General features: G+C 63.9%; 55 protein-coding genes (2 of these 55 cut by a window edge). 35 read left to right on the forward strand and 20 right to left on the reverse strand.

Going from position 1 to position 56819, the window contains the following annotated elements:
* Window positions 1-303 carry the 5' portion of a rod shape-determining protein gene (locus tag Q0L25_RS07720; protein WP_296613079.1) on the reverse strand. Its footprint begins 741 nt before the window's first position, so only the first 303 of its 1044 coding nucleotides appear in the window; its start codon is at window positions 301-303; its stop codon lies off the left edge, out of view.
* 142 nt (window positions 304-445) lie between these two features.
* On the opposite strand from Q0L25_RS07720, the gene mutL reads away from it, so the two are divergent.
* The 4 genes from mutL to Q0L25_RS07740 all read left to right on the forward strand — a co-directional run bounded on the left by mutL (window position 446) and on the right by Q0L25_RS07740 (window position 3802).
* Window positions 446-2263, forward strand: a complete 1818-nt coding sequence (gene mutL, locus Q0L25_RS07725; RefSeq protein ID WP_296613081.1) for a DNA mismatch repair endonuclease MutL — start codon at window positions 446-448, stop codon at window positions 2261-2263.
* A gap of 5 nt (window positions 2264-2268) precedes the next feature.
* Window positions 2269-2709 carry a DUF6386 family protein gene (locus Q0L25_RS07730; RefSeq protein WP_296613398.1) on the forward strand — a complete coding sequence of 147 codons (441 nt, stop codon included), beginning with the start codon at window positions 2269-2271 and terminating at the stop codon, window positions 2707-2709.
* A gap of 94 nt (window positions 2710-2803) precedes the next feature.
* Window positions 2804-3067 (forward strand): hypothetical protein, encoded by a 264-nt coding sequence (locus Q0L25_RS07735; protein WP_296613083.1) that lies wholly within the window; start codon window positions 2804-2806, stop codon window positions 3065-3067.
* 96 nt (window positions 3068-3163) lie between these two features.
* Entirely contained in the window at window positions 3164-3802 is a 639-nt protein-coding gene (locus Q0L25_RS07740; protein WP_296613085.1) for a hypothetical protein, read from the forward strand.
* 357 nt (window positions 3803-4159) lie between these two features.
* Here the strand turns inward: Q0L25_RS07740 and rplI are convergent, their stop codons facing one another.
* The 4 genes from rplI to Q0L25_RS07760 form a co-directional block, all read right to left on the reverse strand.
* Window positions 4160-4774, reverse strand: coding sequence for a 50S ribosomal protein L9 (gene rplI, locus Q0L25_RS07745; RefSeq protein WP_296613086.1), 615 nt, complete (start codon window positions 4772-4774; stop codon window positions 4160-4162).
* Between the two features lie 12 nt (window positions 4775-4786).
* A complete protein-coding gene (rpsR, locus tag Q0L25_RS07750; protein WP_066583513.1) occupies window positions 4787-5011 on the reverse strand; it encodes a 30S ribosomal protein S18 in 225 nt (74 codons plus the stop codon).
* Window positions 5012-5023: 12 nt separating this feature from the next.
* Window positions 5024-5422, reverse strand: coding sequence for a 30S ribosomal protein S6 (gene rpsF, locus Q0L25_RS07755; protein WP_066583510.1), 399 nt, complete (start codon window positions 5420-5422; stop codon window positions 5024-5026).
* A 149-nt stretch (window positions 5423-5571) separates the two neighbouring features.
* A complete protein-coding gene (locus Q0L25_RS07760; RefSeq protein WP_287978553.1) occupies window positions 5572-6042 on the reverse strand; it encodes a DUF4142 domain-containing protein in 471 nt (156 codons plus the stop codon).
* Window positions 6043-6249: 207 nt separating this feature from the next.
* On the opposite strand from Q0L25_RS07760, the gene fabD reads away from it, so the two are divergent.
* The 6 genes from fabD (at window position 6250) to mltG (ending at window position 11208) form a co-directional block, all read left to right on the forward strand.
* Window positions 6250-7185, forward strand: a complete 936-nt coding sequence (fabD, locus tag Q0L25_RS07765; RefSeq protein ID WP_287978587.1) for an ACP S-malonyltransferase — start codon at window positions 6250-6252, stop codon at window positions 7183-7185.
* Window positions 7186-7248: 63 nt separating this feature from the next.
* Window positions 7249-7989: a 3-oxoacyl-[acyl-carrier-protein] reductase gene (gene fabG, locus Q0L25_RS07770; RefSeq protein ID WP_287978550.1), complete on the forward strand. Its 741-nt coding sequence runs from the start codon at window positions 7249-7251 to the stop codon at window positions 7987-7989.
* Window positions 7986-8501, forward strand: a complete 516-nt coding sequence (locus tag Q0L25_RS07775; protein ID WP_287978548.1) for a hypothetical protein — start codon at window positions 7986-7988, stop codon at window positions 8499-8501. Before fabG ends, Q0L25_RS07775 begins: the two co-directional genes overlap by 4 nt.
* Window positions 8502-8596: 95 nt before the next feature.
* Complete coding sequence (locus tag Q0L25_RS07780) at window positions 8597-8833, forward strand: acyl carrier protein (protein ID WP_066583498.1); 237 nt, start codon at window positions 8597-8599, stop codon at window positions 8831-8833.
* Between the two features lie 118 nt (window positions 8834-8951).
* Window positions 8952-10211 (forward strand): beta-ketoacyl-ACP synthase II, encoded by a 1260-nt coding sequence (fabF, locus tag Q0L25_RS07785; RefSeq protein WP_296613099.1) that lies wholly within the window; start codon window positions 8952-8954, stop codon window positions 10209-10211.
* Between the two features lie 7 nt (window positions 10212-10218).
* Window positions 10219-11208: an endolytic transglycosylase MltG gene (mltG, locus tag Q0L25_RS07790; protein WP_287978540.1), complete on the forward strand. Its 990-nt coding sequence runs from the start codon at window positions 10219-10221 to the stop codon at window positions 11206-11208.
* A 145-nt stretch (window positions 11209-11353) separates the two neighbouring features.
* Here mltG and eda read toward each other — a convergent pair whose 3' ends face one another.
* The 8 genes from eda to Q0L25_RS07830 form a co-directional block, all read right to left on the reverse strand.
* Complete coding sequence (gene eda, locus Q0L25_RS07795) at window positions 11354-11968, reverse strand: bifunctional 4-hydroxy-2-oxoglutarate aldolase/2-dehydro-3-deoxy-phosphogluconate aldolase (protein ID WP_287978538.1); 615 nt, start codon at window positions 11966-11968, stop codon at window positions 11354-11356.
* Window positions 11965-12933 (reverse strand): glucokinase, encoded by a 969-nt coding sequence (glk, locus tag Q0L25_RS07800; protein ID WP_287978536.1) that lies wholly within the window; start codon window positions 12931-12933, stop codon window positions 11965-11967. The genes eda and glk overlap by 4 nt, the downstream gene beginning before the upstream one ends.
* 185 nt (window positions 12934-13118) lie before the next feature.
* Window positions 13119-14930, reverse strand: coding sequence for a phosphogluconate dehydratase (gene edd / locus Q0L25_RS07805; RefSeq protein WP_287978534.1), 1812 nt, complete (start codon window positions 14928-14930; stop codon window positions 13119-13121).
* A gap of 155 nt (window positions 14931-15085) precedes the next feature.
* Entirely contained in the window at window positions 15086-15799 is a 714-nt protein-coding gene (gene pgl, locus Q0L25_RS07810; protein WP_287978532.1) for a 6-phosphogluconolactonase, read from the reverse strand.
* A gap of 56 nt (window positions 15800-15855) precedes the next feature.
* Window positions 15856-17325: a glucose-6-phosphate dehydrogenase gene (gene zwf / locus Q0L25_RS07815; RefSeq protein WP_296613109.1), complete on the reverse strand. Its 1470-nt coding sequence runs from the start codon at window positions 17323-17325 to the stop codon at window positions 15856-15858.
* 85 nt (window positions 17326-17410) lie between these two features.
* Complete coding sequence (gene argC / locus Q0L25_RS07820) at window positions 17411-18340, reverse strand: N-acetyl-gamma-glutamyl-phosphate reductase (RefSeq protein ID WP_296613111.1); 930 nt, start codon at window positions 18338-18340, stop codon at window positions 17411-17413.
* A complete protein-coding gene (locus Q0L25_RS07825) occupies window positions 18337-18504 on the reverse strand; it encodes a hypothetical protein (protein ID WP_296613112.1) in 168 nt (55 codons plus the stop codon). The genes argC and Q0L25_RS07825 overlap by 4 nt, the downstream gene beginning before the upstream one ends.
* Before the next feature lie 142 nt (window positions 18505-18646).
* Window positions 18647-18967 carry a MarR family transcriptional regulator gene (locus tag Q0L25_RS07830; RefSeq protein ID WP_066583478.1) on the reverse strand — a complete coding sequence of 107 codons (321 nt, stop codon included), beginning with the start codon at window positions 18965-18967 and terminating at the stop codon, window positions 18647-18649.
* A gap of 259 nt (window positions 18968-19226) precedes the next feature.
* Here Q0L25_RS07830 and secG point away from each other — a divergent pair, with 259 nt between their 5' ends.
* From secG to Q0L25_RS07845, 3 genes are all read left to right on the forward strand, one after another.
* A complete protein-coding gene (secG, locus tag Q0L25_RS07835) occupies window positions 19227-19661 on the forward strand; it encodes a preprotein translocase subunit SecG (RefSeq protein ID WP_296613400.1) in 435 nt (144 codons plus the stop codon).
* Between the two features lie 98 nt (window positions 19662-19759).
* Window positions 19760-21394: a CTP synthase gene (locus tag Q0L25_RS07840; RefSeq protein WP_296613114.1), complete on the forward strand. Its 1635-nt coding sequence runs from the start codon at window positions 19760-19762 to the stop codon at window positions 21392-21394.
* Window positions 21395-21493: 99 nt separating this feature from the next.
* Complete coding sequence (locus Q0L25_RS07845; protein WP_296613115.1) at window positions 21494-23053, forward strand: NAD(P)/FAD-dependent oxidoreductase; 1560 nt, start codon at window positions 21494-21496, stop codon at window positions 23051-23053.
* A 3-nt stretch (window positions 23054-23056) separates the two neighbouring features.
* On the opposite strand, the gene Q0L25_RS07850 is transcribed toward Q0L25_RS07845, so the two are convergent.
* A complete protein-coding gene (locus tag Q0L25_RS07850; protein WP_296613117.1) occupies window positions 23057-23962 on the reverse strand; it encodes a diacylglycerol kinase family protein in 906 nt (301 codons plus the stop codon).
* 107 nt (window positions 23963-24069) lie between these two features.
* The gene (locus Q0L25_RS07855) at window positions 24070-24543 is read right to left on the reverse strand and encodes an Hsp20 family protein (protein ID WP_296613120.1); all 474 of its coding nucleotides are present in this window, start codon (window positions 24541-24543) and stop codon (window positions 24070-24072) included.
* 237 nt (window positions 24544-24780) lie between these two features.
* Between Q0L25_RS07855 and Q0L25_RS07860 the strand changes: the two genes are divergently transcribed.
* The 15 genes from Q0L25_RS07860 to Q0L25_RS07930 all read left to right on the forward strand — a co-directional run bounded on the left by Q0L25_RS07860 (window position 24781) and on the right by Q0L25_RS07930 (window position 43464).
* Window positions 24781-27282 carry a TonB-dependent receptor gene (locus Q0L25_RS07860; protein WP_296613121.1) on the forward strand — a complete coding sequence of 834 codons (2502 nt, stop codon included), beginning with the start codon at window positions 24781-24783 and terminating at the stop codon, window positions 27280-27282.
* A 613-nt stretch (window positions 27283-27895) separates the two neighbouring features.
* A complete protein-coding gene (locus Q0L25_RS07865) occupies window positions 27896-29152 on the forward strand; it encodes a lipoprotein-releasing ABC transporter permease subunit (RefSeq protein ID WP_296613402.1) in 1257 nt (418 codons plus the stop codon).
* Window positions 29145-29843, forward strand: coding sequence for an ABC transporter ATP-binding protein (locus tag Q0L25_RS07870; RefSeq protein ID WP_296613122.1), 699 nt, complete (start codon window positions 29145-29147; stop codon window positions 29841-29843). Before Q0L25_RS07865 ends, Q0L25_RS07870 begins: the two co-directional genes overlap by 8 nt.
* A 179-nt stretch (window positions 29844-30022) precedes the next feature.
* Window positions 30023-30502 carry a glutathione peroxidase gene (locus Q0L25_RS07875; RefSeq protein WP_296613124.1) on the forward strand — a complete coding sequence of 160 codons (480 nt, stop codon included), beginning with the start codon at window positions 30023-30025 and terminating at the stop codon, window positions 30500-30502.
* An 83-nt stretch (window positions 30503-30585) separates the two neighbouring features.
* Complete coding sequence (dnaE, locus tag Q0L25_RS07880; RefSeq protein WP_296613126.1) at window positions 30586-34101, forward strand: DNA polymerase III subunit alpha; 3516 nt, start codon at window positions 30586-30588, stop codon at window positions 34099-34101.
* 77 nt (window positions 34102-34178) lie between these two features.
* On the forward strand, window positions 34179-35771 hold the full coding sequence (locus tag Q0L25_RS07885; RefSeq protein WP_296613403.1) for a long-chain fatty acid--CoA ligase: 1593 nt from the start codon (window positions 34179-34181) through the stop codon (window positions 35769-35771).
* Window positions 35772-35816: 45 nt separating this feature from the next.
* Complete coding sequence (gene rutB / locus Q0L25_RS07890; protein ID WP_296613127.1) at window positions 35817-36548, forward strand: pyrimidine utilization protein B; 732 nt, start codon at window positions 35817-35819, stop codon at window positions 36546-36548.
* Between the two features lie 4 nt (window positions 36549-36552).
* Window positions 36553-36936 carry a pyrimidine utilization protein C gene (gene rutC, locus Q0L25_RS07895; RefSeq protein WP_296613128.1) on the forward strand — a complete coding sequence of 128 codons (384 nt, stop codon included), beginning with the start codon at window positions 36553-36555 and terminating at the stop codon, window positions 36934-36936.
* A 144-nt stretch (window positions 36937-37080) separates the two neighbouring features.
* Window positions 37081-37878 (forward strand): pyrimidine utilization protein D, encoded by a 798-nt coding sequence (rutD, locus tag Q0L25_RS07900; RefSeq protein ID WP_296613129.1) that lies wholly within the window; start codon window positions 37081-37083, stop codon window positions 37876-37878.
* Window positions 37879-37890: 12 nt separating this feature from the next.
* Window positions 37891-38952: a pyrimidine utilization protein A gene (gene rutA / locus Q0L25_RS07905; protein ID WP_296613130.1), complete on the forward strand. Its 1062-nt coding sequence runs from the start codon at window positions 37891-37893 to the stop codon at window positions 38950-38952.
* Window positions 38953-39031: 79 nt separating this feature from the next.
* Window positions 39032-40261, forward strand: a complete 1230-nt coding sequence (locus Q0L25_RS07910) for an MFS transporter (RefSeq protein ID WP_296613132.1) — start codon at window positions 39032-39034, stop codon at window positions 40259-40261.
* 109 nt (window positions 40262-40370) lie between these two features.
* Complete coding sequence (locus Q0L25_RS07915) at window positions 40371-40565, forward strand: hypothetical protein (protein ID WP_296613134.1); 195 nt, start codon at window positions 40371-40373, stop codon at window positions 40563-40565.
* A gap of 203 nt (window positions 40566-40768) precedes the next feature.
* Window positions 40769-42316: a DUF389 domain-containing protein gene (locus Q0L25_RS07920; protein WP_296613135.1), complete on the forward strand. Its 1548-nt coding sequence runs from the start codon at window positions 40769-40771 to the stop codon at window positions 42314-42316.
* A 128-nt stretch (window positions 42317-42444) separates the two neighbouring features.
* Window positions 42445-42789, forward strand: a complete 345-nt coding sequence (locus Q0L25_RS07925; RefSeq protein ID WP_296613137.1) for a DUF4168 domain-containing protein — start codon at window positions 42445-42447, stop codon at window positions 42787-42789.
* A gap of 57 nt (window positions 42790-42846) precedes the next feature.
* Window positions 42847-43464 carry an SCO family protein gene (locus tag Q0L25_RS07930; RefSeq protein ID WP_296613404.1) on the forward strand — a complete coding sequence of 206 codons (618 nt, stop codon included), beginning with the start codon at window positions 42847-42849 and terminating at the stop codon, window positions 43462-43464.
* On the opposite strand, the gene Q0L25_RS07935 is transcribed toward Q0L25_RS07930, so the two are convergent.
* Window positions 43461-44399 (reverse strand): cytochrome c oxidase assembly protein, encoded by a 939-nt coding sequence (locus tag Q0L25_RS07935; protein WP_296613139.1) that lies wholly within the window; start codon window positions 44397-44399, stop codon window positions 43461-43463. The genes Q0L25_RS07930 and Q0L25_RS07935 overlap by 4 nt on opposite strands.
* A 65-nt stretch (window positions 44400-44464) precedes the next feature.
* Between Q0L25_RS07935 and Q0L25_RS07940 the strand changes: the two genes are divergently transcribed.
* On the forward strand, window positions 44465-45490 hold the full coding sequence (locus Q0L25_RS07940) for a cytochrome c oxidase assembly protein (RefSeq protein ID WP_296613141.1): 1026 nt from the start codon (window positions 44465-44467) through the stop codon (window positions 45488-45490).
* Window positions 45491-45517: 27 nt separating this feature from the next.
* On the opposite strand, the gene Q0L25_RS07945 is transcribed toward Q0L25_RS07940, so the two are convergent.
* Window positions 45518-46588, reverse strand: coding sequence for a PA0069 family radical SAM protein (locus Q0L25_RS07945; protein WP_296613142.1), 1071 nt, complete (start codon window positions 46586-46588; stop codon window positions 45518-45520).
* A gap of 53 nt (window positions 46589-46641) precedes the next feature.
* Here Q0L25_RS07945 and Q0L25_RS07950 point away from each other — a divergent pair, with 53 nt between their 5' ends.
* Both Q0L25_RS07950 and Q0L25_RS07955 read left to right on the forward strand, forming a co-directional pair.
* Complete coding sequence (locus Q0L25_RS07950) at window positions 46642-46983, forward strand: VOC family protein (RefSeq protein WP_296613144.1); 342 nt, start codon at window positions 46642-46644, stop codon at window positions 46981-46983.
* Between the two features lie 47 nt (window positions 46984-47030).
* A complete protein-coding gene (locus tag Q0L25_RS07955; protein ID WP_296613146.1) occupies window positions 47031-47540 on the forward strand; it encodes a YbjN domain-containing protein in 510 nt (169 codons plus the stop codon).
* Here the strand turns inward: Q0L25_RS07955 and moaB are convergent, their stop codons facing one another.
* The 3 genes from moaB to Q0L25_RS07970 all read right to left on the reverse strand — a co-directional run bounded on the left by moaB (window position 47541) and on the right by Q0L25_RS07970 (window position 50764).
* Entirely contained in the window at window positions 47541-48068 is a 528-nt protein-coding gene (moaB, locus tag Q0L25_RS07960) for a molybdenum cofactor biosynthesis protein B (RefSeq protein WP_296613147.1), read from the reverse strand.
* Window positions 48069-48296: 228 nt separating this feature from the next.
* On the reverse strand, window positions 48297-50033 hold the full coding sequence (locus tag Q0L25_RS07965; RefSeq protein WP_296613149.1) for a lytic transglycosylase domain-containing protein: 1737 nt from the start codon (window positions 50031-50033) through the stop codon (window positions 48297-48299).
* A complete protein-coding gene (locus Q0L25_RS07970; RefSeq protein WP_367184097.1) occupies window positions 50030-50764 on the reverse strand; it encodes a uracil-DNA glycosylase in 735 nt (244 codons plus the stop codon). The genes Q0L25_RS07965 and Q0L25_RS07970 overlap by 4 nt, the downstream gene beginning before the upstream one ends.
* A 121-nt stretch (window positions 50765-50885) precedes the next feature.
* Here Q0L25_RS07970 and Q0L25_RS07975 point away from each other — a divergent pair, with 121 nt between their 5' ends.
* The 4 genes from Q0L25_RS07975 to ilvD form a co-directional block, all read left to right on the forward strand.
* On the forward strand, window positions 50886-52544 hold the full coding sequence (locus Q0L25_RS07975) for an electron transfer flavoprotein-ubiquinone oxidoreductase (RefSeq protein WP_296613150.1): 1659 nt from the start codon (window positions 50886-50888) through the stop codon (window positions 52542-52544).
* Between the two features lie 199 nt (window positions 52545-52743).
* Complete coding sequence (locus Q0L25_RS07980; RefSeq protein ID WP_296613151.1) at window positions 52744-54132, forward strand: tetratricopeptide repeat protein; 1389 nt, start codon at window positions 52744-52746, stop codon at window positions 54130-54132.
* Window positions 54129-55049: a 4-(cytidine 5'-diphospho)-2-C-methyl-D-erythritol kinase gene (locus tag Q0L25_RS07985; RefSeq protein ID WP_296613153.1), complete on the forward strand. Its 921-nt coding sequence runs from the start codon at window positions 54129-54131 to the stop codon at window positions 55047-55049. Before Q0L25_RS07980 ends, Q0L25_RS07985 begins: the two co-directional genes overlap by 4 nt.
* Before the next feature lie 249 nt (window positions 55050-55298).
* Window positions 55299-56819, forward strand: partial view of a dihydroxy-acid dehydratase gene (gene ilvD / locus Q0L25_RS07990; protein WP_296613155.1) — the 5' portion only. The gene runs 201 nt beyond the window's last position; only the first 1521 of its 1722 coding nucleotides appear in the window; the start codon lies at window positions 55299-55301; its stop codon lies off the right edge, out of view.

The raw sequence follows: 56819 nt of genomic DNA on the forward strand, positions 1-56819 counted from the left end.
TTGCCCGCCATGCACCTTGTGGATGAAGTGCTTGATCATCTGCTCGGCGACGTCGATGTCGGCAATGACGCCGTCGCGCAACGGGCGGATGGCCTGGATACTGTCGGGCGTCTTGCCCATCATCAATTTGGCGTCGTCGCCGACGGCCTTGACCTTCTTGACCCCGTTGATCGTCTCGACCGCCACGACCGACGGTTCGTTGAGCACGACGCCACGACCACGCAGATAGACGACGGTATTGGCCGTCCCCAGATCGATCGCCATGTCGTGCGACATGAATTTGAAGAAACGCGAGAGGACCATTTCGTTTTGACCGTCCGAATTCGAGGCCGATGTGACAGCATGCGCCGGGTTGTTTCATCCCGTCCGCCAAAGCCAAATCCGGGCTCCGGTTTATTGGCATTTGCGGTCGCGGGATGGCGTCGCTTGGTCTAGAGTCAAACCCATGTCAATACGCCGCCTCCCCGAGCATCTCGTCAACCGTATCGCTGCCGGTGAAGTGGTCGAAAGACCCGCCAGTGCGTTGAAGGAATTAATCGAGAACGCGATCGATGCCGGGGCCGGCCGGATCGCCGTAAAACTGGCCGCCGGCGGGATCGATCTGATCGAGGTGGCCGACGACGGATGCGGCATGACTTCGTCCGACATGGTGCTTGCGCTTGAGCGACATGCGACCTCGAAATTGCCGGATGAAGCGATCGAGAATGTCGCGACCCTGGGCTTTCGCGGCGAGGCGCTGCCGTCGATCGCCAGCGTCGCGCGGCTGACACTCGAAAGCCGGGTGCGGGGCGCCGATGGCTGGCGGCGCGTGGTCGACAATGGCGCGGTGGTCGAGGAGGGCCCTGCGGGGCTTCCGCCGGGCACGCGCGTCCGCGTCGAGGCGCTGTTCGACCGCGTGCCTGCGCGCCGCAAGTTCCTGCGCAGCCCGCGCGCGGAATATGGCGCCAGCCTCGACGTTGTCCGGCGCCTCGCCATGGCGCGACCCGACATCGCCTTTTCGGTCGAACATGACGGCAGGCGCGCGCTGTCGACCAACGCGCCGGAGGATCGTCCCGGCCGCGTCGCCGCGCTGACCGATCGCGCACTGATCGAGAACAGCGTCGCCATCGACCTCGAGCGCGAAGGCGTGCGGCTGGGGGGCGTGGCCGGTCTGCCGACGTTCAATCGCGGCGTCGCCGATCACCAATATCTGTTCGTCAACGGCCGGCCGGTGAAGGACCGCCTGCTCGCCGGCGCGGTGCGTGGCGCCTATGCCGAAATGCTGCCGCGCGACCGGCATCCGGTGGTTGCCTTGTTCCTCGATCTCCCCGCCGACATGGTCGACGTCAACGTCCACCCGGCCAAGACCGAGGTCCGCTTTCGCGAGCCGCAGATGATCCGCGGTCTGATCGTCAGCGGCCTTCGGCGCGCGCTCGACGAGGCGGGGCATCGCAGCGCGCAACGACCCGATGAGGCGGCGCTGGCGGCGTGGCGGAGCGAATATAGCCCCTCCCCTTCAGGGGAGGGGTTGGGGTGGGGGAGCGCCCCCAATTCGGCGCTGGATTTGTGGCACGCCCCCACCCCCTACCCCTCCCCTGAAGGGGAGGGGCTCAGCAGGGTCATGGAGCGCCGTCCGACCTTCGCGGTGCCGCCGCCGGCCGCGCGTGCCGAGCCGGCCTGGGCACCGCCGCCGGATACCATCTCACACCCGCTCGGCGTCGCGCGCGGCCAGGTCGCCAAGACTTATATCGTCGCCGAGGCCGAAGACGGATTGGTGCTGGTCGATCAGCATGCCGCCCACGAACGCCTCGTGCTCGAACGGATGCGTGCCGCGCTCGCCGGCGGCAAAGTCGCGGCACAGGCTTTGCTGTTGCCCGAAGTGATCGAGCTCGACGAACCCGCTTGCGACCGTCTCGAAGCGAGGATCGAGGAACTGGCCGAACTCGGCCTCGACCTCGAACGCTTCGGTCCCCGCGCGATGCTGGTCCGCTCGACGCCGGCGTTGCTGGGGCAGGGGGACGTCACCGGCCTCGTCACCGACCTCGCCGACGAACTCGCCGCGTTCGACCAGGCGCTGAGCCTCAAGGAACGGCTCGATCACGTCGCCTCGACCATGGCCTGCCACGGCTCGGTCCGTGCGGGCCGCGTGCTTTCCGTCGCCGAGATGAACGCGCTGCTCCGCGAAATGGAAGTCACGCCGCATTCGGGCCAGTGCAACCACGGTCGCCCGACCTGGGTGAAACTTGCCCACTTTGATATTGAAAAGCTTTTTGGACGGAAGTGACCGCAATGCTCGATGACGCCAATTTGATCGTGACAGACACTGCAACGATCTGCATTTTCGATCTGGCCGCTATGGCGCATCGCAAGGACGACGTGGGCGATTGGTGGTCACTTTGGCAGAACCGTGAGGTTGAGATCAAAGATGGCAACGCGCTGTTTCTGAACGTCGGTGATGACGGGGCGTATCGAATAGAGGTCACGCAACGCGAGGGTATCAGTCTGCCGGGCTATTGTTTGGCCACGCCTTCGGGAATCATATTCATCGGACCCGGAGAGGAAATGTCGGGCGGTGGGTTCGAGCCGGACGGCAAATGGGGCGGCTTTTTCTTTGCCGTGAACGCGCCGCACCAGAAAGTTAGCATTTCAAGGGACGGCAACGCGATTTCGGTCAATCTTCAGGCGTCCCAGCCATTCGAGAACGAGCCCATTGAGTCGATTCATCTCTGAAGGCGCAGCGAACGTGCTTCCATTTAGGTAAAGCTCGCCCATGGCGATATCGAGAAGCTGTTCGGGCGGAAGTGAGCGCGGAACGGGAAACGAGATGACTTGGAAATTCCATCAAGCAGCGAATGTCGCCAGCATAACCTGCACATCTGTGGTTTCAGGGCATCCGGTCCTCGTTGCAACACATCATGAAGACGACCATTCCTGGTCATTTCTGGACGGCCAGCCGTTCGATCCGGCAACGTCATTGGTCGTCGCGATGTCAAAGGTTGTGGATCGGCACCCCGATATCGTTGAAATTGCCGATCTGCCTCCCCGGCTGGTCGGCGACCCGTTCGTCCGGTGGCGAACCTTGGTCTAGGCAGCAGAACGATTGAGTTTCGGGGGTAGCCGCCGCCCCGTTTTAATGCTTGCTCTACGGTGATGCTCGCGGACGGCAGTATCGAGAAAAGCTCGCGTGCTGGAAAGCGTGTCTGGAGATAGGGCGATGCTTAGGCTGTTTAGCCAGTGGCGAGAAAAGCGGGATGCCGAGAGTCGGCTCGAACTACTCCGCGCGCGCCTGGATGAGCCCGTCGAAGCTCGTAATACGGCAGCGCTCCTTCCGGCCGTCGTGCCCGCCAATTTCGAGGCGGATTGGCTGGGTCCAGTCGAACCGATCGGCAATTTGCCTTTCGTTACGATCTGGGGTGTGGTCGGCGAGAGCAACACGATCGTCTATGTCAGCCATGAGCAGGCCGCCTATTGGGAAGGCAGGGGGTTGGACTGGCGCGCGCTGGCGATGCGTAATCTGCGTAATGCGAGTATCCCAGGTGCTAACGGCGAGAAGCTCGATGACGAAGGGCGCCCGTTCGTAAAGGTCATGCTCCAGCCGGATGCGCTTGGACCATCACGTCTGTTGTTGCCGCGACTTTTCGAGGACGAACTTGGTCCCGACTATCTCGTAGCTATTCCCGAACGCTCCTGCGCCATCGCGTTCCGTCGGGAGCTTACTCCCGCGCAGCAGTCCGATATCGACCACATGATCGACGGCTGTTTTCGTCATGGTACCGAACCGGTAAGCCCCGAACGGTTTTCGGCCCGATGCTTCTGGGTGTGAGACGTTTCCTTGCCGGAGGTCCGACGGCTGGCCACTACGAAAGCTGGCTTCTTTGCCGGGGCGAGCAAAATGTTCCGCTTCCGAAGAAAAACTTTTCCGTTCATCTCCTGGAAACTTCGGGCTGCCGTGCGCATTTCTAGCAGCGAACAAGGTTGTTGATGAACTGGAATTGACCGTGAAGGTGTTGCCGTTCGTGTTCGCTCTGGTGCCCTTAGTGGCAGTCGTGAGTGCCTGCGTTTCGACGTACTGATCCCCCACAGTGCGTCGCTAGTCGACCCTATCCCCCCAAGGGTCGCAAAGAAAAGGGCCGCCCGGGTATTCCCGGACGGCCCTTTTTCTTGACTTCAGCAGAAAGGCTTACGCTTCCGAAGCCTCTTCGCCGGCCGGAGCGGCCTCAGGCTGAGCCTCGGCGGTTGCGCCCGGCTCGGCATTGGGATCGTAATCCTCGGTGAAGCCGGTGACGTCGCGGCCTTCCTCGAACATCTGCGCCATGACGTCGACGCCCTTCGACTGCATCTCGGCCTCTTCGGGCGAGCGGGCGACGTTGACCTTGACGGTCACCGCGACCTCGGGGTGCAGCTGGACCTTGACCTCATACACCCCGATCGCCTTGATCGGCTTGGCAAGGACGATCGCCGACTTGGCGACCTTGTGGCCGTCGGCTTCGAGCGCTTCGACCAGATCGCGGACCGCGACCGATCCGTAGAGCTGGCCGGTGTTCGACGACTGGCGGATCAGCGTGACCGAAACGCCCTCGAAATTCTTGGCTTCCTTCTCGGCATCGGTGCGGCGCGACGCATTGTCGGCCTCGATGCGGGCGCGGTTGGCCTCGAACACCTTGCGGTTGGCTTCGTTGGCGCGCAGCGCCTTCTTGTTCGGCAGAAGGTAGTTACGGGCAAAGCCGTCCTTGACCTTCACGACATCGCCGATGGCGCCGAGCTTCTCGACGCGTTCCAGCAGAATAACGTCCATCGCGGGCGCTCCTTACTTTACCAGGTAGGGCAGCAGGCCCAGGTGACGGGCGCGCTTGATGGCCTGGGCCAGCTCGCGCTGCTTCTTCGCGCTCACCGAAGTGATGCGCGAGGGGACGATCTTGCCACGCTCGGAAACGAAGCCCTGCAGCAGCCGGACGTCCTTATAATCGATCCGGGGGGCGTCCTTCGCGGAGAACGGGCAGCTCTTGCGGCGGCGGAAAAAGGGTCGTGCCATGGTCGTTGCTCCTTATTCGCCGTCGAAACCGCCGCGGGGACCGCGGTCGTTGCGCTCACCGCGCTCGCTGCGACGCTCGCGATCGCGCTCATTCTTGCGCATCATCACCGAGGGGCCGGTCTCGTGCTCGTCGACCTTGACGGTCATGTAGCGGATCACGTCTTCGTTGATCTGGGTCTGGCGCTCCAGCTCGGCGACGACCGAACCCGGCGCGTCGATCTCGAGCATCACGTAATGCGCCTTGCGGTTCTTCGCGATGCGATAGGCCAAGCTGCGCAGGCCCCAGGTTTCGGTCTTGACGACCTTGCCCTGATTGTCCTCAATGATCTTGGTGGCGGCTTCCGCCAGGGCGTCCACTTGCGCCTGTGCCAGATCCTGGCGCGCAAGGAACACGTGCTCGTAAAGAGCCATGCTTCTTCCTTCGTTGGCCGATCGCTGACGCCGCACCATGCGGACGCCCCTCCGGCTATCGTCTCAAAAACAACCGGGCGGGAATCGCATCCCGCCCGGAAGCTCGCGCCTATAGCGCAAGCGGTGGAATTCTCAACCCCTGTCGGGTGTCACAGACTTTGTGCCAGTCGCAGGTGCTTGCGAAGCGCCGGCAGCGTCCTCTCCGCGAGCGCGGCCGTGCCGTCTCGGCCGGTCCGGGCCTGTTCCTGGAAGTCGGCTATGTCCTTGCGATGATCGTCGACCATGTAGCGGGCAAATTCGCGGTCGAACGCTGCCCCGCGCAGGCGCGACAGGCGACGATATTCGGCCTGCGCCTCGGGCATCATGGCGGTCGGCACGGCGACGCGATTGTGGTGCGCGAGTGCCACGGCGTCCGTCTTTGCCTTGGCATGGTCGCGCTGAAGCGTGCGGCCATAGGCCCGCGTCGCCGGCCGCGCCGCGCGTGTCGCGGCCAGGGCGCCGAGGCGCATCTCCGAATTGTCGCCCTTGATGGCGTCTTGCAGGAACTTGCCCGTAGGGGCGGCCGATGCCGAGGCAGGTAGCAAGACGACGGCGAATGCCGTCAATGCAAGAAGTCGCATGATAGTCTCCGGTACAATGACGTCCGTCAGTGAGACGGGCGGCCCACCCTCAAGGTTCCGGGCGAAATGCCTAACTTACGTTGCTGGCGGAGCGGACCCGCCCATGCAGTGCCGAACAGTGCTGCTCGCAGTGCACCAAAGCCGTCAACCGAACTTGCGTAACGAGCGCGGCATTTCTAGTGCCGCACCCTCAATCGGGAGAGGATGATGCGCGCTTTCATATTTCCGGGGCAGGGGAGCCAGGCAGTCGGCATGGGCAAGGCGCTGGCCGACGCGAGTGCGGCTGCGCGCGAGGTTTTCCAGGAGGTCGACGAGGCGCTGGGACAGCATTTGTCGGTGCTGATGTTCGAAGGTCCCGCCGACGAGTTGACGCTGACCGCCAACGCGCAGCCGGCGATCATGGCCAACGCGATCGCGACGCTCCGCGTCCTGGAGAAGGAAGGCGGGCTCAAGCTTGCCGACAAGGCCGATTACGTCGCCGGGCACAGCCTGGGCGAATATACCGCTTTATGCGCCGCGGGCGCGCTCGATCTCGCCACCACTGCAATATTGCTGCGCCACCGCGGCGAGGCGATGCAGGCGGCGGTACCGGTAGGGGTGGGCGCGATGGCGGCGTTGCTCGGCGCCGACCTCACGATCGCGCAGAAGATCGCCGAAGCCGCGGCGCAGGGCGAGGTCTGCACCGTCGCCAACGACAACGATCCGTCCCAGGTGGTGATCTCGGGAGCCAAGGCAGCGATCGATCGCGCGATCGAGATCGCCAAGGAATTCGGCGCCAAGCGCGCGATCGCCTTGCCGGTGTCGGCCCCATTTCACTGCCCGCTGATGCAGCCCGCCGCCGAGGCGATGGACAAGGCGCTGGCCGAAGCACGGATCGACACGCCGCTGGTGCCGGTGTTCGCCAACGTGACGGCGCAGCCCGTCAGCGACGTCGACACGATCCGCAAGCTGCTGGTCGAACAGGTGACCGGCATGGTGCGCTGGCGCGAATCGGTGGTCAATATGACGAATACGGGCGTCGAGCGCTTCGTCGAATTCGGTGGCAAGGTGCTGAGCCCGATGGTCAAGCGCATCGTCCCGGATGTGGATGCGTCGAGCGTGATTACGATGGACGATATCGAAGCGTTGGCTAAGTCGTTTTAGGTCGCGCAACCCTTTGCGCCTCAGCGCCTTTGCGTGAATTATTGAGAATCCGGAGATAAGAAAATGTTCGACCTCACAGGCATGACCGCTCTCGTTACCGGCGCCTCCGGCGGGATTGGGTCGGCGATCGCGCAGGCGCTGGCCGGGCAGGGGGCCAGGCTGGCGGTATCGGGATCGAATGCCGATAAGCTGGAGGCGTTCCGGGCCTCGCTCGGTGGTGATCATGTGGCGCTGCAATGCGATCTTTCGGACGGCGCCGCGGTCGACGCGTTGGTGCCGCGCGCGGTCGAGGCGCTGGGCGGCAAGCTCGATATCCTGGTCAACAATGCCGGCGTCACGCGCGACAACCTGGCGATGCGGATGAAGGACGAGGAATGGGAACAGGTCATCAAGGTCAATCTTGAGGCCGCCTTCCGCCTGATCCGGGCCGCCGCCAAGCCGATGATGAAGGCACGCTACGGCCGCATCATCTCGATCACCTCGGTGGTTGGTGCGACCGGCAATCCGGGCCAGGCCAATTACGCCGCGTCCAAGGCGGGGCTGGTCGGCATGTCCAAGGCGCTGGCGCAGGAACTAGCCAGCCGCAACATCACGGTCAATTGCGTCGCCCCAGGCTTCATCCGCTCGGCGATGACCGACGTTCTGCCCGAGGCGCAGAAGACCGCCTTACTCGGCCGCATCCCGGCCGGCGATCTCGGCACGGGCGAAGATATTGGCGCCGCCGTGGTCTATCTGGCCTCGAAGGAAGCCGGCTACGTCACCGGCCAGACGCTCCACGTCAACGGCGGGATGGCGATGCTGTGAGGACCATCCTGATCGCGGCCGCCCTCTTCGCGCCAGGCACCGCTTGGGCGGCTTCGGGCGATATCGGCTGTATCGAGGGCAAATTGGGCGCGACCGCGATGCAGCGGATCGGTGACGGCGTCGTCGCCGCGGCCGACAAGGGCGGCAATCCGGCGAGCGCGCTCGACGCCGACCGCGAAGCGCTGATTGCCGCAAGGGCGGCCTGTCGCACCGCGGGCAATTGGTCGCCGACCGCGATCCAGATCGCGGTATCCTACACCCAGGCGCGCGCCACCAGGCTCGGCGCCGAGGCGGCATTGCGGAAGGATGGCCTGGACGCGACCAAGTTTGCTGCCGCTTATGCCGCTTTGCCCGTCCCGGATCGCAAGAGCCTGATCGAAAAGGCGTCTTCGGGTGCGCTGGCCGCGGTGACGAGCACTTCGGCCCAACCGCGGGTGCGGCGCCATGTCCTGCTTTACTTCTCCGCGCTGGCGGCAATCGAGTTCTATCCGGCCGAGTTCGCCGCCGCCTGAGCCTGCGCCCTCTTGCGCGGGCACCCCTCGCGTTCTACGTGCGTTCAGGAAACTCCCCGGGGTGGACTCCGGAAACAATAGAGGGAAGCTGACGAATGAGCGATACTGCCGACCGGGTGAAGAAGATCGTGGTCGAGCACCTGGGCGTCGAAGCCGGTTCGGTGACGCCCGAGGCTAGCTTCATCGACGATCTCGGTGCCGACAGCCTCGACATCGTCGAGCTGGTCATGGCGTTCGAGGAAGAGTTCGGGGTCGAAATCCCGGACGATGCCGCCGAGAAGATCACGACTGTCAACGACGCGATCACCTATATCGACGCGCATCAGGGCTGAGCCCTCTTTTCCGTGGCTGACGGCCGCGGGCGTATAGAGTAACGAGCGGCTCCCCGTCCCAGGGTTACCCAGGGCCGGGGGGCCGTTTCGCTGTAAGAGACTTGGATTGGAGAAAACCATGCGGCGCGTAGTCGTGACCGGCCTGGGCCTGGTGACCCCCCTTGGGGCGGATGTCGAGACGACCTGGAAGAACATCATCGCGGCCAAATCGGGCGCGGGGACGATCACCAAGTTCGATGCGACCGACTTCCACAGCAATTATGCCTGCGAAGTGAAGCCGGCCGACCACGAATATGGCTTCGATCCCGACAAGCGCGTCGACCACAAGGTCCAGCGCCAGGTCGATCCGTTCATCGTCTATGGCATCGATGCCGCCGGCCAGGCGCTCGAAGATGCCGGGCTGACCGAGATGAGCGAAGAAGAGCGTTTTCGCGCGGGGTGCTCGATCGGGTCGGGAATCGGCGGCCTGCCGGGCATCGAGAGCGAATCGCTGGTGCTCGCCGCAAAGGGACCCAAGCGCGTCTCGCCGCACTTCGTCCATGGCCGCCTAATCAACCTGATCACCGGTCAGGTGCAGATCAAATACGGCCTGATGGGCCCCAACCATGCCGTCGTCACGGCCTGTTCGACCGGCGCGCATTCGATCGGCGACGCCGCGCGGATGATCGCGATGGACGATGCCGACGTCATGCTTGCCGGCGGCTCGGAAGGCGCGATCTGCCCGATCGGCATCGCCGGGTTCGGCCAAGCACGCGCGCTGTCGACCGGCTTCCGCGACGAGCCGTGGCGCGCGAGTCGTCCCTATGACCGGGATCGCGACGGCTTCGTCATGGGCGAGGGCGCCGGCGTCGTCTGCCTCGAGGAATATGAGCACGCCAAGAAGCGCGGCGCCAAGATCTATGCCGAGGTCGTCGGCTATGGCCTGTCGGGCGATGCCTATCACGTCACCGCGCCGCACCCCGAAGGATCGGGCGCGTTCCGCTCGATGGAAATGGCGATGCGCAAGTCGGGCCTCGACCTGAGTGACATCGACTATATCAACGCCCACGGCACCTCGACTCCGCTGGGCGATGAGCTTGAGCTCAACGCCGTGCGCCGGTTGTTCGGCAACAACATCGCCAATCTGTCGATGTCGTCGACCAAGTCGGCGATCGGTCATCTGCTCGGTGGCGCCGGTGCGGTCGAATCGATCTTCTGCATTCTCGCGCTGCGCGACCAGATCGTTCCGCCGACGCTCAACCTCGACAATCCGAGCGACAATTGCGCGGGCGTCGACCTCGTCCCGCACGTCGCCAAGGAGCGCCAGGTCAAGGCGGTGCTCAACAATTCGTTCGGCTTCGGCGGCACCAATGCCAGCCTGGTGATGAAGGCGATCTGATCCCGCCATGGCCAGGAAGAAGCGTGGCGGCGGCCGGTTCGGATGCCTTGGCCTAGTCGCCGCGTTGCTACTCGTCCTGGGCGGTGTCTGGCTGGTCCATAGCTGGGGCGGCCGCGGGCCGCTGGAAAAGAATGTCACCGTCTCGATCGCTCCTGGCACCAGCCTCAACAAGGCTGCCGAGCAGTTGGAGCAGGCCGGTGCGATCTCCTCCGCCAGCCGCTTCACCTTGCTCGCCAAGGTCTTCGGCGGCGGCGCCGGGATCAAGGCGGGCGAGTATCGCATTCCAGCACATCTCAGCCAGTCGGACATCCTGAAGCTGCTGCAAGGCGGCAAGACGCTCCAGCGCTTCATCACCATTCCCGAAGGCTGGCCGTCGATCATGGCGCAAGAGCGGCTGATGGCGATGTCCGAGCTGACCGGAAAGATCGAGGTGCCCGCGGAAGGGTCACTGTTGCCGGACAGCTACAGTTTCGAACGTGGCGACAGTCGTGCGGCGATCGTCGCGCGAATGCAGCGCGCAATGTCGCTGTATCTCGACCAGGCCTGGGCGAAGCGCTCGCCGACGACCGTTGCCAAGACGCCGCGCGAGGCGCTGATCCTCGCGTCGATCGTCGAGAAGGAAACCGGCAAGCCGTCGGAGCGGCGGATGGTGGCGGCGGTGTACTCGAACCGGTTGAAGCGCGGCATGCCGCTGCAAGCCGATCCGACGGTTATCTACCCGGTGACCAAGGGCAAGCCGCTCGGCCGGCGTATCCTGCGTTCGGAGCTCGAGGCGAATAACGGCTATAATACCTATGCGATGACCGGCTTGCCTAAGGGCCCAATCGCCAATCCAGGGCGAGCGTCGATCGATGCGGTGCTCAACCCGGCGGAGTCGCAGGCGCTCTATTTCGTCGCGGATGGAACGGGCGGGCACGTGTTCGCGGATACGCTCGAACAGCATAACGCCAATGTGCAGAAGTGGTACGCGATCCGGAGGGCAAGGGGGGAGATGTAGCACTAAACCCCTCTCCCTTTGGGAGAGGGAAGGGGCCCGCTCGCATAGCGAGTGGGAAGGGTGAGGGTGGGGTAGAATGGCCCAGGCACCCTCACCCTTCCGCCGACTTCGTCGGCTCCCTCCCTCTCCCAACGGGAGAGGGAATTTAACGCAACGCCGCCGCCGCTCGCGCCTTAGCCTCGACCTCTTCCGGCGTGCCCGAACACACCCAGCTACCGCCCACACAGAGCACCGGTTCGAACGCCAGCCATTCGCTCGCATTCGCCTCGGTGATCCCGCCGGTCGGGCAGAATTTGCACTGATAGAACGGTGCCGCCAGGCTCTTGAGCGCCTTCAGCCCGCCATTGGCCTCTGCCGGGAAGAATTTGAAGTGCGTGAGCCCGAGATCGAGTCCGCGCATCAGGTCGGCCGAATTGGCGATACCCGGCAGATAGGGGACGCCGCTGGCGATGATCGGTTCGGCGAGTCGCTCTGTCAGGCCGGGCGACACGATGAACTCGGCGCCCGCGTCCATTGCCTGCGCGAACTGGTCGGGATTAATGACGGTACCCGCACCGACGATCGCACCGGGGACCTTCTTCATCTCGCGGATCGCATCGAGTGCCACGGGCGTGCGCATCGTCACTTCGAGCGCAGGCAGGCCGCCTTTGACCAAGGCTTCGGCGAGCGGCCGCGCCGTCGCCAGGTCCTCAATCACGATTACCGGGATGACCGGCGCCGCCAGCATGATGCGTTCGATCGGATTGGCGGTGTCGCTCACTTGGCATGCTCCTGGGCAAAGGCTGCCGCGGCGCCGTAAAGGCCGGGCTGGGGATGGGTGATCAGCTTGACCGGCGTGCCGGCCATCATCTGTTGGAACCGGCCCTTGGCGGTGAAGCGTTCGGAAAAGCCCGACCGCGCGAAATGCTCCTTGAGCTTCAGGCCCAGGCCACCGGCGATGACGACATCCTTCGCGCCCTGCATCAGCGCGAGGTCGCCGGCGAACGCGCCGAGCGCGAGCACGAAGCGGTCGAGCGCGGCGATCGCCAGGCTGTCCGATCCTTCGAACGCCATCGTCCAGATCGTCTTGTCGTCGAGATGACGGATCGCCTTTCCTTCGATCTCGGCCAGCGTCTCGTAGATCGCGACGATCGCCGGTCCGGCGCAGATCCGCTCGGCCGACACGCGAGTGAACGTCTTGCGCAACCGCTTGAGGATAGCGTCCTCGAACGCATCGAGCGGCGCGAAATCGACATGGCCGCCTTCGGTCGACAGGACGTGATAGGTGCCGCCGGCGTGCAGCACCCCCGCCACGCCCAAGCCCGTGCCCGGCCCGCAGATCGAGGTCACGCCGGCGCGCGCCAATGGCCGCTTGGGACCGCAGATATGCTGGAAATGTTCCTCGGGTAGCTGCGCCACCGCATGCGCGATCGCGCCGAAATCATTGACGATGACATAGGTGTCGGCGCCAAGCCGCTCGGGGATCAGCGCGGGGCGGATGATCCAGGGATTGTTGGTGAGCTTGATGACGTCGCCCCCAACGGGCGAGGCAACGGCAATCGCCGCCGCCTTGGGCAGATCGCGGCCGAGCTGACGGCCGAAATCCTGCCATGCTGTCTGCAGCGAGGCGTGTTCGGCGGTCTTCTGGGTGACTTCCGGTCCCAGCGAGACGACCTTGCCGTCCGCCACCTCGGCGATGGCAAAGCGGGCGTGGGTGCCCCCGATATCGACTGCGACGACTTCCATATGTCTCCTCAACCTCTCCCAAACCGTCATCCCAGCGAAAGCTGGGATCTTATGCCGTATTGGACACACGCTTGAGACCCCAGCTTTCGCTGGGGTGACGGCTAGCATTTTTTGATCGCACAAAGACGCAAAGAGCCGAAGAAGAGAGAGCAGCTTTGCGCCTTCGCGTCTTTGTGCGAGTCAAATCATAACCCAGCGCCCGCGAAAATCGCCGAAGCGCCCAATTCCGCTTCGTCGGCCGCGCCACGGAAAAGGCCGAACAACTCACGGCCCATACCTTCGGCAGCCGGCGGGCATTCGGCAAGATCGCGCGCATCCCATTCGACCGCATCGACCAGCGCGTCGAGCGTGCCGTTCACCGCGTCGAGCCGGATGACGTCGCCGTCGCGCACGCGGCCGAGCGGACCGCCGCCCAAGGCCTCGGGCGAGCAATGGATCGCGGCGGGGACCTTGCCCGATGCGCCGGACATACGCCCGTCAGTGACCAGAGCGACGCGGTGGCCCTTGTTTTGCAGCACACCCAAAGGCGGGGTCAGTTTGTGCAATTCGGGCATGCCGTTGGCGCGGGGACCTTGAAAGCGCATCACCACGACGACGTCGCGATCGAGTTCGCCCGCCTTGAACGCCGCCTGGACGTCGGCCTGGTCGTGGAACACGCGGGCAGGCGCCTCGACGACCCAGCGATCCTGGTCGACCGCCGATACCTTGATGCAGGCGCGGCCGAGATTGCCGGTCAGAATGCGGAATCCGCCTTCGGCTGAGAAGGGATTGCCCGCCGGTCGCAGGATCGTTTCGTCGCCGCTAGCACCGGGATCCTCCCAGCGCAGGCCATCGCCATCGACCACCGGGCGCTTGCCGTAATCGGCGAAATCGCCCGCAACGGTGAGGATATCGCCGTGCAGCAAGCCGGCGCCGAGCAATTCGCGGATCACGAACGGCATGCCGCCGGCATCCTCGAACCCGTTCACATCGGCCGATCCGTTGGGATAAACACGCGCGACAAGCGGCACGACGCGGCTCAATTGATCGAAATCTTCCCAATCGATCACGATCCCCGCCGCGCGCGCGATTGCCGGCAGATGGATCAGATGATTGGTCGATCCGCCCGTCGCCAGCAGGCCGACCGCGGCGTTGACGATCGCGCGTTCGTCGACACAATGCCCGAGCGGACGGTAGTCGTCACCGTCCCAACCTATCTCGGCGAGACGATGCACCGCCGCGCGGCTCAATTCCTGGCGTAACTTGGTGCCGGGATTGGCGAAGGCGGCGCCGGGCATGTGCAGGCCCATCACCTCCATCATCATCTGGTTGGTATTGGCGGTGCCGTAAAAGGTGCAGGTGCCCTTCGAATGATAGGCGCCGATCTCCGCTTCGAGCAGTTCCTCGCGGCCGACTTTTCCTTCGGCGAATTGCTCGCGCACCGCCGCCTTGGCCTTGTTGGGGATGCCGGTCCGCATCGGTCCGCCGGGGACCAGAATCGTCGGCAAATGGCCGAAACGCAGCGAACCCATCAGCAAACCGGGCACGATCTTGTCGCAAATGCCGAGCAAAGCGGCGCCCTCGAACAGGCCGTGGGTCAGCGCGATTGCGGTCGACAGCGCGATCGTGTCGCGGCTGAACAGCGACAGCTCCATGCCCGGATAGCCCTGGGTCACGCCGTCGCACATTGCAGGTACGCCGCCGGCGACCTGCGCGGTCGCGCCGACCTCGCGCGCCCAGACCTTCATCTGCTCAGGATAGCGATAATAGACGGCATGCGCCGACAGCATGTCGTTGTAGGACGTGACGATGCCGATATTCATTGCGGCATTCGTCTTCATCGCGTCGCGATCTTCCTCGGTTCCTGCATAGCCGTGCGCGAGGTTGGCGCAGCCTAGCGTCGCACGCGATCGCGACCCGCGGTCGCGCTCACGCTCGATCAGATCGAGATAGGCGCGGCGAGTCGGACGCGAGCGTTCTATGATGCGGGCCGTGACGGCGGAAATTGCCGGATTCATGGTCTTGGGGTCCGTTTGCCAGGAGCCGGACGTGCCAGCTCTTTCAACTTCGTCCTAGACCTACCCAACGTCCGGGCAAGCCCGCGCGCCTCACGGGGCGACGGAAATTCGTATGCGCTGAAATCGGTGCTGATCTCTCGGCGGCCTGACCGTGCCTATGGCGCCCAATGGATGTCGACAGGGAGTTCGGTATCGGCGAGCACGCGCCCGATCGGATAAGACGAGCTCGGTCCCTGGCTGATCGCGTCTTCCAGCACCTTCTTCTTGTCGGCACCGGTGATCGCGATGATCACCGCCGCCGACGAGACGATCGCGGCGCGGCTGAGGGTCACGCGCGCGACGGGTGCTTCCGGGGGCAGCGGATCGGGCATGACGCCGAGCATCCGGCGTTCCTTGGGGCCGTTCAGCGCCTCGTCGAAATCCGGGCCCGGGAAGATCGAGGCCGTGTGACCATCGGCGCCGATGCCGAGCAAGCAGAGGTCGAGCGGCCAGTGCAGGTCCTGCGTCAGCGCGTCGGCCGAACGACCGGCCGCCTTATAATCCGCGGTTGCTTGCGGCACGATCGGCATGACGCGCGCGCCGAGCGGCAGGAAGGTCTTCGCTATCATCGTCACATTGGACAGAGGATCGCCGAGGGGCACAATGCGCTCGTCACCCGGGATGATCGTAACGCGCTTCCACTCAAGCTTCGCCTTGGCCAACCGCTCATAGACCGGGATCGGCGTCTTGCCGCCGGCCAGCGCGATGACCGCGCCGCCGCGCGCTTCGATGGCGCTTTCGATGATGAAGCCGATATCGCCGGCGACGGCATCCGCCATCTCGTCGGTATCGTCATATTCCCACCATTCGATTTCTTCGTTCGCTGCCATGTGTAGCTCTCTTTTTGCGCTAGCCCTCTCCTGCTTGCGGGAGGGTAATTAGAAACTCAATCGTCCTGCCACGTCACGCCATCGCGCTCGGTCAGCGCGATCGAGGTCGACGGGCCCCAACTGCCCGAGGCGTAGCTCTTGGGCTTCATGTCGTTGGCGGCCCAGCCGGCGCGGATCGCGTCGGTCCAGGCCCATTGCGCTTCGACCTCGTCGCGGCGGACAAACAACGTCTGGTCGCCCTCGATCAGGTCGAGCAGCAGCCGCTCATAAGCGATGCGGCGGCGCGCGCCGGCGAATTCGGCGTCGAGGCTGAGGTTGAGCGGAACCTCGCGCAGATGGATCCCTTCGCGATCGAGTCCCGGCTCCTTCGCCATCACCAGCATCTGGATATATTCTTCGGGCTGCAGACGGATGATCAGTTTGTTGGGCTGCAACAGGCCGCCCCGGCCGGCGAACATCGAATGCGGCACGGGCTTGAACTGGATCGCGATCTCGCTGCGGCGGACCGCCATGCGCTTACCGGTGCGGAGATAGAAGGGCACACCCTGCCAGCGCCAATTGTCGATCCGCGTCTTGATCGCGACGAAGGTCTCGGTGGTCGACGGCTTGCCGAGCTCGTCGAGATAGCCCTTGACGATCTCGCCGCCGACCGCGCCGGGGCCGTATTGGCCGGTGACGGTGTTCTGCGGCACTTCCTCGGGCGTCATGACGTGCAGGCTGCGGAAAACCTTCGCCTTTTCGTCGCGGATCGAATCCTTGTCGTAACGGGCAGGGGGCTCCATCGCGATCAAGGCGACGAGCTGGAGGATATGGTTGGTGACCATGTCGCGGAGCGCGCCGGCGCCGTCATAATAGCCGGCGCGCTCCTCAAGCCCGACCGTCTCGGCGACGGTGATCTGGATGTTGTCGATCCCTTGCGCGTTCCATACCGGCTCGAAGAACGAATTGCCGAAGCGCAGCGCCAGAATGTTCTGGACGGTTTCCTTGCCGAGATAATGGTCGATCCGGAAAATCCGGTCCTCGGGGAAGACCGCGGCAACCGCGTCGTTGATTTCACGGCTCGAGGCGAGGTCGTAACCGAGCGGCTTTTCCAGTCCGATGCGGACATTGCCATGCGCGAGACCGGCGCCGTGGAGCCCCTTGATCGTCGGCTCGAACAGGCTAGGCGCGGTCGACAGGAAGATCGCCAGGCCCTTCGACGTATCGCCGAGCTCGTCGGACAGGTCCTTGAAATGATCGGCCTGGGTCGCGTCGAGCGCCTGATAGTTCAGCCGCTTGAGGAACGAGGCGATCTTGTCTTTGTCCTTGCGATCGTTGGGCAAATATTTGTCGAGCGCTTCCTTGGCGAATTTTCGGAAGGCGTCGTCCTCAAAGACCGTCCGCGCGGTGCCGGTGATCGTCATGTCGGCGGGCAACAATCCGTCTTCATCGAGGCCGTAGAGCGAGGGCAGCAGCATGCGCTGCGACAAATCCCCGGTCGCGCCGAACAGCAGCAATTTGTCTAGCGGCTGGCGCGTTCCGGGCATCTGGTTTTCCTCGTTTAGACCGTTGGTCCTGCGCATCTCGCAGGGGGGTGTATGTGGAGACCGGCGAGAATTTAGGGGCGCGCGCTCATAAAGTCAGGCCCGCGACCGGGTCGAATCCGGCCATGATGTTGAGATTCTGCACGGCGGCCCCCGCCGCGCCCTTGCCGAGATTGTCGAGCGTCGCGATCAACCGCGCCTGTCCAGTCTCGGCATTGCCGCAGACGCGTACGGTTAGGCGATCGCTGCCGGCATCGTCCTCGATCGTCACGAATTGCGTGTCGGTGGCGCCGATCCGGATCAGCGGGCTGTCCTTATACGCCTCGACCAATGTCGCTTCGAGCTGTGCCAGCGAAGGTTTGCGCGGCAGCGCGTGAAGCGGCACGGGCACTTCGACGATCATGCCGCGATAGGTATCGGCGACCGCCGGCGCGAAGATCGGCGGATGCGCGATGCGGGCGTGCTTCTGCATCTCGGCGACATGCTTGTGCGCCAGACCCAGAGCGTAGAGGCGAGCGCGGGTCTTCGCCTTGCCCTCTTCGAATTCGGCGATCATCGATTTGCCGCCGCCCGAATAGCCGGAGATCGCGTTGACGCTGAGCGGCCAATCGTGCGGGATCAGGCCGGCGCGGATCAATGGCCGAACCAGCGCCAGGAATCCGGTCGGGTAACAGCCGGGATTGCTGACGAAGCGCGCCTCGGCGATCGCCGCTTGCTGGGCCGGCTCAAGCTCGGCGAAACCATAGGTCCAGCCCTCCGCGACACGATGCGCGGTGGAGGCATCGATCACCCGTGTCTTTTCCGAGGTGATCATCTCCACGGCTTCTCGCGCGGCATCATCCGGCAGGCACAGGATGACGAAATCGGCGTCGTTAAGCGCCTGCTTGCGCGCTGACGAATTCTTCCGCACCGCATCGTCGAGCGTGACGAGAGTGACATCGCTCCGCCCGGATAGCCGTTCGCGAATTTCGAGCCCGGTCGTGCCGGCACCGCCGTCGATGAAGACGTCGACGTTCATGCCGCGAGATCCAGCGCTGTGCGGTCGACATAGCCGGCGAGACGCCGTTCGGGCGATACGCCCCAGGCGACGTCACGCGACACTTCGAGAACTTCGAAGCTCTCCCCCGCCGCGAGTTCGGCGAGTAGCTCGGACTTCGGCGATGATTCGGCGTGCAGGGTCACGGCGCGGGTTACTACACAGGGCAGGGGCGCTGCGTAATGCGGCGCGAATACGTATTCCGCCAACCGGATGTCGGCGAGGTCACGTCGAATCGCGTTATGGCGCGGATCGATGGGGACCGACGGCCCGGTCAGCGCAAATGTTCTACGCGGTGGCTCTGCGGGCGCGGGGCGGGTCGCTTTCTCCCACAAATTGTCCGAATTCTTCAAGAAAGCCTGCCCCTTCGGTAGTACGCGCGATGAAGATGTTGCGCTTGTCGGTATCGTCGCGCTGGCGGCGCAGATAGCCGAGCGCCCCCAACCTATTCAAGGCGCGTGTCACGACGGGCTTGGAAACGTTCAGCGCACGGGCGAGTCCGCGCACGGTGTGCGGTCCCGGGCTCAGATAGACGACGAGCAGCAACGCCATCTGCCGGTTGGTCAAATCGGGCTCGCCGGATCGGACATAATCGACCAGCGTATTCATCCACCGCGCTAGCGGGGAGCTGTCGAAAGTGCTGGCAATGTTCATGTCGGTGCTCACTGATTGTCCACAGGGCTCGAAAGGTGATCGCTATCGCAAGCGTAACAACGTGCGCGGAGGCGATTGAGTTTCAGCCGAGTTTCAATGCGGACACGAAATGTCATGGAAACGCCACGTGTCGTCCGGCCGATGAGCGGTTGATCGCGGGGATGGGGTCGCCTATGTGCCCGCTTTCTCCAGTTTCGCGGGTCACAGTCGTTCGATGCTCTTCACCTTCGTCCTTGTCGTTCAGTTGCTCGTCGGCGCAGCGCTCGTCACCATCATCCTGATGCAGCGTTCCGAAGGCGGTGGCCTGACCGGCGGCGGTAGCCCGGCGGGATTGATGTCGGCGCGCGGTGCGGCCGATTTCCTGACGCGGTCGACGGCGATCCTGGCGACGGTCTTCGTCTCGCTGACCATCCTTCTGGCGGTTATGGCGGCGACCCGCCACGCGACCACGATCGACACTTCGCTCAACCGTGCGGCGCCGATCAATGCGCCGGCGGGCAGCGCTCCGCAGCCGGCGGGCGGCGCCTTTGGTGGCGCTGCGGCCAATGCGGCGGCAGGCGCGGGCGGTAACCTGACGTTCCCAGGTGCGGTCACGCCCGCAGAGAACAAGGCTGCTCCGGCGAGCAACGGCGCGGTTCCCGTCCGCTAAATTCATTTCGTTCTAACCGCCCGCGCGGACTTTTTGTTCGCGCGGGCGGAGTCGCGTGCTTGCGGCACGCCCCCATTCCAAGCTAGGCGGTGATTCCCATGGCGCGGTTTATTTTCATTACCGGCGGCGTGGTCTCCTCGCTCGGCAAAGGTTTGATGGCGGCTTCCCTGGCTGCCCTCCTCCAGGCACGTGGTTATCGCGTGCGCATTCGGAAATTCGATCCCTATCTCAACGTCGATCCGGGCACGATGAGCCCGTATCAGCACGGCGAGGTCTATGTGACCGATGATGGCGCGGAGACCGACCTCGATCTCGGCCATTACGAACGCTTTACCGGCGTCGCGGCGCGGCAGTCGGATAATGTCACCTCGGGACGCATCTATCAGCAGATCATTCAGCGCGAACGGCGTGGTGATTATCTCGGCGCGACCGTTCAGGTGATTCCCCACGTCACCGACGCGATCAAGGCCTTCGCGCTGGCCGAAACCGACGACCTCGACTTCGTGCTGTGCGAGATCGGCGGCACCGTCGGCGACATCGAATCTCTGCCGTTCATCGAGGCGATCCGCCAGATCCGCAACGATCTCGGCCGCGGCAATTCGATCAGCATCCACGTGACCCTGGTGCCGTACATCGCGGCGGCAGGCGAGCTGAAGACCAAACCGACGCAACATTCGGTCCGCGAACTCGCCGCGCTCGGCGTCCAGCCGGACGTGCTGGTGTGCCGTTGCGAGCAGCCGCTGCCGGCAAGCGAGCGCGCAAAGATCGCCTTGTTCTGCAACGTCCCCAAGGAAGCGGTGATCCCCGCGCTCGATGCCAAGAGCATCTATGCGGTGCCGGTGCAATATCACGAGGAAGGCCTCGACGATGCTGTCCTCAACGCCTTCGGTATCCTGCCAGGCGGCGCTCCGGACCTTTCGCGCTGGACCGACATCGTGGACCGGCTGACCAATCCGGAAGGCGAAGTGACGGTCGGCGTGGTCGGCAAATATGTCGGCCTGCAGGATGCGTACAAGTCGCTCAACGAAGCGCTGGTCCATGGCGGAATCGCCAACAAGGTGAAGGTCAACATCCGCTGGATCGACGCGGAAGTGTTCGAGCATGGCGACAGCGACATCGCCGCCAGCCTGGAGCCGTGCCACGCGATCCTGGTTCCCGGTGCGTTCGGCGAGCGCGGTGCGGAAGGCAAGATCGCCTCGGTCAAGTTCGCGCGCGAACGCAACGTGCCCTATTTCGGCATCTGCTTCGGCATGCAGATGGCCTGTGTCGAGGGCGCGCGGAACCTGGCCGGAATCGAAAAGGCCTCGTCGACCGAATTCGGCCCGACCGACGAGCCGGTCGTCGGCATAATCACCGAATGGATGTCGGCCGAAGGCGTGCAGAAGCGTGAGGCTGGCGGCGACTTGGGCGGCACGATGCGACTGGGCGCCTATCCGGCGAAGCTCGACGGCAATAGCGTGGTCTCGTCAATCTATGGCGCGACCGAGATCAGCGAACGCCACCGCCATCGCTACGAGGTCAATACTGGCTATCGGGACCGGCTCGAAAAGGGCGGGTTGGTATTCAGCGGCATGTCGCCCGACGGCATGCTGCCCGAAATCGTCGAGCGTCCCGATCACGCTTGGTTCGTCGGCGTGCAGTTCCACCCGGAATTGAAGTCGAAGCCGTTCGACCCTCACCCGTTGTTCGCAAGCTTCATCGCCGCGGCGGTCCGGCAGAGCCGGCTGGTCTGAGTAATCACCCGCTGTTGAAAAGTTGACCGGCGTCAAAGTTGGTGACGCTGGACTGCTCCATTCTGCGCCGACAATATCGTGCGCAGAAGGAGAGGCACCATGGCAAATGCGATCGCGGCCGAGGTCGGCGTGGCGCCGGCGGAGCATGTCGATGTCCTGATCGTCGGCGCAGGTATATCCGGGATCGGATCGGCCTGGCATTTGCAGCACCAATGCCCCGACAAGAGCTACCTGATCCTGGAGATGAAGGACACGTTCGGGGGCACTTGGGAAACGCACAAATATCCCGGCGTCCGGTCGGATTCCGATCTCTACACCTTCGGGTATCGCTTCAAGCCGTGGGTCGGCGCCCCGGTCGCGAGCGGTGAAGAGATACTGCGCTATATCGGCGAAGTGATCGAGGAAAACGGGATTGGCCCGCATATCCGGTGCGGCCACCGCATCACCGCCTGCCGCTGGTCGAGCGAAGACAATCGCTGGACGGTGGAAGCGGTTCGCGCGTCGGACGGGGACACGGTGCGCCTGACCTGCGAATTCCTGTGGATGTGCCAGGGCTATTACGACCACGAGCGGCCCTACATCCCTGCCTGGCCTGGATTGGACGCCTATAAGGGGCAGTTCATTCACGCCCAATTATGGGACCCGGCGACCGACTATACCGGCAAGCGGATCCTGGTGATCGGCTCGGGCGCGACCGCCGCGACGGTCATTCCGGCATTCGCCGAAAAGGCGGCCCACGTCACGATGCTGCAGCGGTCGCCAACCTATTTCTTCTGCAGCCCCAATCGCAACGAACTGGCCGATCGGTTGCGCCAGATCGGCATCGACGAACCGACCATCCATCGCGTGGTGCGCGCGCAGATCATGTTTGACCAGGACCAGCTGACCAAGCGCTGCCTAGCCGAGCCCGAGGCGGTGTTCGAGGAGCTCAAGGCCCTGATCCGTGCCTATGCCGGCGAGGATTTCCAGTTCGAGCCCGATTTCACGCCGCATTATCGCGTCTGGCAGCAACGGCTCGCCTTCTGTCCCGACGGCGACATCTTCCAGGCGGTCAAGGCGGGCAAGGTCGACGTCGTGACGGACGAGATCGACCGGTTCGTCGAAGGCGGCGTCCGCACCAAGTCGGGCAAGGTCATCGAGGCCGACATCATCGTCGCCGCGACCGGTTTCCGCTTGTCGGTGATGGGCGACATCCCGTTCTTCGTCGATGGGCGCGCGGTCGATTGGGCGCAGACAGTCACCTATCGCGGGATGATGTTCACCGGTGTCCCAAACATGGCGTGGGTGATGGGGTATTTCCGCGCGAGCTGGACGTTGCGGGTCGACATGCTCGGCGATTTCGTCTGCCGGCTCCTCAAGCATATGGAGCTGAAGGGCGCGCATCGCGTCGATGTCGCGCTGAGGCCCGAAGACGAGCATATGAAGCTGCTGCCCTGGATTGACCGTGATAATTTCAATCCTGGCTATCTGATGCGGGGTCTCGACGAACTGCCTCGGCGCGGAGACAAACCCGAATGGGCGCACAACCAGGATTACTGGCGCGAGAAGGAAGAGATTCCGCAGATCGATCTCGATGGCGCCGAATTCATATATTCGGGGCGCAAGGATCGCTCGCCTAATGCAAAGGAGCCGGCGGGCACTGCGGCGGAGGCGGCCTGAGCCTTATGGTTGCGGCGCCTCGCCGGGCGTGATCACGGTCAAGGCGCCCGCCCGGATGCGGAATTCGAGCGGGGAATCGATGCGCCGGAGCTCGCCGTCAAGCGCGATTTCGATCGATCCGCTGCTCGAGCTGACGCTCAGCGTCTCGCATTCACCGAGCGTCTCGAAATCGAGCGAGCGTTCGGCGCGCCCGACCAGCGCGCGCATCGCGAACCAGATCAGCGCGGCGCGTCGTCGGTGCGCGACCGCATAGACCGACAATTTGCCGTCTGTGAGGCTGCCACGTTGGCCGACTTCGCCGCGATCGAGCGAATAGACATTGTTGCCGACGAACAGCAGCGGCGTGACGATGGCGCGTTCGCCCTTTCCCCAGTCGAGCCGCAGTCGATGATGGGGGAGGCGCTCCAGCACTGCGAGCGCCGCCGGCACCGTCGACAGCCATTTGGGCCAGCCCCTGGCACGGCGCAGACCTTCGCGCTTGCGGACCATCAACGGGTAGAGGCCGATCGATGCATTGTTGACGAAGACCTGTCCATTTACTTCGCCGACATCGATCGCAGTCGGCTGGCCGTTCACCGCGACCTTGGCGGCCTCGCTCAGATCGGCGGGAATGCCCAGATCGCGCGCCAGGTGGTTGAGCGTCCCAAGCGGCAACAGGCTGAGTTCGGTATCACTGCCCGCCAGGATCTGCGCGGCGCCTGCGGCGGTGCCATCGCCGCCCGCGACGGTCACGCGCCCTGATCTTGCTGCCGCCTCGATCGCGTGGGGGATTTGCTTGCCGTCGAGCGCCGCGACTTCGGCGGTTGCCCCCGCTTTTGCGAAGGCCTTTTCCAACTCCTGGATCAGGGCATCGCCCATTTTGGCGGCAGTCCCGCCATTCTTGTTCACGATCACGCGCAACGTCTTCATCGCCGACAGCTAACAGCGCGAACGGCATCGCCGAAACGAAAAAGGCGCCCGGACGATTGCCCGGGCGCCCGATGGCGCTTTCGAGGGAGCGAGAAAGCGCCGGTTCGTCAGGCCGCCTTGGTCTCGTCGGCCGGGCTGCTTTCGATTGCGGCGAGCGGAGCGCCCGTCTTGATCGCGATCGTCTGCGGCTTCAGCGCCTCGGGCACTTCGCGCACGAGGTCGACGGTCAGCAGGCCGTCATTGAGTCGCGCATCTTCGACGCGAATGAAATCGGCGAGCTCGAAGCGCCGCTCGAAGCTGCGCGTCGCGATGCCGAGGTGGAGATAGGCCGACTGATCGCCGTCCTTGTCCTTCTTGCCCTTGACGGTCAGCAGGTTCTGCTGCGCGACGATCTCGATCTCGTCGCGGCGGAAGCCGGCAACCGCGATCGTGATGCGGTAATGATCCTCGGCGATTCGCTCGAGGTTGAAGGGCGGGTAATTGTCCCCGCCATTTTGCCGCGCCGAGGCCTCGAGCATGTCGAACAGGCGATCGAAGCCGATCGTCGAGCGGCGGTAGGGAGTTAGGTCGAACTGTCGCATTTAATCATCCTCCATTGAGCGATGTCACACACCGACGCGACCCCGGATGGGCATCGCGTCGTCGTATATCTGGGGCATTCCGGCGCCGGTTCAAGAGTGGGCGCCTGACAAAATATCGTGGTCTTTCAAGGGTGATAAAGTTTGGCTTGCGCCGCCGCTCAGACGATCTTGCTTTTAATCCTAGCAACTCAGTGGGGATTAAGGCGTTAAATCGATCGTCTAGGGGATTACCGAATCATGCTCGCAGCGTTTCCGCTCCTGCTTGCCGCGACATCGCCGCAAAGCATCGCGCTCGCCGATACCGCCGCTCGCCCGACCGTGCCGGTAGTCGCGCCCGATGATGAAGCCGCTAACCCGCCCGTACCGGCGCCCGAGCCCCAAGCTGATCCGCAAGCGGCCCCTGCGCCGGGGGGCGATATCGTCGTTACCGCGCGGCGTCGGTCGGAGCGCTTGCAGACGGTGCCGCTCGCGGTGGCGGTGCTGAGCGGTGAGACGCTGGCCAATGCCGGTGCCTTCAACGTCAACCGCCTCCAGCAATTCCAGCCCGCGCTGCAATTCTATTCGAGCAATCCGCGCAATTCAGCGATCAACATCCGCGGCTTGGGTGCGCCGTTCGGGCTGACCAATGACGGCATTGAGCAAGGCGTCGGCCTTTATATCGACCAAGTCTATATCGGCCGCGTCGGCGCTTCCACGTTCGATTTTGTGGACATCGATCGCGTCGAGGTGCTGCGCGGACCGCAGGGAACGCTCTACGGTAAGAACACTACGGCGGGCGCGGTGAACATCACGACCAAGAAGCCCAACCTTTCGTCGCCCGAAGCCACGTTCGAGGTCAGCGCGGGCAATTACGGACTGGTCCAACTGAAGGGCTCGGCGTCGGCACCGATCGCTGACGGCAAGCTGGGCGTGCGCCTGTCGACCTCGGTGACCAAGCGTGGCGGGTCGATCTACGACACCGCGATCGACAAGAATTTGCAGAAGCAGGACAATTTCAGCGTGCGCGGGCAATTGCTGTGGCAGGCGACGCCCAATCTGGACTTCAACCTCTCGGCCGATTTCAGCCTGCAGAATCCCTATTGCTGCGTGCAATATTATGCGCGGACGGGTGCGACGCAGCGCCCGCTCAACCGCCAATATGCAGCACTGGCCGCCGCGGCTGGGTACAAACCGCCGAGCTTCGATCCGTTCGATCGGGTCACCGATCTGGACGCGTCGATCAATTCCCGCCAGGAAGTCGGCGGGGTATCGCTGGTCGGCAATTGGGATGTTGGCGGTGCGACCATCACGTCCGTCACTGCCTGGCGCTATTGGGACTGGCAGCCGGCCAATGATCGCGATTTCGTCGGCCTGCCGATCACCACCGTGTCGCAAAATCCCTCGCAACAGAAGCAATGGTCGCAGGAATTGCGCATCGCCTCTAGCGGCGACCGCAAGCTGAACTACACGCTGGGGGCGTTCTTTTTCGACCAGACGATCGATACTCAAGGATCGCAGGTACAAGGCCCTGCCGCGAGTGCTTGGCTGCTGAACCCCACCAGCGCCAACGGCAAGAACCCGCTGGTGCTCGACGGGTTGACCTCGACCAACTCGATCCATTTCAGCAATCAGAGCTTCGCCGTGTTCGGCAAGCTCAATTGGGAGGCTGCGCCGGGCTTCCACATCCAGCCCGGTCTGCGCGTCAATTACGACAAGAAGTCAGGTTTCTACGAATCTGTCGTTAGCATCCACAATGCCCGATACAATTTCGTCGCGACGGCAGATAACGTCGCGGCCTTGTTGAAGAACGGCACCGCACTCGCCGACCAGCTCAACACGCTGGCGCCGCAACGCTACAGCCCGCGGTTCAGCGCCTGGAACCTGTCCGGCGACCTGACCTTGTCCTACGACTTTTCCAAGGATATTCACGGCTATGCGACCTATGCGCGCAGCTTTAAATCGGGCGGCATCAACCTGTCTGGGTTGCCCCTCAATTCCACCAATACCGGCGTCGATCTGTCGACCCAGACGGTGAAGCCCGAGAAGGAAAATCACTTCGAGCTTGGCTTGAAGACGCAATTTTTCGACCGGCGCGTGACCTTCAACCTCGCGGGCTTCTGGACCGACATCAGGGATTACCAGGCGACGGTGAATAATGGCCAGACCACCGTCATTCGCGGGTACCTTGCCAATGCGGCACGGGTGCGCGTACGCGGCGTCGAATTCGACTCGTCCTTCCGCCCAAGTGCGAGGCTGAGCCTTTATGCCAACGGGGCCTTCACGGACGCCAAATATGTCCGGTTCCGCAACGCGCCATGTCCTCCCGAGTTATCCGGCGGTACCGCGGCGCTTCCTGGCCAAACGCCGGCCGCGCCGGGTACGCCGGGCCTCAGCCCGTTGGTCTGCGATATTTCGGGCCAAATCCTGCCGGGCATCTCAAAATGGTCGTTCTCGTTCGGCGGCGAAGTCAACGTGCCGGTCAGCGGCGGACAGGTCTATCTGGGCTATGACGGCAGCTATCGCTCGAAATTCTCGTCCAACCCCTCGCGCTCGCTCTACACCGATATCAATGGCTATTCGCTGTCCAACTTCCGGCTCGGCTTCCGCAAGGACAAGTGGAACGTCTACGGCTGGGTGCGTAACGCCTTCAACCAGAACTATTTCGAGCTGCTCAGCACGCAATCGGGCAGCACTGGCCTGATCGTCGGACAGCCGGGCGATCCGCGGACATACGGGGGCACGTTCCGGATCAGTTTTTAGGTGACCAAAGCCCTCTCCCGCTTGCGGGAGAGGGTTGGGTGAGGGTCTTCTCTCTTCTTTTAACGACGGAGCCAACAGAAGGCCCTCTCACTGCTGCGACTAAGGCCGGCTGCGCCGCCCTAAGTCTCGCTCCTCGCCCGCAAGCGGGAGAGGGACGAGGTGAAGTTCGGGTAGAGGGAAGTGTTGGGAAAAGCGCCGACCGGCGAAGCCGCCGTCGCTCGGACCGCGGTGGGGACCCCGGCGGCCGTTTGGGGCGATGCGCTGTGCGCAACGGCTCGAAGCTTGCGCTGCTCACCTTCGCCCAAAACAAACGCCCGGGCCGTTTCCGACCCGGGCGCCTGCGTGACGATTGCTCGTCAGCCCCCTTGTAACTTCCGCCCGCGCGCCTCTTTTAAGGCGGAGCTGGAAGCGATCCCCGAACCACGGCCATTGACCTGCGTTTCGCGAAGCAAACTGCTAGGCGGCGACTGGTGTCTTGTCATCGCCAAACAACGGGTCGCCGCACGATTGCGGCAGGCGTGTGTCGAATCCGCCACAGCACCGCCTTGGTTGCCAGTAATCGCGATACGCCCTAGGCACCCGACAATCCGGGGCGGATCGCGAGGCCTGATTGATTCTCCTGTCGAGCTACGAACGCCTGATCGCCGGCCGCTACCTGCTGCCGGGCAAGGGCGAGCGCTTCATCGTCCTTGTCGCCGGGTTTAGTCTTGGCGCCGTCATGCTCGGGGTCGCGGCCCTGGTCATCGTGATGAGCGTGATGAACGGCTTCCGCGCCGAACTGTTCGACAAGATCGTCGGGCTGAATGGCCATGCCGTGATCCAGGGCTATGGCGGGCGTCCGCTCAACGACTGGCGGCAATTGCTAGCGCGCGCCAAAGCGACGCCCGGCGTTACCAGCGCGGTGCCGATGATCGAACAACCGCTGATGATGACCAATAACGGTAGGGCGGAGGCGATTATCCTTCGCGGCCTGACGGTCCCCGATATTCGCGGCAATTCGACGATCGCTGGCCATGTCGTCGCGGGTGATCTCAACAATGTCACCGCCGGCAGCAATCGAATCGCCATCGGATCCCGACTGGCCGAGACGCTAGGCGTCGATATCGGCAGCCAAGTCACTATCTGGAACCCGGCGGGGCAATCGACCCCGTTCGGCACGGTGCCTCGCATGGTATCCTATACGGTCGGCGCGATCTTCGAGATCGGCGTCTACGATTACGACAAGGCCTATGTCGTCATGCCGATGGAGGATGCGCAGACCTTGCTGCTGCTCGATCCCGACACGGTGGGGATGATCGAGGTCAACACCAGGGACGCCGATCAGGTCGGCCCGATCCTGGCGCCGCTGCGGGCATCGCTCGGCCAGACCGCGGCCGTCAGCGACTGGCGCCAGATGAACGCGCAATTGTTCGAGGCGCTGGCAATCGAACAGGTGTCGATGTTCGTGATCCTGTGCATCATCATCCTGGTCGCGGCGTTCAACATCGCCTCGTCGCTGATCATGCTGGTTCGCGCCAAGACGCGCGATATCGCGATCTTGAGGACGATGGGCGCGCCGCGCGCGGCGATGGTCCGGATCTTCATCACCGTCGGCACCACGATCGGCGTTCTCGGCACGATCGCGGGGCTGATCCTCGGTTTCGTCCTGCTCTATTTCCGGCAGCCGATCGTTGACTTCGTGCAGAAGCTGTCTGGGCAAAATCTGTGGGACCCTTCGATCCGCTTCCTGACGGAGCTGCCGTCCAAGCCCAATCCGGTCGAGATCGCGATGGTCGTCGCGATCACCTTGCTGCTGACCTTCCTCGCGACGCTCTATCCGGCCTCGCGCGCGGCCAGCACCGATCCGGTCCAGGTGCTGCGCTATGAGTGAGCCAGTCCTGGCCACGACCGGCCTGACCCGCAGTTTCGAACAGGGCGGCGAGACCATCCACGTCCTGCGCGGCGCCGACCTGTCGATCGCGCCCGGAGAGATCGTCGCCCTGCTCGGGCCATCGGGATCGGGCAAGTCGACATTGCTGCAAGCCGTCGGCTTATTGGAGGGCGGATTCGGTGGATCGATCCGCATCACCGGCATCGAGGCCGCGAAGATGAGCAGTTCGGAGCGGACCGCCACGCGACGCGACAAGCTCGGCTTCATCTATCAATTCCACCACTTGCTGCCCGATTTCAACGCGGTCGAGAATGTCGTCCTGCCGCAATTGGTAAAGGGAGCATCTCGCGCCGACGCCGATGCGCGCGCAGCGGAGCTGTTGACGACGCTCGGCCTCGGGCATCGCCTGACGCACCGGCCGAGCCAATTGTCGGGCGGCGAGCAGCAACGCGTCGCGGTCGCCCGCGCGCTCGCCAACCGGCCTGCCTTGATCCTGGCTGACGAACCCACCGGCAATCTCGACGAGGCGACTGCGGAGATCGTGTTCGACGAATTCCTCCGGCTGGTTCGGCAGGAGGGATCGGCGGCTTTGGTCGCCACGCATAACGAGCGGCTGGCGGCCCGGATGGACCGCGTCCTGCGGCTGCAGGAAGGGCATTTGAGTTCAGGCAGGATCTCGACGACCACGTGAGCGAACTAGCGAATTCCGGCAACGCTTGGGCGCGCGGATGGACGGGTCATCCGCGGCCATGTCATCCTCAACGATGGTCATTATCGCGACAGCGTGCTCTATTCGATCCTCGAACACGAATGGCCCGGGGTTAAGCGCAACATCGCTGCCTTGATGGCTCGATATGAGGGGAAGGGCGCATGACCGCGATCACCGATTTCCACGTCAAGGCGGCGGATGGCAGCGACGCCGACCTCTCGGCTTATGCCGGCAAGGTCCTGCTGGTCGTCAACGTAGCCTCGAAATGCGGCTTCACTCCGCAATATGAAGGGCTGGAAGCGCTCCATCGCAAATATGCCGACCGCGGGTTCGAGGTGCTGGGCTTCCCGTGCAACCAGTTCGGCGGGCAGGAGCCGGGGGATGCCGAGGAAATCGCGAACTTCTGTTCGCTGACCTATGACGTGACATTCCCGGTCTTCGCCAAGATCGACGTCAACGGATCGGGCGCCGACCCGCTGTACGGCGAGCTCAAGAAACAGGCGCCCGGGTTCCTTGGCACCGAGGGCATCAAGTGGAATTTCACCAAGTTCCTGGTTGGCCGCGACGGCCAGGTGGTTGAACGCTACGCGCCGACGACCAAGCCGGGAGACATTGCGGCGGATATCGAAAAGCTGCTCTAACCGGTCGGCTCGCCCACGAAAGTTGTGGGTAAGCGGATGGTCCAGGGTGGTCATTCGCGCGCTCGCGCCTTAGGTTTGCGGCCATGCCCCATTCCGGCTTCGTGCCCCTCCGGATCTTTTCGTCCTATACGATGCTCGACGGCGCGATCGAGCCCAAGGCGATAGCAAAGCGCGCGCGCGAATTGGGCTTCCCCGCCGCCGCGGTGACCGACCGTAACGGCCTGTTCGCGGCGATGTCTTTTTCAGGCGCGGCAAGCGATGCCGGGGTGCAGCCGATCATCGGCACGATGTTGGGATTGGCGCGCCCCGATCTGCCCGAGGGGCAGGCGGTGCAGACCGACTGGATCGCGCTCTACGCCCAGGATGAGGCGGGCTATCTCAACCTTTGCCGTCTGGTCAGCGAAGCGCATCTCGGCCGACCGCTCGATCTCGATCCCCATGTTGATTTCGCGACCCTCGAAGCCAATTCGGCGGGACTGATCGCGCTGACGGCCGGCGGCGAAGGCGGTGTCGCCCGCTTGTTCGCCGAGGATCAGCCGGAGGGCGCCAGCGCCTATGTCGACCGGCTGCAGGCGATTTTCGGCGACCGCCTCTATATCGAGATCGCCCGCCGCTTCGATCCAGTCGAGGCGAAGGCCGAGGCCGAATTGCTTGACCTTGCTTATGCGCGGAACCTGCCGATCGTCGCGACCAATCCGTGCTGCTTCGCCGAGGAGGAATTTCTCGAGGCACATGACGCGATGCTGTGCATCGCCAATTCGTCCTATGTCGCCAGCGACGACCGACCCAAAAGCTCGCCAGACGCCTGGATGAAGCCGGCCAAGGACATGCGCGCCTTGTTCGCCGATCTGCCCGAAGCGATCGCCAATACCCTGGTCGTGGCGCAGCGTTGCGCGGTCGCGGCACCCAAGCGCAAGCCGATCCTGCCCAGCCTGGCGGGCGACCGCGACGGCGAGTCCGCGATGCTGCGTGAGCGGGCGCGTGAAGGTCTGCAGAAGCGGCTCGACCGCATCGTCGAGCTCGGCAATGCAGGCGAAGGCGATTGGCAGCAGCCCTATCGCGACCGCCTCGAATTCGAGCTCAATGTAATCATCCAGATGGGGTTTCCGGGCTATTTCCTGATCGTCGCGGATTTCATCCAATGGGCGAAGGCGCACGATATCCCCGTCGGGCCGGGCCGCGGTTCGGGCGCAGGCTCGGTGGTCGCCTGGGCGCTGACCATTACCGACCTCGACCCGATCAAGCTCGGATTGCTGTTCGAACGCTTCCTCAATCCGGAACGCGTGTCGATGCCCGACTTCGACATCGACTTCTGTGAAACCCGGCGCGGCGAAGTGATCCGCTACGTCCAGGCGAAATATGGCCGCGACCAGGTCGCGCAGATCATCACGTTCGGGACGATGAAGGCACGCGCGGTGCTCAAGGACACCGGCCGCGTGCTGCAGATGAGTTACGGCCAGGTCGACCGCCTGGCCAAGCTCGTCCCGAACTTGCCGACCGACCCCTGGACGCTCGACCGTGCGCTCAACGGTGTCAGCGAGCTCGCCGCCGAATATCGCGGCGACAAGGACGTCCGCCATCTGTTCGATCTGGCGATGAAGCTCGAAGGGCTGCCGCGCCACAGCTCGACCCATGCCGCCGGCGTGGTGATCGGCGACCGCCCGCTCGCCGATCTCGTCCCGCTCTATCGCGATCCGCGATCGGACATGCCGGTCACGCAATTCGACATGAAATATGTCGAAGGCGCCGGGCTGGTGAAGTTCGACTTCCTGGGCTTGAAGACACTGTCGGTGCTCAAGAAAGCGGTACAGCTGCTCGCCAAGCGCGGCATTGCCTGCGACCTCGACGCGCTGACCTGGGATGACGAAGGCGTCTACAAACTCCTCCAGAAGGGCGACACGGTCGGCGTGTTCCAGCTGGAATCGGAAGGCATGCGCCGCACGCTGTCGGCGGTGCGACCGTCCAATTTCGGCGACATCATTGCGCTCGTTTCGCTCTATCGCCCGGGCCCGATGGACAATATCCCGAGCTTCGGCAGGCGCAAGAACGGGCAGGAGCCGATCACCTATCCGCATCCGCTGCTCGAGCCGATCCTGGCCGAAACCTACGGCATCTTCGTCTATCAGGAACAGGTGATGCAGGCAGCCCAGGTGCTGGCGGGCTATTCGCTCGGCGGCGCCGACCTGCTGCGCCGCGCGATGGGCAAGAAGAACCAGGCGGAGATGGACGCGCAGCGTGCTACGTTCGTCGAAGGCTGCGCGACGCACAACAAGATCGATGCCGCCAAGGCCAACGAGCTGTTCGACTTGATCGATAAATTCGCCGGCTATGGTTTCAACAAGTCGCACGCCGCGGCTTATGCTTTGCTCGCCTATCAGACCGCCTGGCTGAAGGCGCATCATCCGCACGAATTCTACGCCGCGTCGATGTGCTACGACATCCATCTGACCGACAAGCTGGCGATCTTCGTCGACGACATGCGGCGGCTGGACGTGGCCATCCTGCCGCCGGACGTGAACCGGAGCCTGGCGGAGTTCGACGTGGAGGTAAACGCCCCTCCGTTGGAAGGGGAAAAGGAGCAACTGGCCGTCCGCTACGCGCTCGCCGGGCTCAAGTCGGTCGGCGAGGGCGCGATGGAGAAATTGGTCGAGGAGCGCGACGCGTCCGGGCCGTTCGACAGCCTCGATGCCTTTGCCCATCGCGTCGACCCGCGCCTGCTCAACAAGCGCCAGCTCGAAACATTGGCGGCGGCGGGAGCGTTCGACGCGATCGATGCCAATCGCGCCGGTATCCATGCCTGCGCAGAAACGATCCTGGCGACCGCGGCCCGGGTACACGACCAGAAGAATAGCGGGCAGGGCGGCCTGTTCGGCGAGAGCGAGGCATCGGGCACCCACATCAAACTGCCGCTGTCGGCACGGTGGAGCCTGGCCGAGCGGATGGAGCAGGAAAAGGAGGCATTCGGCTTCTATTTCTCGGCGCATCCGGTCGACCGCTTCACCCAGCTCGCGCGGATGCATGGCGCGCGGCGCTACGCCGATTTGGGCGATATGCAGATCCCGGAAAGCGGCCGCGCCGGCGCGGTGATGGCGGCGATGGTCGAGGACACGCGCTGGCGGACCTCGGCCAAGGGCCGGCGCTATCTGATGGCGACCTTGTCGGACCCGTCAGGCCAGTTCGTCGCAACGTGTTTCGACGATGCGGTGGCGACCGAATTGGAGGAAGCGGCGCGCAACGGCGGCTGCGGCCTGATCACGGTGGAGCTCGATCGCCGCGCGGGCGAGGAACAACCGCGCGTTACGGTCAAACGCATCCAGCCGTTTGACGAATTGGCCAGTTCCACGCGGATGAATCTCGATATCGTGGTGGATGATGGCATAGCGATCCCCGCGATCGGTGCCTTGTTATCCGAGGCCCGCGGCGCGCGCGGCGAAGCGCGCTTGAACGTTCCGTTACCCGCGGGGGGGACGGCAACCATTCTGATTGGGCGCGATTTTCTGCTCGATCCCGAACTCGCCGATCGCATTGCGGCGCTCCCGGGAGTGCGATCCGCCGAGGTCGCAATCGCACCGCCGCAACGGCTGGCATTGGTTGGCTAGCGGACGCGGCCCCTAGACTCGACCGCTTCGGACGGAATAACACTCTTCAAACATCGAGTATGGAGAGTGGGATGCAGATGGGTGCGATGCAGGATTTCGAGTTGCGCGTGATGCGGCTGCTCGACCATGTTGCTCGCGAGCATCCGGGCCGGGAGGTCGTGACGCGTTGGGTCGACGGCCGGGAAACGCGCAACGACTGGGCCGGCATCCACCGCAATGCCCGCAAGCTCGCCCAGCGGCTGGAGAAATGGGGTATCAAGCCGGGCGATCGCGTCGCCACGCTGGCGATGAACCATGAGCACCATTTGACGTCCTGGTATGGCGCGATGGGAATGGGCGGCGTGATCCATACGATCAACCCGCGGCTGTTCGACGAACAATTGATTTACATCGCCAACCATGCCGAAGATCGCGTGCTGTTCTACGACAAGCAGTTCCAGCCGCTGGTCGATCGACTGAAGCCGCATTGGACGTCGATCGAGCGCTACGTCGTCTTCGACGATCTTGGCCCGGAGGGCTTCCAGGCTCTGCTCGACGCCGAGGAGGGCGATTATGTCTGGTACGAAGGGCCCGAGCGCGAGCCCTGCATGATCTGCTACACCAGCGGCACAACGGGCAATCCCAAAGGCGTGCTGTACGAGCACCGCTCCACCGTGCTCCATGCGATGCATGCGGCCGAGCCCTGGGTGATGGGCCTGTCGGCGTCCGACGTGATCATGCCGATCGTGCCGATGTTTCATGCCGCGGCTTGGGGCTTGCCGTTTGCCGGTGCGCTGGCGGGCACGAAATTCGTCTATTCGCAGACCAATGATGCCGCGGTGCTGTGCGAGCTCATGAACAACGAGCAGGTGACGATCGGCAGTGGGGTGCCGACCGTGTGGCTGGCGATGTTCCAGCATATGGACGCGACCGGTGAGGAGCCGCGCTTCCTGCGCCAGATCACGGTCGGCGGATCGGCCGCACCGCGCGCGATGCTGGCGCGGTTCATGGATATGGGAATCAAGCCGCTCCACCTCTGGGGCATGACCGAGACGTCGCCGATCGCGACCGCGCTGGCGCCAGGACCGGATTGGCGCGATCTGACCCGCGACCAGCAACTCGACATCGTCTGCAAACAGGGATCGATCCCGTTCGGCGTCGAACTGCGCATCGTCGACGACGGCGGCAATGAATTGTCGCGCGACGGCGAAACGTCGGGCCGGCTGCAAATTCGCGGGCCGTGGGTGGTCAAGCGCTATTTCAAGGCCGAGCAGGACGCGGTGGAGACTGGCGGTTGGTTCGACACCGGCGACGTCGCGGTCCTGCATCCGAACGGCACGATGCAGATCACCGACCGGTCCAAGGATGTGATCAAGTCGGGCGGCGAGTGGATCAGCTCGGTCGACCTGGAAAACGCCGCGATTGGCTGTGCCGGCGTCGGCGAGGCAGCGGCGATCGGCGTCTATCATCCCAAATGGGACGAACGTCCGATTCTGCTGGTCGTGCGCAAGCCCGGCAGTGCGGTAACCCCTCAGGAGATCAATCAACATCTGACACAGCATGTCGCCAAATGGTGGTTGCCGGATGAGATCCTGTTCGTCGATGAACTGCCGCACACCGCGACCGGCAAATTGCTCAAGACCGTGCTGCGCGAGCAATATAAGGATTATAAGCTGGCCAGTGCTGCCTGAGACCTGAACTTGCCTTTCGGCGCGCGCGGCGGCAGGCTGCGCTGAATGGACATGGTGACGACCGGCTCCGCCGGCGAGAATGGCGTGACGCTGGCGGCCCGGCCCGAGGCGCTCCGGCTCGCGCCGCATGAGACCGCGGTCGTCGTGATCGACATGCAGAACGCTTATGCGAGCGAGGGCGGCTATGTCGATCTCGCCGGGTTCGACATTTCGGGCGCCGCCGGCGTGATCGGCAAGATCGCGACCGTGCTCGATACCGCGCGCAAGGCGGGCGTCCAGGTCGTGTTTCTGCAGAACGGCTGGGACGCCGAGTACAAGGAGGCGGGCGGGCCGGGCTCGCCCAATTGGCACAAGTCGAACGCGCTCAAGACGATGCGTGCGCGACCCGAATTGTCGGGACAGCTTCTCGCCCGGGGCGGCTGGGACTACGAATTGGTCGATGCGCTGAAGCCCCAGCCCGGCGACATCTCGCTCCACAAGACGCGCTATTCGGCGTTCTTCAACTCGCAGCTCGATTCGACGTTGCGCGCGCGAGGTATCCGCAACATCGTGTTTGTGGGCATCGCGACCAATGTCTGCGTCGAAAGCACGCTGCGCGACGGCTTCCATCTCGAATATTTCGGTGTGATGCTGGAGGATGCAACGCACCATCTCGGGCCGCCGATGATGCAGGAAGCGACTGTCTATAACGTCGAGAAATTCTTCGGCTGGGTTTCCACGACGGCCGATTTCTGCGGCAGTTTCGGTCAGCTTCCCCAATCAGATAGCAAGGATTGACGTCATGGCGTTCGAGCCCATCAACCCGCCGCAATTCCCGACCCCGATCGCGCCCTATTCGGCCGGCGCCAAGGCGGGAAACACTGTCTATGTCTCGGGCGTGCTGGCGTTGGGCGAGGGGGGCGCGGTACTTCATGTCGGCGACGCCGCGGCGCAGACCCGCCACGTGCTCGACGTGATCAAGGTGACGCTCGAGGCGGCTGGCGCGACCATGGCCGACATCGCGATGAACCACATCTTCCTCAAGGACCTGGGCGATTATGCCGCGTTCAATCAGGTCTATGCCGAGTATTTCCCGGGCAACAAACCTGCGCGCTATTGTATCAAGGCCGAACTCGTGAAGCCCGATTGCCTGGTCGAGATCGCCAGCGTGGCGCATATCGGCTGATGGCGCGCCACAATCCCCCATCCCGTCCTCTTCCGTCATCCCAGCGAAAGCTGGGATCTCAAGCAATGGCGCGATCCCTTAACTACAGGACCCCAGTTTTCGCTGGGGTGACAGTGAGTTGCGTAGGGGTGACGGGGATGGCGTATGCCTGAAGCGGCTGGCCTTTATTACGAGGAACATGGCGCACCCCACGCGCCGCCAGTGATCCTGTCCGCAGGCCTGGGCGGATCGGCGAGCTATTGGGCGCCCAATATCCCGGCGCTGGCCGAGCATTTCCGCGTGATCGCCTATGACCATCGCGGGACGGGGCGCAGCGAACGTGCCTTGCCGGCGCGGATATCGGTCGACGATTTCGCCGACGATATCTTGATGCTGATGGATGCGCTGGATGTCGATCGCGCCCATTTGATCGGCCATGCGGCGGGCGGTGTGGCCGGGCTCGCCCTCGCGCTCAAGGCACCCGAACGGCTTGATCGCCTGGTCGTGGTCAATGGCTGGGCGAGTCCGGATCCGCATTTCCTGCGCTGTTTCGAAATCCGGCTCGCCTTGCTTCGGCTGGCAGGCCCCAAGGCATATCTGCGCGCGCAGCCCGTCTTCCTCTACCCGCCGAATTGGGTTTCAGGACATAGCGACGAGCTCGACGCCGAATTGACGCACCAGCTCGAAAGCTTTCCCGGCGCGGACACGATGGAAAAGCGCATCAAGGCGCTCGCCGCCTTCGATATCGCCCATCGGTTGGGCGAGATCACCGCCCGCACTTTGGTGATCGCCAGTCAGGACGACATGCTGGTCCCGCCGATCGCGGGTCAGTTGCTCGCGGCAGGAATCCCCAAGGCCGGGTTCGGACGGCCAGAATATGGCGGGCATGCGGTCAACGTCACCGATGCGGACAATTTCAACGGTTTCCTGGTCGACTGGATGACGGGCGTGATGCCGCAATAGGAGAATAAGGCGATGCAGGTCGGCGTTTTCGTGCCCATCAACAACAATGGCTGGCTGATCAGCGAGAACGCGCCGCAATACATGCCGTCGTTCGACCTCAACAAGACGATCGCGCAATCGGCGGAAAAGCACGGTCTCGATTTCCTGCTGTCGATGATCAAGTTGCGCGGGTTCGGTGGCAAGACCGAATTCTGGGAATATGGGCTGGAGAGCTTCACGCTGATGGCCGGGCTCGCCGCGGTCACAGAGAAGATCAAGATCTACGCGACCTGCCCGACGCTCGTCATTCCACCGGCCTTCGCCGCGCGGATGTGCAACACGATCGATTCGATCAGCCATGGGCGGTTCGGCCTCAACCTGATCACCGGCTGGCAACGCCCCGAATATAGTCAGATGGGCTTGTGGCCGGGCGACGAGCATTTCCGCAATCGTTACAAGATGCTCGACGAATATGCTCATATCCTGCGCGAGCTCTGGGAAAGCGGCCGAACCGACTTCAAGGGCGATTATTACCAGATGGACGATTGCCTCGTGCGGCCGAAGCCACAGGGCGACATGAAGATCATCTGCGCGGGCTCGTCGGATGAAGGGCTCGCCTTCTCCGCGAAGTGGGCGGACTATGCCTTCTGCCTCGGCAAGGGCGTCAATACGCCGACGGCCTTCGCCTTCAACAACGACCGTCTCGCCGCCGCGACCGCAAAGACCGGACGCGACGTGTCCGTATTTGTGCTCGTCATGATCATCGCCGCCGATACCGATGAGGCAGCGATGGCGAAGTGGAAGAGTTATAATGACGGGCTCGACATCGATGCGGTGCGCTGGCTGATCGACCAGGGCGCGGCCGACAAGCACAATCCGACCACCAACGTCCGCCAGCTCGCGGCGCCGGAAGGGGCGGTCAACATCAATATGGGGACCCTCGTCGGCAGCTATGCCAGCATCGCGCGGATGCTCGACGAGATGGCGGAGGTGCCAAATACCGGCGGTGTGCTGCTGACGTTCGACGACTTCGTCCAGGGGGTCGAGGATTTCGGGACAAAGGTCCAGCCGTTGATGAAGAGCCGGCAGAAATGATCCAACAAGCGCTTAGGTGTCGCGAACCGACGAAGGTCGCCGCCGCCGCTCAAGACGGTGGATGCAAAGGCGCGAAGGAGTGTCCCTGATTCGCGACGCCGTGCGATCGGGGCGCTCCAGCATCCCGCGCACGGTCTTCGCGCTCGGCTTCGTCAGCCTGTTCATGGATACGTCGTCCGAGATCATCCACGCCCTGTTGCCGTTGTTCCTGACGACTAGCCTTGGCGTCAGCGTGGCGATGGTCGGCCTGATCGACGGCATCGCCGAAGCGACGGCAGCGATCTCGAAGATATTCTCCGGTTATGTTTCGGACAGGATCGGCCGGCGCAAACCGCTTATCGTCCTCGGATATGGGTTGGCCGCGCTGACCAAGCCGTTATTCGCGATGGCCCAAGGGGCCGGGCTCGTGCTCGGCGCCCGCTTTGCCGACCGGATCGGCAAGGGGCTGCGCGGCGCCCCACGCGACGCGCTGGTCGCGGATATCACACCCGAGGCGGTTCGCGGCCGTGCCTTTGGCCTGCGCCAATCGATGGATACGGTCGGCGCGTTCGCCGGCCCATTGCTCGCCATCGGCCTCATGATCGCGCTGACCAACAACATCCGCATGGTCTTCTGGATCGCCGTGATACCGGCGCTGATCTCGGCCGCGATCGCCATTGTCTGGGTCAGGGAACCGGACGCCCGCCCGCGAGCGGCGTCAGATTCGCCGATCCAATTGCGCAGGATCGATGGGCTCGGTGCGGGTTTCTGGAAAGTCGTCATCGTCGGCTTCGTTTTCACCCTTGCCCGGTTCAGCGAAGCATTTCTGGTGCTGATCGCCAGCCGGAGAGGCTTGCCTTTGGCACTGGCGCCGCTCGTTCTGGTGGCGATGAACGCGGTCTATGCGCTGGGTGCTTATCCCGCCGGCATTTTGGCGGACCGCGTTCCGGCGAGAACCCTGCTGCGATGGGGACTGGTGAGCTTGACGCTCGCCGACGCACTGTTGGCGCTCGCTTCGCAACTGCCCCTCGTCTTCGTCGGGATAGCCCTGTGGGGCGCCCATATGGCGCTGACCCAGGGGCTGTTGAGCAAGCTGGTCGCGGACCGTTCCCCCATCGCGCTGCGCGGCACCGCGTTCGGCCTATTCAATCTGGTTACCGGCGTCGCGATGCTTGCCGCCAGCGTCCTGGCGGGCGTATTGTGGGATATCGCAGGACCGGTCGCGACCTTTGCGACCGGCGGCGCATTGGCCTTGCTGGCGCTGGCACTCGCGCTTCCCTTACTGGGCAGCGCGCCTGCGCGCCTCCGACCCACCAAGCCGGTCCCGTGAACCAGCTTCCGCCTCTGCTCGGGGAGCCGAGTCTCCGTTTGCTTGCGCGCGATCAAGGTAACGATCGCGCAGTCCGATCAGAATCGGTCCAGTCCGCTGGAGATCGGTAATGCAGAAACTGCTGATGTTTGGCCTCCACTTCATGATCGGCACGACGATCATGGGCATCTTCGTGACCGCCGCGCTGAGCGCCGGCTATGGCAACGGTCGTACGATCGTTGCCGCTGCCCTGGCCGGGTTCGTATTGGCACTGCCGGTGACCTGGTTCGTGACGCGGAAGATCACGCATCTCGTCAAGGTGTAAATTTCGTCGGTCGACCGACTGACCTTCGCCGGAAAGCGGGTCATTGAGGGTTTTCCCGGCGAGGCAGATCGCGCGCCCGTTGCGGAAATCCAACCCGGGAAACCGCAGAGCTGAACGCGGTCGTTCCCTCGATCGTCCACCGAGCGTGCACTTTTGCCCGCTCGCTCGTTGGCGAACCGAAGGGGACTCGCTAGTTTCGCTTGATGTCCCAGACCTCGACCGCGCGATCCCCAGCCTCTATTCTCGGTCGCTGGTGGCGCCTCCACGTATCCGGGTCGGTCAATCATGAGACCGTGATCGAACGGATCGTCGAGGAAAGTGGGTGGTCTCCTCGCTTTGCCTTCATGACGCTGATGTCGGCGGGCATCGCCGTACTCGGCTTGCTGCTGTCGTCACCGGCGGTCGTGATTGGTGCCATGCTGATATCGCCCCTGATGGGGCCAATTATGGGCCTCGGCTTCAGCCTGGCTCTGTTCGACTTCGCGGAGATGCGCCGCTCCGTCGCGGCCCTGGCTCTGGCCACGGCATTGGCAATCGCCTTCACGGCGATCGTCGTGCTGTGCTCTCCGCTCAAATCGGCCACCGCGGAGATCCTCGCCCGCACGCGGCCTAATCTGTTCGACCTCCTGGTGGCCTTGTTCTCGGCGCTGGCCGGCGCTTTTGCGCTGATCCGGGGGAGAGGCGAGACGATCGTCGGCGTAGCGATCGCCACCGCGCTCATGCCGCCGCTGGCGACGGTCGGATACGGGCTAGCGACGGCGAACATGGCCATCGCCGGCGGCGCATTCGCATTGTTCGCGACCAACTTCTTCACCATCGCGCTGGCCGCGACGATCATGGCGCGGCTTTACGGTTTCGGATCGCATCTTTCGGCGCAACAGGGATGGCTCCAGACGCTGTTGTTATTCGGCGCCTTCGTCGCGATGGCAGTTCCGCTCGGCATATCGTTGAACCAGATCGCCCAAGAAGCGGTCACCACCAGTCAGGTCCGGTCGGTGCTTACCGCGAGCTTCGGTGATCGGGCACGCGTGACCCAGCTCGACGTCGACTTTCAGGCTTCGCCCATCGCCATCCGTGCGGTCATCATCGTCCCCAAATCGCAATTGGTGCAAAACGCAACCCTGGTCCGCGCCATCGAGCAACGCCTAGGCAAAAAGGTGACGTTGCAGGCCGACCAGGTCTTGATCGATCCGAGCGCTGCCCCACTCGATCAGGAACGTGCCGCCTATGCCCAGGCACAGGAACAAGCCCGAATTCGCGCCGAGGGTGTCGAGATCAGCCATCTGATCGCGGTTGCCGCCGGGACGGACAGCGCGGACGTCCTGATCGATCGGGACGGGCGGCGCGCTGCCGCGGGTGCCAATGTTTTGCCGGGTATGTCGCTGGCCGGCTACAAGGCGCTCGAGGACCGGATTGCCGCCCAGGCGAGCGACTGGTTGATCACGCTGACGCCACCTCCGACGGTGGCGCTACTGCCGATCTCGTTCGACGGTGATACCGACGCGATCTCCGACGGGGCGAGGGCCGCACTCGTGATCGACGTGTGGGCGGCAAGGAGATGGAACTGGCCGGCAATGGTCGTGCCGGGACTGGTCGAGCCGATATCGGACCGATCCACTCTGCCTCAACGTCGCGCTGCAGCGATCGCCGCATTCGTCCGCGACCAAGGAATGAAAGTCGTAGCAGGGCCGGCTGAGGGAAATGGGTCGCGGGTCGTCCCAGTGCCGCCGTCAGCCGCAGCGGAGGAGTGAGCGCCTTATTGCTGGCGTGCATGCCACCACCTTCGACGGGCTGACTTTTGATCACGGCGCGTTATAGTCGCGCCGGGCGGGGGCAACCGATTGGGAGACCCATGCCGAGCCATCCGACTTTCCGCCCAATGGCGGGCTCGCTTTTCGCACTATCGCTCCTGAGCGCGGGCCCAGCCGCCGCAGTGCCGGCGATCGCCTCGCACGCGTACACGGCGAGCGAGCTGCGCAATTATGCCGAGACGCTGGTTGCGATAGTGCGCGTTCGCCAGGCGCTCGCCACGCAATTGACCGGTGCGCCGAGCGGGAGTCGCGCCCAGCTCGAGAGCGAAGCCGCCGCACAGATCACAGATATCCTCCAGCGGCACGATCTCGACAAGGCAGCGTTCAATGCCATCTCGGCGCGCGTGGAAAGCCAGCCCGGGATCAGGAGACAAGTCAACCAGATGGTTATGGATGAAGTGATCCGAGGCTAGCCCGGCCAGCCGCCCGCTGATACTGGAGCGCCGGTGGCACATAGGGGCTTGGATGTGATGACTGGCTTCGCGCGCAAGACCTCGCCGCTCGCGATCCTAGCCCTCGTGACCGTGGCTGTGGCGTCGATCGGCGGGTGCCAACCGCGCTCGGCGTGGCATGCCACCGACGTTTCGGGCGCCGTTCCGGCGCTACGTCTGTCGATGACACGGACTCGGGACGGGAAAGTCGTCAGTGCGGCCGATTACCGCGGTTCGGTGACGATGCTCTATTTCGGCTACACTTATTGCCCGGATGTCTGCCCGCTTACCCTCGCCAATGTCGGCCGGGTGCTGAAACAGCTGGGGTCCGCGGCCAACCGCGTGAGCGTGCTATTCGTCACGGTCGACCCCGATCGCGACACGCCGGCGCTGCTCAACCAATATGCCGCCGCCTTCGGTCCCAATGTCGATGCCTTGCGCGGAGACCCCGACCAACTGGCCTCCCTGGCGCGCCGGTATCGCGTCGCCTATTCGGTGACGCCCCACGGTTCGGGCGGCAGCTACGAAGTGACCCACAGTTCCGGAATCTATGTCTTCGACCGCGACGGCAACGCGCGGTTGCTGGTCAGTTCGTTGTCGACCGGCAAGCCCGACATCGGGGGCACGGCGAGCGATCTCCGGGTGCTGCTGCGCTAGCGCCCCGTCCAGGGAGCGGGCATCGTTGGCTGGTCTGCCGACCGGCGCTCCTCATTGAGGCGAAGCGCGTTCAGCACCAGGATCAACGCGACCGCACTCATCATCGCGGGTGGAATCCAGACGATCAGTCCGCCGAAATTCTGATCGTCGAGCGGCCCGATGGAGGGATAGATGCGGCCGCACCAGGCATAGAAGGTGTAGAGATCCCGGGTGGCGAGCGCGATGATAGCGCCGATCAGAATCTGCGGAAACATGATCGCGATCGCGAGCAATGCGCGCATCCCGAACGAGATTCCCGCCTCTGCGCGATCGCGCGGATCGAGAACCAGGCTCCAGAACAGCAACCCGTCTCCCACCATCGTCCAGTTCATGAACAGATAGAGGTCGGGATCGATCATCGCTCGAAAATGGACGTCGGGAATCAGCCACAAGGCGATCAACCCGACAAACAGGAAAGCGGCGATGAACGGCTGGCGAGATAGGCCGAGAATCCGGCAAATCGGCCTGGCATCGGCACAGCGGCGTATCACATCGGGCGCCCCGGCTAATATCGTCTCCCATGGCCAGGCAAGCGCGATCAGGAACGGGCCAAGGTGGTGCATGACGACGTGCTGCAGCCGGTTCAGGAAGAACATGTGCTGCGCCAGATATTCGAGTCGCGTCTGCAGGACGGCATAGATGATGGCCGTGCCGAGAAGGAATGCGGCGCTGCGCCAGCGCGCCGGCCGCCGGTTCGCCGGCAGGTTGCGCAACCCGCGACCGTACCAAAGTAGCGGAAACGCTGTCGCGTAGAACCAGGAGAAGGAAAAGTCCCAAGGTGCCCAGGCGGGCATCGATGCGGCATGGTACGTGCTCAGCCACCACAACAGCAAACTCGTGGCGACTATGACGATCGTCGCGCGATCGGCGTGACGGATTGCGTGAGAACGCATCATTCCCTTCATCGCAAACCGCGAAGGTGAAGCTGGCACAACATGGAGCGCCGCGTTAACGCATTGAAATGAGCGATCCAAGTGCGGCATTTTTCGTGTCGGGTGCAATCCCGCTCCTGGTGATCGGCACCACCTATGAACTCGGTATCCGGCGACGGTCGACCATTCGGCGGCCGGTTTCGACGCTCCGTCGCGCCATGTTCATCGCTGGCATTGCGGCTTTTCTCCTGTCGATCGAATGGCCGTTCGCCCATTGGGCACACGAGCTGTTCTCGGTCCATCAGATCGGCATCGTGGTGGCGCGCATCATCGCGCCGATCCTGATCGTGGCGTCGCGCCCCGTCGGCTCGTTGATCGCCGGTCTGCCGCGATCGGTGCGTCGCGACTTCCTCCGGCCGGGCCTTTCGTACCCGTGGGTTCGACGTATCTGGTCGCTCATCGCGACTCCACCGGCCGCGTTATCGCTCTACGTCCTTACGCTCTATATCTGGGAGCTCCCGGCGGCCCAAGCGGATGCCATCGGCGCACCTGCTGCCGGCCTGGCGATGCATTTCAGTCTGTTCCTGGCAGGCCTGCTGTTTTGGAGCCGCGTGTTCGAGCGGCGGGTGGCACCGCACGCGCCCATTCACGGCTGGCGGCTGATGATGATTCTGATCGCGGTACTCAGCCAGATCCTGCTGGGCGCCTATCTCACCAACAAAAGCGCGATCTATTATCCCGCTTATGCTGCCACCCAGCACCTTGCCGGCATATCGGCAATTGCCGATGAGCAGGCCGGCGGGTTCATGATCTGGGTGCCGAGCAGTTTCCTCTCTCTGCTCGCCCTCATCGTGGCGATCGATCGCTGGGGTCGCCACGAAACCAGGATGGACGAAAAGCGAACGCGCTGGTCGCCTTCCAACTCGGCGATCCTGCTCTATCCCGAGACAGCGCGCGCGATGCGCGCGATGACCAGGAACAAGAACCGTCGGCTAGCGATCGGCATGGCCGGATTCGTCGCGATGGTTTTCTGCGCCGCGTTCGGCAGCGCGATTGTCGGTCATCGCGTCACCCGCCGGGAGAATCTGCGGCAATATCGCTCGTTGAGGCCATAAAAGCCGCCGCGCGCCTTCAGTTTCCGCCTAAAATAACTCCCCCTGTGGCCCGTGCGGCGCGTGGAACAGATCGGTACGAACGCTCAGTCGCTCGCGGTTCAGGCCATGCTTCCTCATCGCGATCTGGAAGCGTGTTCGGAGCAGCTCTGCCCACGGTCCCGAGCCGCGCATCCTGGTGAAGAAATTGGGATCGTTGTCGCGTCCTTCGCGGATCGAATTGATGATCGCCATGACCTTGCCAGCGCGGTCGGGGAAATGCGCGTCGAGCCAGGCACGGAACAAGGGCGCGACCTCGAACGGCAGGCGCACCGGCAGATAGTTGATCGTCCGCGCGCCGCTTTCGGCCGCGCGTTCGACGATATGCTCGATTTCGTGATCGGTGATCGCCGGAATGACCGGGGCGATCGACACGATCGTCGGAATGCCGGCATCGGCGAGTCGACGCACCGCGGTCAGCCGGCGTTCGGGATGCGGCGCCCGCGGCTCGACGGTGCGCGCGACCTTCGCGTCGAGCGACGTCACCGACAGAGCGACTGCCGCCAGTCCCTTCGCCGCCATCGGAGCGAGCAGATCGATATCGCGCACCACACGGTCGGACTTGGTGGTGATGGTGAGCGGATGATCGGTTTCCGCCAAGACCTCGATACAGCCGCGAGTGATCCTCCACTCCGCCTCGATCGGCTGATAGGGGTCGGTGTTGGTGCCGAACGCGATCGGCCGGCAACTATAGCCCGGTTTCGTCAGTTCCGCGCGCAGCAGATCGGGCGCGGTCGGCTTGGCGAACAGCCTGGATTCGAAATCGAGCCCGGGTGAGAGATCGTGATAGGCGTGGGTCGGCCGCGCGAAACAATAGATGCAGCCGTGCTCGCAGCCGCGATACGGGTTGATCGAGCGGTCGAAGCCGATGTCGGGCGACTGGTTGCGCGTGATGATCGTGCGCGGCGCCTCCACCGTCACGCTGGTCCGAAGCGGCGGCGGTGTGCCGTCGACATTCTCCAGAGCGTCGAGCCAATCGCCGTCGGCGAGACGCTCTGGCAGGCTGAAGCGGGTGCTTTCGCGATTGACCGTCGCGCCGCGGACCGGACGAGCTTTTGCCATTGCCCGATCCTACGCCACACTGTAGAACATATCAAGAACAATGGAGGGATGAGATGGCGAAACTCAATTATGTCGAACTGCCGGTGCAGGACGTTGCCAACACCAAGGCGTTCTTCTCTGCCGCGTTCGGCTGGGACTTCACCGATTTCGGTCCGACCTATGCGGCGAAGATGAACGGCGAGACCGATCTGGGGCTGCAGGGCGATCGCGCCGACTGGACCGCGGCGCCGCTCGCCGTGATCCAAGTCGACGATCTCGAAGCGACAGAGGGCGCGGTGAAGGCGGCCGGCGGTACGATCACCCAGCCGATCTTCGCCTTTCCCGGCGGTCGCCGATTCCACTTCCGCGATCCGAACGGAAACGAACTGGCGGCGATGCAGGCGGATTCGCACTGAACCGCCTTGGCGGACCGACGGGCGCGGTTTAGGATTGCCGTACGCGAATGGGGGGATTGGACATGTGGGGTAAGATTTTGCTCGTTGCGGCGGCCATGGCCGCTTCCGCGCCGGCGTCGGCAGCAGATCGGATCGTCGACGTGAGCAGCGTCGATGGCGTCGCAGCTTTGATGCGCGAGGCGGGTTACAAGGCGGAGATCAAGATAGGCAAAGACGGCGACCCGTATATCCAGAGCGCGACCGGCGGAAACGATTTTCAGGTCCTGTTTTACGGCTGCAAGAACAAGGTCGGCTGCGACTCGTTCGATTTCTACAGTTGGTTCAAAAAGGAGCCGTTCTTCTCCGCGGAAATGGCGAACGACTGGAATGCCAATCACCGTTTCCTCAAGGTCGCGATCGATTCGGACGGCGATCTGTCAGAATACGCCTACATCTCCACCATCGGCAAAATGACCTACGATAATTTCAAGGACTATATTGCTTGGTACGGGTCGACCGATGCGGAGTTGGTCAAATTCGTCGCCGAGCGGCGCAAAGCGGCAGCCGGGGCGAAATAGCTATCGTTCCAGCAACCGCGGCACCAGTTCGACGAAATTGCAGGGGCGGAAACGGCTGTCGAGTTGATCCCTGAGGATCATGTCCCAGCCGTCTTTCACCGCCCCGGTCGATCCGGGTAGCGCGAAGACATATGTGCCGCCCGCGACACAGGCACAGGCGCGAGACTGGATCGTCGACGTGCCTATAGTCTGATAGCTCAACCAGCGGAACAGCTCGCCGAAGCCCGGGATCATCTTTTCGGCCACCGCCTCGACCGCCTCTGGCGTGACGTCGCGGCCAGTTACACCGGTGCCACCGGTGGTAAGGATGACATCAATCTCGGGATCCTGAATCCACGCCGCGAGCCGCTCGATGATCGTGTCGAGGTCATCATGCTCGATCGTGCGGGCGGCCAGGACATGGCCTACGCTCGTCAACCGCTCTACCAGCGTGTCGCCCGACCGATCCTCAGCGGGGCCGCGCGTATCGGAGACGGTCAGAACCGCGATCCTGACCGGTACGAAGTCCCGGCTTTCGTCGATGGGCATTCACCGCTCCCGTTTTCATGGCGATTCGCCGGTGTTTAACCGCAAAAGACCATCCCGGCGAAAGCTGGGACCTCAAGCGACAGGGCGATCGCTTCGTAACCACAAGAGCCCAGGTTGCGCTGGAGTGACCAGACCGATTTATGCTCGAAAAAGATTGCAGTCGCCGACGCGTGGATGCCTTCGCCGGCAAGGGGACTTGACCGGTCCGCCGCACTTGGAACGCGATAATTACCGGCTGGGTGTCAGCCTGACCGCGCTCGGGCCCGGCAGGCCCGGGAATTTCGGCCACAGTCCCTGCGCCAGCGCTTCGCGGCTAGGTGATTTCACCCGGCCGTCCTTGCCCTCGTACATCCAGTAATTGCGCAGCACCGTCGTGACGTAACCGCGCGTTTCCCAATAGGGGATCGATTCGATGTAGAGCAGCGGATCGCCGCCATCCTTGACGATGCTGTTCCATTCGGTGACTGGCACCGGCCCGGCATTATAGGCCGCGATCACCTTGGGCAGGTAACCACCGGTGAAACCCTGGGTGCTCAAACGCTCGAGCGTCCGCTGACCAACCGCCATATTGACCGACGGCAGCGACAGCGCGCCGCGATCGACGGTGATGCCGCGTTCGCGGGCATAATCGACCGCGGCGGCGGGCATAATCTGCATCAAACCATAAGCGCCCGCCGGGCTGATCACATCCTTGCGGAAGCGCGATTCCTGGAGCGCGTGAGCGTAGACCAACGCCTTATCGACGGTCCAGCCACCGGCCGGCGCCCATTTCGGCGCGGGGAAGCGCGCGATCGTCGGCGCCTTGGTGCCTTCCGGACAATTGTTGCCCAGCCACATCACCGTTTCCGGCAGATTGAGCGTCTCGGTCAGCCGAACCAGCGATGCATATTCGGTCTTGGGACCGATCTTCGCCTGCTGTTTGAGCACGTCGTCGGCCAAATCGGTCTCGCCGATCTCGACCAGCGCGGCGGCGACGCGGACATTCGGCCGATTCTGGAGCTTGTCCCAGTCAGCGAGCATCAGCTCGTCCGGTACCGGCGGCTTGTCCTTGATGCCCAGCTGCTGGCGGGCAAGCATGCCGTAAAAGGTCTCGTCGAGCTGGGCGGCGTTCTTGAGCCGCGCTTCGACCAATTGCGGGCGGCCGCATTTCATGTCGGCGCGTGCTGCCCAATAGAGACCGGCGGCGCGGAGCTCGACATCGCTGGCCCGAGCCGCGACGTTGACGAAAGCGCGCGCCGCCTCAGTGCAATCGCCCTGGCGCCAGGCCGCGAGGCCGCCGACCCATTCACCCTGGACTGCCCAGTCGCCCGTACCGACGCGTGCCTTGGCAGCCATCAGACGTGCACTGGCGTCATTGCCTTGCAGATAATAGATCCAGGCAACGCGCTGTTGCCATTCGATCTGCGCTTCGGGGGTGAGGTTGGTGGTCGATTCGAGCAACGCCTGCGCGCCGGGGCCGTCGTCGTTCTTGATCATCGGCTGCATCTTGAGCGCGAGCTCGGCAGCGGCGAGGTCGTATTTGGTCGGCTTGGCACGGCCACGGGTCGAGGCGCCGTTATTCCACACCAGCCGTTGCTGGTAGGGGAGCGCCGGCGCGGTCACGCCGCGCGAGGCGAGGATACGGGCGATGCTTTGCGCCTCGGGCAGTTCGGGAGCTGCGGTGACGACCGCGAGCAACGGATCGTTGTCGACCTTGGGCGAGCCCTTGGCGGTATAAAGTTCGGCGAGCGCGATCGAGTGAAGCGGACCCGGCTTCATCGCGGTCAGCTGCAATTGGGCATCGTTCCAGCGCTTTTCGTGGATCGCCTTGAACACCGCGGCGTATCCGGCACGCTGATCGGAATCGAGTTGGGCAGGAATGCCGCGCGCCATCACGGCGGATGGGGGCGGGTCGCCGGCGGCAAAGGCCGGAAGGGCAGGGGCAAATACCAGCGCCGAAGCGACGAGAAGATGCGCGACTTTCACTCAATTCCCCCCATCAACACTCTGAGGTCCTTCCAGGCATCGGCCTTGGCGACGGGCTTCTCCAACAGGAAACGAGGATGGAAGCTCGCCACCACCTCACTTGTCCCGCCGTCATGGTTAACCTTACGTAAACTTTCCCGGGCGTGGGCGACGTCCAGCCCTGTGACGGCACGGCTCGCCGCATTCCCGAGTGCGAGCACCCGTTTCGGACGCGCCAGCGAGAGATGGTGGCGGAGGAGCGCTTCGAGCTTTTGACCCACGTCCTCGCTCACCCGGCCGGCGGGAGGACGCTTTACCGCCAGCGCGGCGAGATAGATGGACTGACGATCGCGACCGATCGCGGCGAGCATGCGGTCGAACAACGCACCGGCCTTTCCGGATAGCAATTGGCCGGCGGTATCATCCTCGCGGTCCGGCATATCGACGACGATCATCAGTCCGCTCGCTACGTCACCTTGCGTCCCCAGTGCCTGCCCGGGCCAGCCCGCTTCGGGGGTCGCGGGGCCAAGCCGCCACATGGCGAACTCATCCAACGTCGCCGGCAGCGAAGGCGCCGCGATAGGGGCCTCTGCAACTTGACCAGGCAGCCGCTCGATGATGGGCGACGCTGCGGCGTGCGCAAGCCAGTCGCGCGGCAAATCGTCGATCTCGCAATCGACTCCCGCGTCGCGCCACCATTCGAGCGCACTGGCGATACTTGCCCGCCAATCGTGATTCTGGTCGGCCCCCATAGCTCGGCCACATAGAGTCCTACCTTGACCGCGGGGTCAATTCATTGGCACCGCATTCGCCGACAGACCGTTGTCGTCTTACGATGACTGGTCCGAAAAAGGTCCCAAGGGAGGAAAAGGGATGAGCGAACGCGAGTCGATGCCGTACGACGTGGTGATCGTCGGCGCCGGGCCGGCTGGCCTCTCGGCGGCAATCCGCCTGAAACAGCTCGCGGCCGAAAAGGGCGCGGAGATTTCGGTCTGTGTTCTCGAAAAGGGCTCGGAGGTCGGCGCGCACATCCTGTCGGGTGCCGTGGTCGATCCGCGTAGCCTGGACGAGCTGATCCCCGATTGGCGGGACAAGGGCTGTCCCATGGCCGAGACCCCGGTCACCGACAACCAGCACTGGATCCTGACCAAGAAAAAGCGGTTCGGGATGCCGCATGTGTTCACGCCCGGCTTCATGCACAACAAGGGCACTTATACCGGCAGCCTGGGCAATTTGTGCCGTTGGCTGGCGGGGCAAGCCGAAGAGCTCGGAGTGGAAATCTTTCCAGGGTTCGCCGCGGCCGAGATTCTCTATGGCGACGACGGCAAGGTGAAGGGCGTCGCGACCGGCGACATGGGCGTCGCCCGCGACGGATCACACAAGCCCGATTATCAGCCCGGACTGGAGCTCCACGCCAAATACACCTTCTTCTCCGAAGGCGCTCGCGGGCATCTGACGCGCCAATTGGTCGACCGGTTCGATCTGCGCGCCGATTGCGAGCCGCAGGTCTATGGTCTCGGCATCAAGGAATTGTGGGACATCGATCCCGAACTGCATCAGCCGGGCCGCGTCATCCACACCCAGGGATGGCCGCTGAGCGAAACCGGCTCGGACGGGGGCGGGTTCCTCTATCACCAGGCGAACGGCCAGGTCGCGCTCGGTTTCGTGACCTGGCTCAATTATTCCAATCCCTATGTCTCCCCGTTCCAGGAAATGCAGCGCTGGAAGACGCATCCGGCAATTGCCGAGATCCTGAAGGGCGCGAAGCGGGTGTCTTATGGCGCGCGCGCGATTTCGGATGGCGGCTATCAGGCGGTGCCCAAGCTGGTGATGCCCGGCGCGGCGCTGATCGGCGACAGCGCGGGATTCCTCAACGTGCCGCGGATCAAGGGCACGCATACCGCGATGAAATCGGGGATGATGGCCGCCGAGGCCGCGTTCGACGCGGTCCAGGCGGGACGCGAAGGCGACGAGCTCACCGCCTATCCCGACGCCTATGATGCGAGCTGGGTGAAGAAGGAATTGTCGGTCGTCCGCAACGTCCTGCCGCTGGTCGAAAAATATGGCCAATTCCTCGGCACGATCCTGTCGGGCATCAACATGTGGCTCGAAAGCTGGGGCATCCGCATGCCCTATACGATGAAGCATCACGCCGATCATACGACGCTCTGGCGCAAGGACCTGGTCAAGCCGATCGACTATCCCAAGCCCGACGGCGTGCTGACGTTCGATCGACTGTCCTCGGTGTTTCTGTCGAACACCAATCACGAGGAGGATCAGCCGGTTCACCTGACGCTCAAGGACCCCAATATCCCGGTCGAGTATGATCTGCCGATGTATGACGAGCCGGCGCAGCGTTATTGCCCGGCAGGCGTTTACGAAATCGTCGGTCAGGAGGAAGGCAATCCGCGCTTCGTGATCAACGCGCAGAATTGCGTCCATTGCAAGACGTGCGACATCAAGGATCCGACCCAGAATATCGTCTGGGTGGTGCCGGAGGGCGGCGGAGGACCAAATTATCCCAATATGTAAGCCCGCTTTTGCCGCATGTGCCGCGCTGGCGTCCGCGTTCGTTCCGGCAGGCGCGCAGGCCGACGATTATGGCGCGTTCGGCCGCGCGCGGATCGCTGCGGCGAACGGCAATGTCGGCGTCGCAGCGCAGCAATATGGAATCGCGCTGACCGCCGCGCCCGGCGATCCGACCGTCGCCAACCGCGCGTTTCGCCAGGCAATGGCGGCGGGCGACCTGGCGCTCGCGCATCGTGCCGTGGCGGCTCTGGGCGCCGATGCGCCCAACGACGCCAAGCTGCTGCTGCTCGCCGATGCGGTGAAGAACGGCAGCCCTGCCGCCGTCGACAAGGCACTGGCATCGCTCGACAAGACGCCGTTCGACTTCTTCGTCCCCGCGGTCCGCGCCTGGCAGGATTTCGGCCGCGGAGGCGATCCCACGGCGGGCCTCGCGGCGACCGCGCGCTCCGGCGCCATCCAGCACATCTTGCTCGAACAGCGCGCGCTGATCCTGATCGCGCGGAACGACATTCCTGGTGCTGCCAAGGCGCTGTCGGCCGAATTGCGCGGCAGCAGCGGTGGCCTGGATCTGCGCTATTCGGCCGCGGAATTGCTGATGGGGCAGGGCAATGATGCTCTCGCGCACGAGTTGCTCGGCGGCCCCGATCCCGAAGTGGCGACGGTGCGGAGCCAACTTCGTGCCGTCAAGGCGACGCCGATGATCGGCATCGCGCGGCTCTACACGCGCCTTGCCGCCGATCTGACGGATTCCGGTACGATCCCGATCGCGATCACGCTGGCGCGCTCGGCGCTGATCCTCGACCCCCAGGACGGCCGTGCTCGCCTGTTGCTCGCCGCCGCGCTTGAACGCCAAGGCGCGCACGATCGCGCGCTGACGGTGCTGGGCGAGATCGCGCCGGGTACGGCCTACCACACGCTTGCCCAATCGATCCGCGTGGAGGTGCTGCGCGCCAAGGACGACGTGCCGGCGGCGATCGCCGCCGCCAAGGCGCTCGCCGAGGCGCCCGACGGCGATGCCGACAGCGCCGAGCATTACGGCAATATGCTGCTGATCGCGAACCGGCCGCTGGAAGCGGCAGTGGCGTATGAAATGGCGCGCGACAGGCTCGGCGACGATGCCGGCTGGGCGGTCTGGCTGCAGATCGGATCCGCCTATGACAAGGCCGGACGTTGGGAACTGGCGCGTGCCGCGCTCGAACGGGCAGTAACGTTAGGTCCAGATCAGGCGGTCGCGCTCAATTATTATGGCTATTCGCTGATCGAGCACGGCGGCGACGCGGCGCGGGCGGTCGCGATGCTCGAAAAGGCCAATGCCCTGGCGCCGAACCAGCCCGCCATCGCCGATTCTCTCGGCTGGGCCTATTTCCGGCGCGGGGACGCCGATCGCGCGCTGCCGCTGCTCGAATCCGCCGGGGCCGCTTCTCCCGTCGATGCCGAGATCGCCGAGCATCTCGGCGACGTCTATTGGGCGGTCGGGCGCCGGTATGAAGCACGCTACGCCTGGAAGGCGGCGCGGGTGGTGGCAAAGCCGGACGCGACTTCCCGGCTCGACGCCAAGATCCTCAACGGCCCGGCCAGGACACGCTCGTGACGATCGTCGAAGCGGCTCCGGCCAAGATCAATCTCGCGCTCCACGTTCGCGCCCGGCGCGCCGACGGCTATCACGAGATCGAGACGTTGTTTGCGTTCCTGCGCGACGGCGACACCCTGACCGTCGAGGAAAGCGATCGGGACCAATTCGCGCTGACGGGCCCCTTTGCGGCGGCGTTGAGCGGTGAGGGCAACAATCTCGTCCTGGCCGCGCGAAACGCCCTCGCCGCGGCGCATGGGTCGCTGCCCCCGCTCGCGATCACGCTGGACAAGCATTTGCCGGTCGCGTCGGGAATCGGCGGCGGGTCGGCCGATGCCGCCGCGACGTTGCGTGCGCTGGCGCGGTTGAAGGGTGTCGATCCGTCCGCCCTAGCGGACATCGCGCTTGGGTTAGGCTCGGACGTGCCGGCATGTTTGCTCGGACATAGTGCAATCGGAGGCGGTCGCGGTGAGCGGCTGGAACCGGTCGAAGGCCTGGCTGGTACGCCCGTCCTGCTCGTTAATCCGGGAGTCGGGGTTTCGACCGCGGCCGTCTTCAAGGGTTGGGACAGGATCGACCGCGGCCCTCTACTTCCCCGTCACCCCGGCCTTGTGCCAGGGTCCACTGCGCCGCAAACCGCCAGCGCCAGAGCTGTGCCGCACGGTGGATGCCGGGACGAGCCGGGCATGACGGATTGGCTGGAGGTAGCGATAGGAGGCCGCAACGACCTCGAAGCGCCTGCGCGCGCGATCGCTCCCATCATCGGCGCCGTAATCGATCTCCTCGCCGCCCAACCCGGCGTTATCCTCGCCCGCATGTCCGGCTCCGGCGCCACCTGCTTCGCTCTGTTCGATAGCGAGCCTGCGCGCACCGCCGCCGCTCAGTCGATCACCGCAGCCCAACCCGATTGGTGGTGTCTCGAATCGACACTCGCGTGACAGATTGGCGTGCCAGTGCGGGACCGCCCCGAGGGGCTTAACCATCGTCATCGGCACGAGTCCTCAACTGGCCCTCAACTTGCTGAGTGACGATCACGCAGGTCCGTCTCCACGCCGCGCCCGCGCATGGTCTCCGGCTACAAACCGGACGTCATCGGTCGTGGGAGCGGCTTCGGCCGCTCCCCGCCACACCTTTCTCAGCAATAGTCTTGCGCAAATGGGCCTTCCCGCGACATAGGCGGTCGCGCCATGACCCATATATTCGACAAATCGAAACTCCCCAGCCGCCACGTCTCTGTCGGTCCGGAGCGCGCCCCTCACCGCAGCTATTATTACGCCATGGGCCTGACCGAGGAGGAGATCGCGCGTCCGTTCGTCGCCGTCGCCTCCGCGGGCAACGACTCGGCACCGTGCAACACCACGCTCGACGCGCAGGCCAATGCCTGCCGCCGCGGCGTGGAGCAGGGTGGGGGCATGCCGCGGCGCTTCAACACGATCACCGTCACCGACGGTATCGCGATGGGGCACCAGGGGATGAAATCCTCGCTGGTCAGCCGCGAGGTGATTGCCGATTCGGTCGAGCTGTCGGTGCGCGGCCATTGCTATGACGCGCTGGTCGGCTTTGCCGGGTGCGACAAGTCACTGCCCGGCATGATGATGGCGATGCTCCGCCTCAACGTGCCGTCGATCTTCGTCTATGGCGGCTCGATCCTGCCGGGCCGATTTCACGACCGCGACGTCACCGTGGTCGATGTGTTCGAGGTAGTTGGCAAATATGCCGCCGGCGCTTGCCCTTTGTCCGAGGTTCACGAGCTTGAAAAGGTCGCATGCCCTGGCCACGGCGCCTGCGGCGGCCAGTACACCGCCAATACCATGGCGTGCGTTGGTGAAGCGATTGGATTATCCTTGCCAAACAGTAATATGGCTCCAGCTCCTTACACATCGCGCGAGCAGGTGGCGGTCGCCGCCGGCGCCCAGGTGATGGAATTGCTGGCGAAGAACATCCGCCCGCGCGACATCTGCACGCGCCAGGCGTTCGAGAATGCCGCGCGGATCGTCGCCGCGACCGGCGGTTCGACCAATGGGGCATTGCATCTGCCCGCGATGGCGCACGAGGCGGGGATCGAGTTCGATCTGTTCGACGTCGCCGAGATCTTCAAGACCACGCCCTATTGCGCGGACCTCAAGCCCGGCGGGCAATATGTCGCCAAGGACATGTACGAGGCAGGCGGCGTCTATATGCTGATGAAGACGTTGCTCGCCGAAGGTTTTCTCCACGGCGATTGCCTGACGGTGACGGGCAAGACGCTGGCCGAGAATATCGACGAAGTTACGTGGAATCCCAATCAGAAGGTCATTTATGACGCCAAGACGCCGATCACCCCGACCGGCGGTGTCGTAGGACTGCGCGGCACCCTGGCGCCCAATGGCGCGATCGTGAAGGTCGCCGGCATGCACCGCTTGCAATTCGCTGGGCCGGCGCGCGTGTTCGATTGTGAGGAGGAGTGTTTCGCCGCTGTCGAGGAGCGCCGGATCAACGAGGGCGAAGTGCTGATCATCCGCTACGAAGGGCCCAAGGGCGGCCCCGGCATGCGCGAGATGCTAGCGACCACCGCGGCTCTATACGGGCAAGGCATGGGCGAGAAGGTTGCCTTGATCACGGACGGCCGTTTCTCGGGCGGCACGCGCGGCTTCTGCATCGGCCATGTCGGGCCCGAAGCGGCGGAAGGCGGCCCGATCGCGCTGATCGAGGATGGTGACATGATCCGG

The organism is Sphingomonas sp. (assembly GCF_024508665.1).
In the GTDB taxonomy this organism is placed as follows: Bacteria; Pseudomonadota; Alphaproteobacteria; order Sphingomonadales; family Sphingomonadaceae; genus Sphingomonas.

Bases quoted from the DNA above. Each gene is read 5' to 3' on its own strand.
- mutL (WP_296613081.1), top strand. From the start codon at position 446: ATGTCAATACGCCGCCTCCCCGAGCATCTCGTCAACCGTATCGCTGCC.
- Q0L25_RS07730 (WP_296613398.1), top strand. From the start codon at position 2,269: ATGCTCGATGACGCCAATTTGATCGTGACAGACACTGCAACGATCTGC.
- Q0L25_RS07735 (WP_296613083.1), top strand. From the start codon at position 2,804: ATGACTTGGAAATTCCATCAAGCAGCGAATGTCGCCAGCATAACCTGC.
- rplI (WP_296613086.1), bottom strand. From the start codon at position 4,774: ATGGACGTTATTCTGCTGGAACGCGTCGAGAAGCTCGGCGCCATCGGC.
- rpsR (WP_066583513.1), bottom strand. From the start codon at position 5,011: ATGGCACGACCCTTTTTCCGCCGCCGCAAGAGCTGCCCGTTCTCCGCG.
- rpsF (WP_066583510.1), bottom strand. From the start codon at position 5,422: ATGGCTCTTTACGAGCACGTGTTCCTTGCGCGCCAGGATCTGGCACAG.
- Q0L25_RS07760 (WP_287978553.1), bottom strand. From the start codon at position 6,042: ATGCGACTTCTTGCATTGACGGCATTCGCCGTCGTCTTGCTACCTGCC.
- fabD (WP_287978587.1), top strand. From the start codon at position 6,250: ATGCGCGCTTTCATATTTCCGGGGCAGGGGAGCCAGGCAGTCGGCATG.
- fabG (WP_287978550.1), top strand. From the start codon at position 7,249: ATGTTCGACCTCACAGGCATGACCGCTCTCGTTACCGGCGCCTCCGGC.
- Q0L25_RS07780 (WP_066583498.1), top strand. From the start codon at position 8,597: ATGAGCGATACTGCCGACCGGGTGAAGAAGATCGTGGTCGAGCACCTG.
- fabF (WP_296613099.1), top strand. From the start codon at position 8,952: ATGCGGCGCGTAGTCGTGACCGGCCTGGGCCTGGTGACCCCCCTTGGG.
- mltG (WP_287978540.1), top strand. From the start codon at position 10,219: ATGGCCAGGAAGAAGCGTGGCGGCGGCCGGTTCGGATGCCTTGGCCTA.
- glk (WP_287978536.1), bottom strand. From the start codon at position 12,933: ATGGAAGTCGTCGCAGTCGATATCGGGGGCACCCACGCCCGCTTTGCC.
- edd (WP_287978534.1), bottom strand. From the start codon at position 14,930: ATGAATCCGGCAATTTCCGCCGTCACGGCCCGCATCATAGAACGCTCG.
- pgl (WP_287978532.1), bottom strand. From the start codon at position 15,799: ATGGCAGCGAACGAAGAAATCGAATGGTGGGAATATGACGATACCGAC.
- zwf (WP_296613109.1), bottom strand. From the start codon at position 17,325: ATGCCCGGAACGCGCCAGCCGCTAGACAAATTGCTGCTGTTCGGCGCG.
- argC (WP_296613111.1), bottom strand. From the start codon at position 18,340: ATGAACGTCGACGTCTTCATCGACGGCGGTGCCGGCACGACCGGGCTC.
- Q0L25_RS07830 (WP_066583478.1), bottom strand. From the start codon at position 18,967: ATGAATACGCTGGTCGATTATGTCCGATCCGGCGAGCCCGATTTGACC.
- secG (WP_296613400.1), top strand. From the start codon at position 19,227: ATGCTCTTCACCTTCGTCCTTGTCGTTCAGTTGCTCGTCGGCGCAGCG.
- Q0L25_RS07840 (WP_296613114.1), top strand. From the start codon at position 19,760: ATGGCGCGGTTTATTTTCATTACCGGCGGCGTGGTCTCCTCGCTCGGC.
- Q0L25_RS07845 (WP_296613115.1), top strand. From the start codon at position 21,494: ATGGCAAATGCGATCGCGGCCGAGGTCGGCGTGGCGCCGGCGGAGCAT.
- Q0L25_RS07850 (WP_296613117.1), bottom strand. From the start codon at position 23,962: ATGAAGACGTTGCGCGTGATCGTGAACAAGAATGGCGGGACTGCCGCC.
- Q0L25_RS07855 (WP_296613120.1), bottom strand. From the start codon at position 24,543: ATGCGACAGTTCGACCTAACTCCCTACCGCCGCTCGACGATCGGCTTC.
- Q0L25_RS07860 (WP_296613121.1), top strand. From the start codon at position 24,781: ATGCTCGCAGCGTTTCCGCTCCTGCTTGCCGCGACATCGCCGCAAAGC.
- Q0L25_RS07870 (WP_296613122.1), top strand. From the start codon at position 29,145: ATGAGTGAGCCAGTCCTGGCCACGACCGGCCTGACCCGCAGTTTCGAA.
- Q0L25_RS07875 (WP_296613124.1), top strand. From the start codon at position 30,023: ATGACCGCGATCACCGATTTCCACGTCAAGGCGGCGGATGGCAGCGAC.
- dnaE (WP_296613126.1), top strand. From the start codon at position 30,586: ATGCCCCATTCCGGCTTCGTGCCCCTCCGGATCTTTTCGTCCTATACG.
- Q0L25_RS07885 (WP_296613403.1), top strand. From the start codon at position 34,179: ATGGGTGCGATGCAGGATTTCGAGTTGCGCGTGATGCGGCTGCTCGAC.
- rutB (WP_296613127.1), top strand. From the start codon at position 35,817: ATGGACATGGTGACGACCGGCTCCGCCGGCGAGAATGGCGTGACGCTG.
- rutC (WP_296613128.1), top strand. From the start codon at position 36,553: ATGGCGTTCGAGCCCATCAACCCGCCGCAATTCCCGACCCCGATCGCG.
- rutD (WP_296613129.1), top strand. From the start codon at position 37,081: ATGCCTGAAGCGGCTGGCCTTTATTACGAGGAACATGGCGCACCCCAC.
- rutA (WP_296613130.1), top strand. From the start codon at position 37,891: ATGCAGGTCGGCGTTTTCGTGCCCATCAACAACAATGGCTGGCTGATC.
- Q0L25_RS07915 (WP_296613134.1), top strand. From the start codon at position 40,371: ATGCAGAAACTGCTGATGTTTGGCCTCCACTTCATGATCGGCACGACG.
- Q0L25_RS07920 (WP_296613135.1), top strand. From the start codon at position 40,769: ATGTCCCAGACCTCGACCGCGCGATCCCCAGCCTCTATTCTCGGTCGC.
- Q0L25_RS07925 (WP_296613137.1), top strand. From the start codon at position 42,445: ATGGCGGGCTCGCTTTTCGCACTATCGCTCCTGAGCGCGGGCCCAGCC.
- Q0L25_RS07930 (WP_296613404.1), top strand. From the start codon at position 42,847: ATGACTGGCTTCGCGCGCAAGACCTCGCCGCTCGCGATCCTAGCCCTC.
- Q0L25_RS07935 (WP_296613139.1), bottom strand. From the start codon at position 44,399: ATGATGCGTTCTCACGCAATCCGTCACGCCGATCGCGCGACGATCGTC.
- Q0L25_RS07940 (WP_296613141.1), top strand. From the start codon at position 44,465: ATGAGCGATCCAAGTGCGGCATTTTTCGTGTCGGGTGCAATCCCGCTC.
- Q0L25_RS07945 (WP_296613142.1), bottom strand. From the start codon at position 46,588: ATGGCAAAAGCTCGTCCGGTCCGCGGCGCGACGGTCAATCGCGAAAGC.
- Q0L25_RS07950 (WP_296613144.1), top strand. From the start codon at position 46,642: ATGGCGAAACTCAATTATGTCGAACTGCCGGTGCAGGACGTTGCCAAC.
- Q0L25_RS07955 (WP_296613146.1), top strand. From the start codon at position 47,031: ATGGGGGGATTGGACATGTGGGGTAAGATTTTGCTCGTTGCGGCGGCC.
- moaB (WP_296613147.1), bottom strand. From the start codon at position 48,068: ATGCCCATCGACGAAAGCCGGGACTTCGTACCGGTCAGGATCGCGGTT.
- Q0L25_RS07970 (WP_367184097.1), bottom strand. From the start codon at position 50,764: ATGGGGGCCGACCAGAATCACGATTGGCGGGCAAGTATCGCCAGTGCG.
- Q0L25_RS07975 (WP_296613150.1), top strand. From the start codon at position 50,886: ATGAGCGAACGCGAGTCGATGCCGTACGACGTGGTGATCGTCGGCGCC.
- Q0L25_RS07980 (WP_296613151.1), top strand. From the start codon at position 52,744: ATGGCGGCGGGCGACCTGGCGCTCGCGCATCGTGCCGTGGCGGCTCTG.